This is a genomic window from Solibacillus sp. FSL W7-1436 (assembly GCF_038007305.1).
Lineage (GTDB): Bacteria > Bacillota > Bacilli > Bacillales_A > Planococcaceae > Solibacillus.
The window spans coordinates 492,843-550,513 of sequence record NZ_JBBOWV010000001.1 but is presented as its reverse complement, the minus strand read 5'-3'; the positions used below and the strand labels follow the sequence as shown (position 1 = coordinate 550,513).

Below are 57,671 nucleotides of genomic sequence, written 5' to 3'. Positions count from 1 at the left end.
AACATATAAAGGGATTGCGAAACAGGTGAAGCATTTAAAGGCAAAAAACTTTGCGAAGCCGACTCCATTAGTGAACAAGCTCCAAAAAGAAAATAAAAAAGCGGACATCATTTTTGTGGATGAAGCGCATTTACTACTTACAAAACCCGATACGTATAATAACTTTCACGGCAACAATCACTTGGAAGAGCTGTTAAAGCTGGCAAAAGTCGTCGTCATTATTTACGACCAAAATCAGGTGCTGAAACTGAAGAGTCTGTGGGGTGCGGCAACGCTTGAACAATTAAAGAAGCGAAGCGCGTACACTGAAGAATATCAGTTGACGAACCAGTTCCGGATGCAGGCAAATGATGAGGTCATCAATTGGATCAATGCATTCAAAAACAAGCAGCTGCTGCCGTTGCCCCATGATGAAAACTATGAATTCAAAGTGTTCGATACGATGAAGGAAATGCATGACACAATAAAGATGCGGAACAGTGAATTCGGACTTAGCCGGGTCGTTTCAACATTTGATTATTTGCATAAAAAAGATGGCGGGACGTATTATGTGAACGAATCCAATGGTGAATACAAAATGCCTTGGAATACGACGAGTACGAAATATACGTGGGCGGAAAAGCCGGAAACGGTGCATGAAGCGGGCTCCATCTATACGATTCAAGGGTTTGATTTGAATTACGTCGGCGTTGTGCTCGGACCGTCTGTTCAATATGATGCGGGGCGGGACGAAATTGTCATAGACCCGAGCAAGTATATGGATAAAGGCGCCTATTCAGGCACGGAAGGCATTGCCGATGTGAACGATGCCAAGGAAAAGATTGTGCTGAACTCGATTAATATTTTAATGAAGCGCGGCATTAAAGGGCTCTACATTTACGCTAGTGATGATGCATTACGAAATAAGTTGTTGGCCGGTCAAAATCGGGACAATAGGTAAATCATAGCCAGGTACACATAAGATTCCTCGTGTACCTGGCTTTTTATCGACCTAATCGTGAATAACATTTTTCCCTTCATCACTCAATTTCTTTAAAGACGCCAGCATATGATCGATGACTTCATTGGAATGTCGCTCCCATGAACCTAATTCGGCTACAATCTTCAAAGGAGATTTCGAACGATAAGAGCGTGTTGGGTTTCCAGGGAATCGTTTGTCAGTAACATTCGGGTCATTTTCGAATTCACCTAATGGTTCGACAATGTAAATCCGTTCTTTTGATGATGACTTGGCTAACTCAGCACCCCATTTTGCAGCTTCCAATGTTGCCGTGAAATAAATATAATTCGATTTCTTCTCTTGGTAGTTCGATAAGTATTGAGGTTCTAATAAATCCCCAATTTGCAGTTCTGCTTTCGTACCATGGAAAAAAGGACCTCGGTCTAACACATCCGCTTGATCATTCATAGGACACACCCCTTTTGTTTTGTATATTTCAGTATAGTACGGAAATAGAAAAAGAGTAGTCTAAAAATATTTATTTTGAAATGGTATACTAATAGTAGAGAGATGAACGGCATAAGATTCACGAAAGTTTACATAGGGGAGTGACCGGGATGGAAACCGTATATTTTGCAGGCGGCTGTTTATGGGGAGTACAGGCATTTATCAAAACATTGCCTGGAGTGACATTTACCGAAGCGGGAAGAGCGAACGGAACGACAACCACTTTGGACGGCGACTATGATGGGTATGCCGAGTGTGTCAAAGCCGAATTCGATCCGAATGTTGTATCGATGCAGGAACTGATGGGGTACTTCTTTGAAATTATCGATCCGTACAGCGTGAACAAACAAGGGGAAGATGTCGGCGAGAAATACCGAACAGGTGTGTACAGTGAAAACGAAGCACATTTGAATGAAGCAAAAGCATTCATTACTGCAAGACCGGATGCTGACCGGGTTGTAGTCGAAGTTCTGCCGCTCACAAACTATGTGAAAAGTGCGGAAGAGCACCAGGACCGGTTAACAAGATGTCCGGATGATTACTGCCATATTCCTGAAGCGTTATTAACGAAATATAAATGAAAAATGAACCTTCCAGTCAAGTTTGAGATGGAAGGTTCATTAAAAGAGAGACAAAATCTTCAAGATAAAAGATTTTGTCTCTCTCCATTTTACATGCATTCATCTACATGAATATTAGTATGCAGTCCAACCAGCATCAGCAGCAATGACTTGTCCGTTGATGAAGCTTGAATCATCAGAACCTAGGAATAATGCTAGCTGAGCGATTTCTTCCGGTTGACCAGCACGAGGCATTGTGCCAAGCCCTGTTTGTTGACGTCCTGCACCGAACTCAGAAACACCTGTCATTGATGATTGAATGTTTGTCATTACCCCACCTGGTGCGATACCGTTACAACGGATGCCAGAGTTTGCGTACATGTAACCTGTGTTTTTCGTTAAACCAGCAACTGCGTGTTTCGAAGCAGTATAAGCTGCACCAGCACGAGCACCACGTAAACCGCCTGCTGAGATGTTATTTACGATAACACCGTGACCTTGTTCAAGGAAGAGGTTCGTTGCGATACGCATTGCACGCATTACACCCATTGTATTTACTGAGAAAAGACGGTCCCATTTCTCATCTGTAATTTCACCGACTGGTTCCATGCCGTCCATGATTCCAGCGTTGTTTACTAAAATATCTAATTGACCGTAAGCTGCTTTAGTTTCTTCAAACATGCGCTCGATGTCAGCTAATTCTGCTACGTTTGCCTGGTTTGCAATTGCTTGTCCGCCAGCTGCTACGATTGCATCTGCTACTGTTTTTGCACCTTCACCATTATAATCTGAAACGACAACTTTTGCGCCTTCTTTTGCATAAAGTTCAGCGATTGCTTTCCCCATACCAGAAGCTGCACCAGTTACGATTGCTACTTTACCTTGTAATTTCATTTTAAATCAACCTCCTGAAATATAATTATTATACATCTGTACAATAAAATTATAATACACAAATTAAAGCGTTTTCAATCAGCAAAAAACCTTCATGTTGTACGATATCCAACAGATTTGATAGAATTGTACAGTAAAGGAGGCCATCATGAATAAAAATGATCTTCGTGTTATCAAAACGAAAAAAACAATACATAAAGCATTACTTTTATTATTGAAGGAAAAGTCATTGCCCCAAATTAAAATTACCGAGCTTTGTAAAGAAGCGACGATTAATCGCGGGACGTTTTATTTCCATTATCAAAGTGTTGACGATGTACTTCAGGAATTATTCGAAGAAATTATGCTGGATTTACAAATTTCATATGATGAGCCTTTTAAAGAAGGATTGGAGCTAACTGTCAGCGGAATGAACTTAAATCCGAATTCCGTGAAGATTTTCGACCACGTCAAGAAATACGAGGACTTTTACAAAATTGTATTATCTGAAGATGTATCGATGAAATATTATTACATGCTTTTTGATGAAATTTGCAAGCTGATGGATGAGACCGATTATTTAAAACATGAACATCAGTTAAATAAATATCTGCATGCCTATAATGCAAATGCCATCATCGGATTACTCATTCAATGGTATTTGAACAACTTTGAAGACTCGGTGGATATGATGAACAACCGCCTCGTGGAAATTGTGAAGTTTCGGCAGTCGCTAAAGTGAAAATTTCTAATCGCTAGAAAGTGGAGTAGTGGACTATTTCATTTTCTAGCCTTTTTGCTTTATAGGTGTGCCTAAAATAATTCAATCACATTCTTAACAAGTAAATTATTAATTTAACCATTTTGCGTCATATTTTTACAGAATATTAACAACTTTATGATAATATAAAAGGGAGTTGGTTAGCCTTTGCTGATTGACCATAAATCGAATGTCTAGGAGGAGAAAAATGGTTAAAAATCGAAATGTAACTCTACTGTTTTCTTGGGTACTTATTGTTTTCATTTTAATTCAGCCTCTTCAATCTACTGTCACGAATGCAGCTTCCGGAGACGGATCATCGTCGGCACCTTACTCGGTATCTCAGGCAATCAGCAATCAAAATAACTCCTTAAAAACTGTTCAAGGTTATATCGTAGGACAGCCTACAGCAACAACGACCGTCCTTACTAGCAATTTTCCAAATGACTACGCATTGGCTATAGCGGACAGTGCGAACGAAACGAATACCGCAAACATGATCTATGTACAAATACCAACTTCTTTCCGCTCTTCTTACGGCTTGAAATCCAATCCTTCGTTAATGGGGAAAAGCATTAAAATAACGGGAACATTGTCAGCTTACTTTTCTCATCCTGGATTAAAAAATGGGACTGCATTTACGTTATTAGAAGGAAATCCAACAACTCCTGATCCAACACCGGAACCGAATCCATCAACTGGCGGCTATTATGATGCGGCTATTGGAAAAACGGGTGCCGCTTTAAAAACAGCTCTGCATAATATTATTGATGATCATACAGAAATTTCGTATTCCAATGTATGGACAGCTCTTCGCGAAACAGATGAAGACCCGAACAATTCGAATAACGTCATTCTTCTTTATACAGGCCGTTCTCAAAGTAAAACTACAAACGGCGGGAATGTGAATGACTGGAACCGCGAGCATGTTTGGGCAAAATCCCACGGCGGGTTTGGTACGTCAATGGGTGCAGGAACAGACTTGCATCATTTGCGTCCAACCGATGTGAGCGTCAACGGTACGAGAAGCAACCTTGATTTTGACAACGGCGGGAACGAGCATTCAGAAGCAGCCGGAAACTACTATGACTCGGATTCATGGGAGCCGAGAGACAGTGTAAAAGGCGATGTTGCCCGCATGCTGTTTTATATGGCGGTTCGCTATGAAGGGGACAGCGGGGAAGTGGATTTGGAACTAAATAATAAAGTGAACAATGGCACGGCTCCTTACCACGGGAAACTATCGGTACTGCTTCAATGGCATAAACAAGACCCGGTCGACAATTTCGAACGGAACAGAAATGAAATCATTTATACAGATTACCAGCACAACCGCAATCCATTTATCGATCACCCCGAGTGGGCATCGGCTATTTGGGAATAAAATAACAAAAAATACTCTCCTTTAAGCATATATAAAGTAAAGGGGAGTATTTTTGTGCTTCCTGTAATATAATTTATGGAAGGGAGTGTTATAAATGGGCGAAATAGACATAAGCAAAGAGGCAATCGAAAAGGATTTGGCGTTGATTAAAACGTGTTTAAGACTCATTAATCAAGCGGTGATTTTAAGGGAACGCAGTGGCGAAACCTTTACCCCTTCTGAAAATGAAGAATTACATATATTAATTTCTAAAATTGATAAGGACTTAAATGAACTTAAAGTGAACATAAATTATGATACAAGGTAAAGGGAGAGATTAGGAACGGTTTGAAATCCAGTCTTTTGCCTTAACGATGCCAACCAACTATAATGAAACGATAGATGGTTTTTAAAGGAGATTTTTTAATGAATACACGAATGAATACAAGATATAAAATTACACGTCATGACGAAGAAGGCAATCCAACGCTTAGCCTGCAGGAATGCCAAAACTTCTTTGCGACAAAATCGGATTTCGAATATAGAGATTACTACAGTGTCACACAAGACGGTGTTAATATGAAAATTAACGGCTACTTCTTTATGTGGCATATAGAAGGTCTGGAAATACCGTTCCGTTTTTACGAGAACGAGCTTTATGTTGCGGTATCACACCCTGCTGTAATGGATAAAACGAAGGAAGTAGCGCGCGGCTTGGAAGCGAATTATATTGAAGGATAATTTCTATTCAGACAGTTGGGACCGGGAATCCGGGGCCGACTGTTTATTTTATTTTGGGAAGGTAGGGTTTACAAATGAATTTATTAATTTTAGGCGGAACTGGCCGGGTTGGAAGTCACTTGGTTGAAAATGCACTTCAGGACGACCATCATGTAACGGTTCTTGTTCGTACACCGGAGAAAGTCCAAATCCAGCATAACAATTTAACGGTTGTTCAAGGGGATGTGCTTAGTAAGGAAGATATTGGGCAGGCGATGCATGGTTTGGATGTGGTAATGAGTGCACTGAATACGGATGGGGGAACGACTCTAACTGACAGCATGCCGCTAATTATTGATGCGATGAAAAAGGAAGGCATTAAACGAATCATCACAATCGGTACTGCCGGCATCCTGCAAAGTCGCGTCAGCCCAGAACTGCTGCGCTACCAGTCGAGCGAATCCAAGCGGAAACTAACCCGTGCTGCTGAAGAACACCATAAAGTGTACGAGTTGTTGCTGCAGTCGGGACTTGATTGGACAATTGTCTGCCCTACATATTTGCCTGACGGGGAACGGCTCGGAAACTACCGGGCAGAGCGAGATTTTTTACCGGTAGACGGCAGCCAAATTTCAGTTCCGGATACAGCGGACTTTGCCTATAGCTTATTGGAAAGCAGTGATTTTATAAAAGCGCGCGTAGGGATCGCGTATTAACTTAATTTAGCTGAAATCATTTTGAAAATGCCGATGCCTGTAAGCTTCAATGTCATTTTTTCATTATTTGAAAGGTTCTTCTCAACGTAAACAGACAGGTTATCGATTTTGATTTCATTATAGTTATGCACGTCTTTCGGCTTACCTAAATGAGTCATCAATTCCTGGACGGGCGGGGCGCAGCAAGCGTTCACAGATATAGTTTTTACGGAAACAGGCTTGCCTTTTGACTGCATCCATTTTTTCGTATTTGTATCAAGTTCGATTTGCATGAAGGGTTCCTCGCTTTCGTAGAGAAGTTCTAATATCTCCGCTCAATGTTCTAATAAACTTAAAATAGTTCTAATAAAACGGCGGTTTTCTAATATATATGTACGATCTTCTAATAAGTGTTCCCGATGTTCAAATAAGTACCGCGGAAGTTCTAATAAACAACGGACATGTTCTAATATAACGGAAAATCTTCTAATATCCGTAATGCTTCTACCATATCATAAAACACAAAATTTAAAAGAAACAAAAAAACGAACGATTCGGCTTCTCCGGTAAAGGAGCAATCCCAATCGTTCGTTTTAACGTTTACGAAGATAAAAATAGTTTCTATTAAAATGAGTAAAAATCTAAGAGGTGGGTATTAATGCTGTATAACAAATTTAGAGGAGGGATTCTAAATGAATCATTTGAAAGCGTTGGTTATTAAATTTGTGATGATTGCGGCAGTTTTAGGTATTATTCTTGCAGGGATTTTTGATTTTGCATTTAGTGACACATTAGTAATCAGTTTAGTGTTAACACTTTTAGCTTATGTTGTAGGGGATTTAGGGATTTTCCAAAATGCCGGTGCCCGCGCAGAGCAGGATAAACGGAATATCGTCGCAACATTATCGGATGTTCTTTTAGCAGCAATTGTTATTTACTTTATGGGACAAAGCTATTCTGAAAACAGCGAGAATATTGTAGCAGCTGCCATTGTTTCAGCTGTAGTCATAGGTTTAGGGGAATGGTTCTTCCACAAATATATTGATAGACACGTATTTGACAGAGCCGATGCAACAGATGCTCAAAGAGAATATTAACAGTTTCGTAATGGCGCTTTCCAATTAGGAGAGCGCTATTTTTACATTCAAAAAAGAACACGGAAATTAATCCGTGTTCACTGTAGTTATTTTCGAGTTGTCGTAGTTTCCCACATATCCTTAAGCCAAGCATCAAACTGTGCGCCTTTTTCGCCTTCATATGTGTTGTAAATATCGATACGCATTTTTTCCAATTTCACTTTGAAGTCTTCATACGTGTGGTCCGCAGGCAAGCTCTTCTTAATGCGTTTGAAAATTTTACGCAAGTCTTTGAACAATTCGCCTTTAGGTGCTTCAGACGGTTCAACTTGCTGACCCATTTTCTTTAAATGTTTCGCCGCAGCATCACGAACTTTCGTTACTAAATCGGCTTTCGCAACATATTGCAAAATTTTGATCGATTCATCCGCTTTAATTTTCGCTAATTCCTGTACTGCATCTAAACGTGCTTCCCAGTCTGCTGTACGATTTACGGCCTTCTTTAATTCACTGAAATTTTCAGGTAATTGTGGTGCTGTTTCTTGATTTTGTTGACTCATTATTTTGTCTCCTTTGTCATTGCCTTACTAGCAATGATCCGCTCCATCCATTATAGCATGAAAGCGAGGCAATTACTCGTTCTAGTGGATGCGCGGATACGATTGCAGTAAGGAAGATTTTCTAATAAAACGTTGCATTATTCTAATATCCCGAAAAATGTTCTAATAAAAGTGAGATATTCTAATATAAATCCTATTTTTTCTAATAAGTGCCCCAACTATTCAAATAAAACACGCAAATGTTCTAATATCCCATTCAACTCTTCTAATAAGTACCCGAACTTTTCTAATAAAATCCCGGTCCGCTGCCGCACAATGTGAAAAACAATGCTTTCACCCCAAAAAAAAGCCCGACTAAACGAGATCTTCTAATAAACCCAGCCAATGTTCTAATAACCGACGCAACTCTTCTAATAAGTACCCGAACTTTTCTAATAAAATCCCGCCGCGCTGCCGAACAACGTGAAAAACAATGCTTTCACCCCAAAAAAAAGCCCGACTAAACGAAATCTTCTAATTAACCCCGCCAATATTCTAATATCCGACGCAATTCTTCTAATAAGTACCCGAACTTTTCTAATAAAATCCTACCCCGGCAACCGGCCAACGTGAAGATCAACGCTTGCCCTCAAAAAAGCGCCCGACTAACTTAGATTTTCTAATAAAATCCCGCCCCGCTGCCGCACAGCCTAAAAATCCCGCGCACACACTCTAAAAAAGCACAACCTCAAACACGAAATCTCAACTCATTTCAGTTACACTCTTACTAAGCAATTGACAAAGGAGGAATTCAACTAATGTTCCAAAACAAAACCGTGATCGTAACAGGGGCAGCGCAAGGAATCGGGCGCTCCGTAGCAACTCATTTTGCAAAAGCCGGTGCCAATGTGATCATCGCAGATATCGAACATGACTTAGGTGTCCAGCTGGCAGGCGAACTCCAAAAGGAAGGCTACTCCGCTATTTTTGCAGAGACCGATGTGCGCAGTGAAGAGAGCGTCCGTCAATTGATGGAAATGGCCGCAGCCCGTTTTGGAGAAATTCATATTTTGATCAATAATGCGGGGAAAGGGAAATGGATTTCACCGCTGGAATTATCGCTCGAAGACTGGGATGACATCATCAATACGAATTTGCGCAGTGTCTTTTTATGTTCGCGTGAAGCGGCAAAACGGATGAACAGCGGCGGGGCGATCATCAATCTTGCGTCAACGCGTGCGGTCATGTCCGAACCGAATTCAGAAGGCTATGCCGCATCAAAAGGCGGAATCCTGGCCTTGACTCATGCATTGGCAAGCTCATTCAGTGAGCTGAACATAACAGTAAACAGCATTTCACCGGGATGGATTGAAACAGGGGATTACGATGCCCTAAGACCCTCCGACCACAAACAGCATTTTTCAAACCGTGTCGGCAAACCGGATGATATTGCCCGCGCCTGTCTGTATTTAGCGAACCCGGAAAATGATTTTATTACCGGGACGGATCTGACAATCGATGGCGGAATGACGAAGAAAATGATTTACGAAGAATAGTAGAATGAATGGCGCTTTCCTGCAAGAAGGAACAGCGCCATTTTCCATTATAAATCGCACTTCTCGTTCTATCATCGTAATCTAATAGAGTTCTCAGTATTTTCTAATTTTGGGATGGTACATTTACAATTAATAAATTTTGGAGGGATGCCTAATGAAAATTGTAATTGTACCATCAGGGTTTAAAGAATGTTTGGACGCAGAGGATGTCGCATTAGCAATGGAACGTGGGGTAAGACGATTTGACCCGACCGTTGATTTGGAAGTAATACCAATGATTGATGGCGGGGAAGGGTTTGTGAAGACGATTGTTCGTTTAAAGAATGGAGAAATCGTATATAAAAAAGTAACCGGACCGGTCGGCAAAAAGATTAAAAGCTATTTTGGTATTTACACAGAAAACGGGAAACGGAATGCGGTTATTGAGATGGCGGCGGTGGCCGGTTTGAAGCTTGTTCCGCGTCATCAAAGAAATCCGTTGAAAACGACTACTTATGGTGTAGGGGAATTGATTGTTGCGGCAATTGATATGGGCATTGATAATATTCTGATTGGCTGCGGTGATTCGGGTACGTCGGACGGGGGTGCGGGAATGGCGCAAGCATTGGGCATTCGGTTTTTGGACGAAAACAAGCAGATTGTACATGTGAACGGCGGGGAAGATTTAATGGAAGTAGAATCTATTGATATGCAAAATGCAGATCCAAGGGTAAAGAACGTTTCAATCAATGTGGCATGTAACTGGAACAATATTTTATGCGGCGAAAAAGGGGTGGCGCATATATTTGGACCGCAAAAAGGAGCTACACCAAAACAGGTGGAACAATTAGCATCAGCGCTTGATCATTATGCGGATCTAATTGAACAGGCAACAAAAATGGATGTCCGTTCATTACCGGGCAGCGGGGCATCCGGCGGGTTAGGTGCGGGGCTAATTGCATTTGCGGGTGCCACATTGCATCAACGGTTCAATATCATCATGAAATATATCAATATAGAAGAAAAAATTCTGACGGCGGATATCGTATTAACAGCGGAAGGCAGTCTTGATTTTCAGACACCGAACGGGAAAATTCCTGCTGAAGTGGCACGCATTGCGAAAAAGAATCACATCCCGGTCATCGCGATTACCGGAACAATCGGCAAAGGCGCAAATCTGAACTATCATGCCGGTATTGATGCCTACAGCAGCATCATTCAAAAACCGATATCTTTGGAAAAGGCGATTAAAAAAGCACCGAAATGGATTGAGGAAAGTACGGAATCGGTTTTACGGAAAGTTTCAATTGGCATGGAAATAGCCAATAAAGAGAATAGAAAAGAAAGAGCGATTTAACATGCCTAGCAGAGTAGAAAGAAATAAAAAAAAGCAAAATCGCCTGAAAACAAAGATTCAATCGATGCCGAGAAAGACAGCGATCATTATTTCCATACACATTCTGATTCTGATTACGGTTATTTTCATACAAGATTTGGATTACAGTGCAAAAGTTGCTCTATTTGCATTCTTATGCGCGATGACATTATGGGTGACAACGAAATTTTCAGCAGGCTGGGTGGCGATGGCACTTATTGCATTTATAATTTTAATGAATGCAGCAGAGCCTGATTTATTGTACAGCTCATTATCCGAAAAAGTTGTGTGGCTTATGATTGGCGCGTTTATTATCGGGGAAGCCGTTAAAAAATCCGGGCTGGCCGAGCGACTGACGATGTTCATCTTAAGTAAATCGAATAAAAAAGAGAATGTCGTGCTCGGGCTAAGTTCGGTATTGTTTGCATCGGCCTTCTTCATCCCTTCAACATCGGGACGGGCAGCATTATCAATGCCAATCATTAAACAAATAAGCGAAAAATTCTCTTCCAAAGAACAAAGCGTTTTGGCGATTATCGCACCGGTCATTATTTTAATGAGTACATCGGCGACCTTAATCGGAGCAGGTTCCCATTTAATCGGCGTCGGTTTTCTCGAAAGTATGGCCGGTAAATCGATTTCCTACATCCAGTGGTTAATATGGGGAGTTCCGTTTGCACTTGTTGTAACATTGCTTTCATTAATCGTCATCAAATGGATATTGTGGCCACGGGATGGTGCAGATGAATTGGAAAGTACTGTAACGATACCTTTAACTAAACCTTTTGAAACAGATGAAAAAAAGACAATGATGCTCATATTATTTTTAATCATCGGCTGGATGACAGAAAGCCTTCACGGATTGGATATTGAACTGATTACAGTAATCGGTGCCATTCTTTTCATGATGCCGAACTTCGGAATTATCAGCTGGAAACAGGGAATGAATGCCATTTCGTGGAATCTTGTGATGTTTGTTGCGGCAGCGACGGCGCTCGGCAAAGTATTGGTCGATACAGGGATTGTGGAATGGATAGAAAGCGAAATGATCAGCGTCCTGCATCTGTTTGTCGGTGCACCGGACTGGCTGATTGTGCTAATGATCCTAACGATTACCGTGACAAGTCATCTATATATTACTTCCCATACGACTCGTGCCATTGTCTTCATTCCAGGGTTGATCTTATTCAGTGAATTAATCGGGGTCAACCCGTCAACTGTCGTGTTTTTAAGTTTGATCGGGATGAATTATTGTGTAACGGTGCCAGTCAGCTCAAAAGCACTGCTGCTGTTTTATGAGGAAGGGGATATTTCCTATGATGCGCGGAACCTCGTAAAGCTTAGCGCTATTTTAATGCCCCTATATATATTCATCATCATGTTGTTCTACTTTACTATTTGGCAATGGACAGGCATGCATTTATAAAGTCAGTGTCAATTTCCAATTAAGGAAATTGACAATTTTTTTCTGTATTTAACACGATTCCTAGCAATTATTAACTAATAGTTCTAAATTTAAAAATTGTTCAGAAAATAAAGATTGTTTTTATTATTACCCTGTTATAATATAAAACGTATTAAATAACTAGGGATTAATAGTGGAGGCATTTAGCATGAAAAAATTATTATCAATCGTTACATTATCAGCACTTGTTTTAGCAGCATGTGGTGGCGACAAATCAGAGGAAAACGCAAGCGAAGCAAAAAATAAATTAGAGGAAATCCAGGCAGACGGGAAAATTCAAATCGGTCTTGAAGGAACATTCCCTCCATTCAGCTTCCATGATGAATCAGGAGCGTTAACAGGCTTTGAATATGAAATTGCTGATCAAATCGCAAAAGACCTTGGTGTTGAAGCAGAATATGTTGAAACAAAATGGGATTCTTTAATTGCAGGTTTAGATACAGATAAATACGATTTCGTTATTAACAACGTATCGATTACAGATGAGCGTAAAGAAAAGTACGACTTCTCAACGCCATATATGAAATCAGAAGCGGTAGTTGCAGTCCATACAGATAACACAGAAATTAAAGAGCCGGCTGACATGGACGGCAAAAAATCTTCACAAACAATTACAAGTAACTTTGCCCGCGATGCAGAAGCGCTTGGTGCAGAAGTAGTCGCAACAAATGATTTAATGAGTTCAATCGAGCTTGTTGTACAAGGCCGCGCAGATGGAACAATCCATGACCGTGTAACATTCCTGACATACTTGCAGGAACAGCCGGATACGAAATTGAAAGTGCTTGACGGTGCGATCAATTCAACTGATATCGCATTAATTTTAAATAAAGAAAACGATGAGTTCCGTGAGAAGTTAAATGAAATTATTAAAGAACGTACAGAAGACGGTACATTCGAAGCAATTTCGGAAAAATATTTTGGTGAAAATGTTATTTCAAACAACTAATGGAAAGGTCGTTTCGACGGCCTTTTTTACGTGGATTTAACTATAGAAAGGAGTGTTAGTGGATGAGTAGAGAAATGGATATTTTACTTAACTCAATCTGGCCGATTTTAAAAGCAGGACTTCTTGTTACCATTCCGCTATCGCTCATTGCCTTTGCCATCGCATTAGTTATCGCAGTCGTAACGGCACTGGCGAGAATCTCGAACTACAAAGTATTGCGCTGGATTTTCGGTACGTATGTCTGGGTATTCCGTGGAACACCACTATTGGTGACATTGTTTATCGTATTCTTCGGGCTTCCGAAAGTGGGGATTACCCTTGATGCATGGACAGCGGCGATTATTACATTCTCGCTGAATACGGGTGCCTATGCATCTGAATCGATTCGAGCTTCGATTTTGGCCATTCCAAAAGGACAATGGGAAGCAGCGGAATCTCTCGGTATGACGTATTGGCAAATGATGAGACGAGTGATCGCACCGCAGACTGTCCGAATTTCATTGCCTTCAGTGGCCAATGATTTTATCGATTTGGTAAAAGGAACATCTTTAGTTGCGAGTATCACGCTGGCGGACTTATTCATGGTCGGACAGCAAATTACCGCACGTACATATGAGCCGCTTATGATTTATTCACTTTGTGCGGTCATCTATTTAATTTTCATTAGTATTCTGATGGTCATTCAAAGCCGCCTGGAAAAATACGCATCGAAGTATGTATAAGAGTGGCAAGTGAAGCGCTAGAAGGGAGGGCTTATTATCGTACAATTTCAGCAAATGTCGAAGTTCTTTGGCGAGAACGAGGCATTGAAAAATATCAATTTAACATTCCATGAAGGCGAAACAACGGTTATTTTAGGTCCATCCGGTTCAGGGAAATCAACGCTGTTACGCTGCATCAATTTATTGGAGCGACCTGAAAAAGGAATTTTGACAGTCGGCAACCAGACAGTTGAACTGAACAAGCCGATCTCTCAAAAGAACCTGCTTTCAATTCGCCAAAATACGGCGATGGTATTCCAAAGCTTCAATCTGTTCCCGCATATGAAAGTGCTTGAAAATGTGATGGAAGGACCGGTTACCGTTTTAAGGAAAGATAAAGCGGCTGCAAGACAAAAGGCAAAGCAATTATTGGAGAAGGTTGGCCTGAGTCATAAAACAGACCAGTATCCATCGCAATTATCCGGCGGTCAGCAGCAGCGTGTCGCCATCGCGAGAGCATTGGCAATGGAACCGCAGTTTTTACTGTTCGATGAGCCGACGAGTGCACTGGATCCCGAGCTTGAGGGAGAAGTGTTGAAGGTGCTGAAAGACTTGGCGGAGGAAGGCAAGTCGATGATTATCGTGACGCACAACCTGAATTTTGCGCGCGAAGTGGCAGACCGGATTTTATTTCTGGAAAACGGTGAAATCGGCTATGACGGCGTAACCGAAAACTTCTTTACAGCGAACAACAACGAACGGATTCAACAATTTATAAAATCTATGCAATTTATCTAACTAGGGGGATTCAACATGACAACAGAGAAAACAAATGTAGAGAGCTTTGATTTAGACCATACAAAAGTAGTGGCACCTTATGTACGACTTGCCGGTACAAAAACAGGAGCGAAAGGCGATGTCGTAACAAAATACGATATCCGTTTCAAACAGCCGAACAAAGCACATATGGAAATGCCGTCACTACACTCTTTAGAGCATTTAATGGCAGACCGTATCCGCAACCATAGTGAAGATGTCGTTGATTTATCGCCAATGGGCTGCCAAACAGGCTTCTACTTGGCATTACTGAACTACAATGATTATGACGGCGTATTAACGATTATTGAAAATACACTGCAAGATGTACTGAAGGCAGAGTCTGTTCCAGCATGTAATGAAGTACAATGCGGCTGGGCAGCAAGCCATAGCTTAGAAGGCGCAAAAGCATTAGCTGAAGAATTTTTAGCAGGCCGTGCTGAATGGCATATCGTTTTCGGAGAATAATTGTTGAAGCAAGTCTCCTGTGAGGGTTCTCTCGCAGGAGGCTTTTTTAATGTTCTAATAACAGGTCGAGTTGTTCTAATATATCCGGAAAACTTCTAATAAAAGTGCGATCTTCTAATATAAGTATAAGATGTGCTAATAAGTTCTCCACTTGTTCTAATATCACCCGCAGAAGTTCGAATAACCTTCCCCGAAGTTCTAATATGTGTCCCAACTCTTCTAATAAATTCTCACGTCGTCCCCGAACAATCTGAAAAACAAAACTTCCCCCCTATAAAGCGTCCGCCTATCCACGTTATTCTAATAAACCCCGCCAATGTTCTAATAACCGATGTAACTCTTCTAATATCTAACCCAAATCTTCTAATAAAATTTACACCCCAACCCCGACCCTGAAAGTATGGAGCAAGTAACACCTCAAATGGAAGAAGTATCGGCAACAGCACAACAAGTGTCTGCATCTATTCTCGAAACATCTTCCAGCGTGCAGGAAAAGGCTTCATTTGCTCAAGACAATGCCGCGATTTCTGAAGAAGTTGCCGCCTCTTCGGAACAACAGCTTATCGCGATTGAAGAAATTTCATCATCTGCACAAGCTTTAACGGAACTGGCACAGGAATTGCAGCTCGTTATCGCGAAATTTAAATATTAAACAAAAGGCATCTTCGAGTAAGGAGATGCCTTTTTATAGGTAGAAAAGTTCGCGCAAAAGGCTAAAATAGGCTAAATTGAAGTTGTGTAAATTTGAATTCAGAAGGGGAAGGATACAATGAAAAGCGCAAAACCATTTTTAATGTTTCAAGGCGGTGTTGCTGAAGAAGCAATGAACTTCTACACATCAGTGATCGAGGACGCGGAAATTACGAGCATTGTCCGCTATGGGGCAAATGAAGGCGGAGATGAAGGAAAAGTCATGCAGGCTACTTTTTCGATTAAAGGTCAGGAATTTATGTGCATTGACAGTAATCTGAAACATGAATTTGACTTCACACCATCGTTTTCTATTTTTATTACATGTGATACGGAAAAGGAAATCGATCATCTGTATGAAAAACTGCTTGAAGGCGGACACCCGCTAATGCCAATCGGGGATTACGGTTTCAGTAAGAAGTTCGGCTGGCTAAATGACCGCTACGGCGTGTCATGGCAGATCAATTTAGCATAATAAAATGTGCCGGGTGGCGTGCATTGATACCCGGCGCTTCATTTTCTAATAAAGGGCTGAGTTGTTCTAATATATTTTAAAATCTTCTAATAAAAGTGAGATTTTCTAATATAAGTGTCGGTTGTTCTAATAAGTATGTGGTTTGTTCTAATATCACCCGCAGATCTTCAAATATCCTGCCCGGAACTTCTAATATCTGCTCCAACTCTTCTAATAAAACAGCTAGGCCGGTGGAAAAAATTCTCCCTTAATAAAATGTGCTAATAAAATCCGCAAAAGTTCTAATATCTGTTCGATAAAATAGGTGTGCCACTCTAAAAACACATCCAGCAAAAAAATATTCTAATAAAGTCCGTAAAAGTTCTAATATCCCGCCCGGAAGTTCTAATATCTGCTCCAATTCTTCTAATAAAACCGCTAGGTCAGTGCAAAAACTCCTCCACCAATAAGTTGTTCAAAAAAACTTCGCAGAACTTCTAATATCCCGCCCCAAACTTCTAATAACCACCCGAAACGTTCTAATAAAAACACACCCCAACAAATCAACCCGCATTCTGATAAAGCATCCCGCCAAACGCCCGGTTTCTCACCATCACCTTCAGCAAACCGTAGCCTAAAAGCGCACCCGCAAACGAACTCATCATAAATGCCGGGACAAATCCGAACAGCGCCGCTTCCTGACCTAAAAATAAAACCGCAATCGGATAAGTAGCCATCGCACCAAGCAACCCTGTCCCGATCACTTCACCTGCCGCTGCAAACGCCAGCTTCTTCGTTTTCGCAAACAAAAATGCAGCGAGAAGTGCGCCAATCATACTTCCCGGATAGGCAAAGATACTGCCTGTCCCCATCAAGTTTCTCAACGTCGATGTAAGAAATGCCTGTAACACCGCATACCATGGACCGAGCAGTACCGCCGATACGACATTGGCAAAATGCTGAATCGGAAAAATTTTCGCAAAACCTAATGGGATGTACACCATACTGCTGAGAATCGTCGTAATCGCTGCGATAATCGCGGAGTATGTAAGCTTTCTCGTTTTATTCATTTCTACCATCCTTTACAATAATTTTTGCAACAAAAAAACCACTTTCAATTAAGAAAGTGGTATCGTAGCCTATACAAAAATATAAAATAGGGAATCGACACTACTTTCCTACGCTAGTATTACCTAGATCAGGTGCAAAGGGTACTTCTCAGCCAAACAGGCGCCCCCAGTAGTTTTCATATTCAATTACGAGCAGATTATATTCTGCCAATATTAGGTTAATTTCACAGTTATCATAACACGGCCGTTTCATTATGCAAATGCTTTTTAGAAATTTGATTCCTTTGACCGAGAAAAACTACTGCTCATACCCGCCGCGGTAGTTGCCGGGCTGGACTTGCTGCCATGGGTTTGGTGGACCGATGAAGGTATTCGGGCGTACCGGTGCAACTGCCTGCGTCCATAAATTTTCGTTCATCCCATATGTGTGGGCCATAATATTTGCTGGTGTCAGCTTGAGCAGGTCGGAACCTAAAATGACTTCAGGTGTCGGTGCGTTGAAAATGGCAAGCAGATGCGTGTTGTTTTGCGTGGCGACTTCGTAATGCCACCAACCTTGAGGGACGTTTGCGACCTGGCCGGGGGTAATCGGAAAATGCATCAGCTGTTTCGTAAACGGATTTAAAATCGAAACAATCGCACTTCCCGCAATACAATAAACAAGTTCCGCCGCATTTTGGTGGTAGTGCGGTTCAATGACATTATTGGCGCTCAAATAAATATCAAGCAGCGATATATTATCCAATGTGTTTAACTGGTTGACGCCCATTACATTAATAAAATTTTGCTGGTCTTTTACGAACAACGGGTTTTTATTAAGGTCGAATGTAAACTGGGGCTGCACTGATGTATAATCTTGATTCGGATTCAATAGTTCACCTCTTTTTATTGTAGTTAAAGTATGCAATAATTTACTGGTGTGTGCCTATTGTCGATAGTAGCCATCCATCTAAAAATACACATATAACGCATTGATTAATGTGAAAATCAAAATAAACAGGGTAGCACCACATACAATAATTTCTGCAAAGTGGACGAACATGACTCTTTCATAACTTAACTCGGCTTTACGAAAACTAAAGAAATCCCCATGACTGATAATATAAATAAACGTACTCACGACCATTAAGGAAGACATTAAAAATGAAATTGTTGGCAAAGAAGTAACGTAGCGCGAGTTGCCTCCTGTTTCCATATAGAGCGGAATATCCAATCTCTTACTTAACACAAAACTGCCAATGACCAGGATGTAGATAATAAGCGAAATATTAAACGGGTGTATGCGGTAATCGATCAGATCAAGCATTTTTTTTGTCTTCCCTTTATACTCCCAGTCCTTATTGTCTTCTACTCTGTCACCTTTCAGCATGTAAATAATACCGGCTATTACAAGCCCCGAAAATAAATACCATTCCAGCATCGTAAAAAACAGCGTCCAGCTATAAAACGGTGCGATCACAAGTGGGAGAATAACGAGTCCAAACAACCATTTATTAACTGGCTGATTAGCAATAAGCCATTCGTTTAAAGCATGCCGTTTATCTTTTGTATGTGCTTTTTCCGGTTCCCGGTAACTGAAGATTTGATTCATTACAAAAGTGCATCCTACCAGTACTAACCCGATTCCGAAAGTAAGATAAGAAGCTTTCGGATAAATCACGACCCCATCATAATTAAGGATGATCCAGTTCCCGCATAGGGCAGTGATCAATATCCCGGTAAGCATCATATATGAAGATAAGTTTCTCATCCGTACACCTCCAATTGTTCTATTCTACGTCGATAGGCTGGAAATAGTTTCAAAACGAAACAGGAGGCATGTAAAAGCTTCTAATAACGACCTGCAATGTTCTAATAACCATCCGACATCTTCAAATAAAGCACTCCGATGTTCTAATATCCCGCCGACATTTTCTAATAACCACCCCAACTATTCTAATAAAATCCAAAACAAAAAAGCGATTGCACAAATAGAACCGTCTCCTACTGTGCAGTCGCTTTTTTCATAATAAGCTGCAATATTTCATTCGCACAAATCGCATCGGCATCGGCTGTATGATGCTTTAGTAGCGGGATGTTATATGTCTCGGCAATGACATTTAAATTATTTCTCGGGCTGTCCAAATACTTCCGCGCAAGTAGTACTGTGCAGGCAGCCGGATTTGTTGGGCGAATGCCATTTCGGAAAAACTCTAGCGCAAGAAAGCTATACCAGTCAAACCCGATATGATGACTGACGATCGGCAAATCACCTAAAAAAGCTTTAAATGTATGAATGACAGGGGAAATCGTTTGTTCATGTTTGACGCGTTCATTAGTAATTCCGTGAATATGCGAATTTTTAATTGGTTTTTCCGGATTCACAAACCGGTGAAAGAGGTCCATCGTTTCACCATGGCGTATTTTTAACGCAGCAATTTCTACGATTTTATCACCCCTAGCAGCAGAGCCTCCCGTCGTTTCAATATCGACGACAACATATTCGGGTGCCTGCTCCAGCAGTTCCACCATCTCAGGAACCTTTAAGCGCGGACTGTACGTTGTCATAAATTTTCTCAAATACTGCGCGGCAAGCTTCGTATTGTAATAGTGGCCATAACTTGTCTGTGCAATATAGCCGTGCTGTTCGAGTTCATCAATTGCCTCCATTGGATAGCTAGCGGCCAATGCTTCCCGTTTGGCAAAGCTGACAATCGAGCACGTAATCATGATTCGGATGTGCAGCCGTTCAATGTTCATAAACTTCACCTCTTCTTAATTGGAACGTTTGTTCTATAATTGAACCATATATGAAGTAAATAATAAATAAAAAAGCTGACCACTACCGAAACAATGAGTAATGGTCAGCCAATCAATTATTCAGAAAACGGATTCGGCACTGGTTGCAGACGTTCTTGGACTTTCTTCGCAACGACCGTTTTTCCTTTTGAAGGAACGGTATTTGGTATCGAAGATCTTGCTTCGAGATCTTCCCAGAAATCCGTGTTTTTAATGCCTAACACTAACGGACTGAACGTTAGGTTAAGCCTAATTTTTATCGAAATAAAGGCTTAGGAACGTTTTAGTAGCAGGTTTTTAACGGTATTCCAAATTAACAGAAAATAATTTAATTCGCAGGAAAAATCGAACGAATTTCATAATCTTTTGTACAGTAATTCAATATTCCTATCGCTCTCTTTTCCAAGAATGTATTTCTGGCAAAATATTTACACAATGATATCTTCTCTACTGGTCAGTAATGAATTGATAAGACTACATAATAGAGTAGAGGAAGTTCATATTTATTCCTTTATTTGGATTTTATTACCGCAGTTTTCCTTACAAATTTTTCGAAAATGCCGAATATTACTTCTTTAAATCAGCACTAAACCGAAACTTAGGTCTTTCTATTGGAATGTTTGAATGTCTCTTGACGTTGTAAAATGTTAGGCCTATCATTGCTAATAGAATCAATTGATAATGATTATCATTATTGATTGATAGTTCTAATAAGAAATCAAGCTGTCTTTACATAGCTGTAAACGAGAAAGGAAGTGTTGAAGTGAACTTTCAGGAGTTAAGAGGGAAAGTTGCACTTGTGACAGGTGGAGCCCAAGGAATTGGCGCAAGCCTTGTCAAAAGCTTGGCTACATTAGGAGTAAAAGTAGTTGTAATCGATTATAACGAGGAAAAATTGAGAAACCATGTGAATGGTTTAATAGAGCAGGGCCACGAAGTTTTCGCATTTTCTGCAGATGTCGGAGAAAGTAACGCCATTGATGAGGTTGTCGAGAAAGTGGAAAACGAAATCGGACCAATCGAAATGCTCGTCAATGTAGCAGGCGCATTGGCTACAGGACCGGTCGAATCATGTACTGACCGTGACTGGGCAAGGATCTTTTCAATTAATACGACAGGCGTTTTTTATGTTTCAAGAGCAGTAAGCCGTTATATGATTCAAAGAAAAGCAGGTTCCATTGTAACAGTCGGATCCAATGCCGCAAGTGTACCGAGAATTTCGATGGCGGCCTACGCAGCATCAAAGGCGGCAACGGTCATGTTTACAAAATGTCTCGGTTTAGAGCTGGCAGAGCATAATATACGCTGCAATATCGTTTCACCAGGGTCGACGGATACGGACATGCAACGTTCGATGTGGTCCGATGATCATGGCGCTGAAGTAATGATTAAAGGGATGCCTGAAACGTATAAAGTAGGGATTCCGCTGAAAAAGATTGCACAACCGGACAATATTGTCGACGCTATTCTGTTTTTCCTGTCTAATCACTCAAGCCATATTACGATGAGCAATCTTGTCGTGGATGGCGGCGCGACATTGGGAGCCGGCTAAGTCTGTCTTTTGAATTCAGAATAGTGAAACGAAAAGGAGCGGTAATATGGTAATCAAACAAAAAGCAGTAATCGAACATGAACTTTTAGATGACTATGAAGTTGGTGACTTTTTCATTGAAACACCAAAAAGAACGATTTTAGGCAAAGGTGTGTTCATGCACGTACCAGCGGGTGAACCACATCAAAACCAGATGGAAGGATTATCCGAGAAGGTGGCGGGCGCGCTGAAGAAGGCAAAAGAACAAGGGCATCCACGACCAGTCGTAACGGGCGCAGTGCCATTTGATTACTATAAAAAAGCATGTTTACTTGTTCCGGAATCTATCCAAATCGCGCCATCATTGCAGCAGGAGGAAAGGGAAGTGTCCGGTTCAGTATCTGTTACTGTCAATCGGCTCGTATCCAATCCTTCACCAGAGCACTATAAGCAAGGTGTCATGCAAGGTATTGAAAGAATAAGAAGCGGCGAACTCGACAAAATTGTGCTATCACGTTCACTGGAAGTAAGCCTCAATGAGCCGATCGACCTTCCGCAGCTGTTACGTAATCTTGCGTATCAAAACAAACATGGATATACGTTTGCAGCACCGATTAAACACGGAAATCAAAAGGCTTCGCTCATCGGGGCTAGTCCGGAGCTGCTTGTTTCAAGACAAGGGATGTACGTCATCGCGAATCCATTGGCCGGTTCACGAACTAGAAGTGAAGATCCGATAGAGAACCAAAGACGTGAAGAGGAACTGCTTTCTTCTCCAAAGGATTTACATGAGCATGCGGTCGTAGTGGAAGCAGTCATCAAGGGATTGCGTCCATTACTAAAAACGATCGAAGTTCCGGAAAAACCGTCAGTTGTTTATACGGAAACGATGATGCATCTATCGACAGTCATTAAAGGAGAGCTCCTGAAAGCGGATATCTCATCGCTTGATTTAGCCATTGCCCTTCAGCCTACACCAGCTGTTTGTGGGGCACCAACGGAAAAGGCAAGACAGGCAATCGCGGAAATTGAACCGTTTGACCGCGGCTTCTTTACAGGCACGATCGGTTGGTGTGATGCTGAAGGCGACGGGGAATGGGTTGTGACGATTCGCTGCGCAGAGGCAAATGGCGATTCATTACGATTATTTGCGGGAGCAGGCGTTGTGAGTGAATCGAAGTCTGAAGAAGAATTGGCTGAAACGGGTGCGAAATTCCAGACAATGCTTCGCGCAATGGGCATCAATACAGAACAGCTGAAGGATATTTAAACGAGTAATTACATGAAATACAACAGGGTTCACCAAAAAGGAAAAGGAGTGATTTAGATGGCTATTCCAGCGATCTCATCATATAAAATGCCGAAAGAAAGCTATCTTCCAAAAAACAAAGTAGGGTGGGAAGTCGATCCGAACAAGTCTGTCCTACTCATTCATGATATGCAGCAATACTTTATCGATTATTATGAGAAGGATTCGTCATTAGTTCGTGAATTGATTGCCAACATAAAAGCAATCAGAAAACAATGCGATGAACTTGGCATTCCGGTTGTCTATACGGCGCAATCAGGCAATCAAAACCCAGAGGACCGCGCATTACTGACTGACTTTTGGGGAACGGGACTAAAAGACGACCCGAACGTTACAAAAGTGATCGATGAATTGGCGCCAGGCAAGGCCGATATCGTATTGAAAAAATGGCGCTACAGTGCATTTAAGAAATCAAATTTACTGGAAATGATGAACGAACAAGGCCGAAATCAGTTAATCATTTGTGGGGTTTACGCCCATATCGGTTGCCTCATGACTGCTGGAGAAGCTTTCATGTCGGACATTAAGCCGTTTTTCATTGCCGATGCAGTAGCTGATTTTACACAAGATGAGCATGAAATGGCGATCAACTATGTAGCAGGACGCTGTGGGGCAGTTTATTCTACAGCACAAATTATGGACCAGCTAAAGCGTGAGGCATCTGCAAAAGCAGAGCTCGTATAAGAATTAACAGGTGGTGAAAATTTTCGCCGCCTGTTTTTTGCGTTCAAATGGAAGCAAGTTTTTTTGAAGAATAAACAGGGAATTGGTTACCGACAATGTTTTTAGACAAAAGGAGATGAAGTAGATGACAAATTCAGTGCCAAAGGAAGAAGGAATTGACCACAGCCTGAATCTTCTGAGAGAAGGTTATTTGTATATTTTAAATAGAAGACAAAGCTTTCATTCCGATCTGTTCGAAACACGATTGCTTGGAAAAAAGGCGGTCTGTATGGGCGGAAAGGAAGCGGCCGACCTTTTTTACGACAATAGTAAGTTTAAAAGAGCAGGCGTTGCACCAAACCGTGTTGCCGAAACATTATTCGGCAAAAAGGGTGTACAGACACTGGATGGAGATGCCCATAAGCACCGAAAAGAGATGTTTATGTCCATTATGTCCCCGGTCCGACTTAAAAAACTGAATGAAATTGCCGCGAAGCAGTGGGATACAGCTTTAACTAAATGGCAGCAGATGGATGAAATCGTGCTTTACGAAGAAACGCTGGAAATCATGTGCCGTACTGCCTGCGAGTGGGCCGGCGTGCCTGTTGAAGAAAAGGAAATGAAGAAACTGGCGGACGATTTACGGGCGATGTTCGAGTCAGCAACAGCAATTGGACCAGCTCATTGGGCAGGGAGAAATGCGCGAAATCGCGTGGAGAAGTGGATAAGTGAAATGGTCGGTCTGGTGCGAGAAGGCGAAGTGAACCCAGAAGAAGGTACGGCATTATACACATTTGCATGGCACCGGAATCTGGAAGGAAATCTTCTGGATTCGGAGATTGCTGCGGTGGAAGTAATCAATATATTGAGACCGATTGTAGCGATTGCGGTCTATATTAATTTCTCGGCATTGGCCGTACATCATTATCCTGAAGAGCGGGAGAAACTTAAATCCGGCGATGAAAAGAATGCACTGATGTTTGTACAGGAAGTGCGCCGTTTCTATCCATTCTTCCCGTTTGCCGCAGCAGAAGTGAAAGAGGATTTCACTTGGAAAGACTATACTTTTGAAAAAGGTACTTTAACTTTATTGGATTTATACGGAACGAATCATGACACGAATATTTGGGGGAATCCCGAAGTGTTTCAGCCGAGCCGTTTTGAAAACTGGGATGGAAGTCCGTTCAGCTTTATTCCGCAAGGTGGCGGCGATTACTATTTAGGCCATCGCTGTGCGGGGGAATGGGTGACGATTGAGATGATGAAAGTGAGTCTAGATTTCCTAGTTAACCAAATGACGTACGATGTCCCGGAACAAGATTTAAGCTACAGTAAAGTAAGCATTCCAAGCTTGCCTAAAAGCAAAGTGATTATTAATAATGTTCAGCGAGTATAAGATGAACTGATTAAGCCTGTAACCTTTTATTCGGTTACAGGCGTTTTAAATGCTAACTCGTTATCTCGATACTCTTCGCCCGATGAGCAGCGTTGGTTGTCGTCATCGGCAGTGCATAGATTGCCATTGCCGCGATAAATGCCGGGATGGCAAAGGCAATAAAGCAAATGTACACAGGTGCTGAGCCCGCTAGTAAATATCCGCCTAATGAAGGTCCGATAATGGCACCAACGCGACCTACGCAAAGTGCTGTCCCAAGACCGGTCGAACGCATTGAAGACGGGTAGTAAGAGGAGATGAAAGCATTGTTTAAATTTTGTGCTCCAATCGATGCGGCTCCTGCAAACGCAACGAGCAAATACAAAATCCACACGGTAGGATTGAAAGCAAGCAAGAAGAGGCAAATCCCCCCTAAACTATAAAGGGTTGCCAACACCTTTTTCGAACCGATACGATCGGCGATAAAACCGCCCGTAATTGATCCGATAATGGCGCCAATATTGAGGCTGAGCAAGAATAGCAGGCTGGATGTCAACGCAAAGCCGGAAGCCATCATCATTTGTGGCAGCCATGTGCTGAGACCGTAAACAAGCAGCAGTCCCATAAAGCAAATGACCCAAAAGAGAATGGTTGCTTTTGCACGACCTTCTTTAAAGAGCTTGGCAACCGGCACGTCTTTTGTTTCTTGCTCGATGATCAGCTGATCGCCGTCTTGCGGTACATAGTCTGTGTTCAGGCGGCTTAGCATATGCTGGGCCTTTGAAAGCTGTCCTTTTTTTATATAGTAGTAAATCGATTCAGGCATAGATTTAATAATGATCGGTAAAAGAAGCAGCGGAATCGCCCCGATATAAAACATCCATTGCCAACCTAAATTCGGAATGACCCATATCCCTAAAAGCGCCACACAAATGCCGCCGATGGAGTAACCGCTGAACATAATTCCTACCATTATATTGCGCATCTTTTTAGGCGAGTACTCTGATGTCAGTGTCACAACGAGCGGTGGAATCCCACCAAGCCCGATTCCTGCAAAGAAACGGAAGAAGGCAAAAGCAATAAGAGAATCCGTCAATCCTGTTAAAAGCGTAAACACAGCAAAAACAAGCACACAGGCAATAATGACATTCTTCCGGCCGATTTTGTCGGCCAACATCCCGCAAATAAACGAACCGATCAGACTGCCGATCAATGTCAAGGAGCCGATTGTCCCGAGTACGGAGGTGCTGACACCCCAATCATCTTTCAACGAGGAAATGACCGAGCCAAAGACAACAAGATCATAGCCGTCAAATAAGATGAGGAGAATGCACCATCCTAAAACAGTCGCATGTGTCTTAGTAAATGTACTATTATCGATTACTGATGAAACGTCAATTTTTCGCATATGTCCCAACCTTTTTCATAAAAAATGTTTTAATTTGTGCCCACTGAACGTGCGTCACGGTCTCCAATGAATCCTCCAAACAGACTGCAGCACTGTAACCAGGTGCAAGGAAAAAAGGAATGGTACGGGCTTTTACACGTGAGGCGGGATGATGAATCGTTCCATCTTGCCGAATCGTTGCTTCCATTAAAGAATCGTCCAAACCAAACCCTTTATATTTCCCGTAACTTTCCTTAGCAGTCCAGAGGGCATAGAAAGCTTCCTGTTCAAGAAGCTTATAGAGATGATTCTCCTCTTCGCTCCACAACGCTTGAAAGAGGGAAAAGTCCCTTATTACCTGCTGTTCCACATCAATTCCAACCGGAAACGTACTAATGGCACATGCCACATAACTTCCGGAATGTGAGAGATTGAAGTGAAGGTCTTGTCCTAGTTGGTATTTACCGTTTGAATCTTTGGAAAAGCGAACTTCCGACAATTCCTTATTGTAAGTCGTCACCAACATCATCTTCGTCAGTAAATGAGCACAAACCGTTCGCAACTGATCTTCCGTTTTCCGCATGCGTCCAACCCGCTGCACCACGTCGTTTTCCAAAAAGGGAAGATAACGTTGCCAATCAGTAGGCATCTCGTTGATCTTGCAATAGGCAATGGTTGTCATGCTTTTTCTCCATTTAAAATAGTTTCCTGTTCTTTTGCAAATAAAGAACAGCCGAGTCCTGCCAGAAGCAGAACAACCGTAGCAACGAGGGCGTACTGATAAGAAAGGATCTCTGAAAAGTAGCGACCAGATACGGTTAATGTCGTCGCGACAAGTGCAATTCCTACTGCAGCTCCAACGCGATTAAGCATATTGTATAGCGTTGTCGCCTTGCTCATCTGACTTTTCGCTACATGATGAAAGGCGGAAAGTTGCGAACCGATTACACTATGTCCTAAACAAATTCCAACAGCAAACATCAATCCGCGTAACAGCCAAGGATTTGCTGAAGGACCAAGGATGGCGATACAGCAGAAAATCATTACCGTACCGATCAAACCGAGACGTACTGTATACAGCATGCCGAAACGCTTGGATGTTCGAGGCAGTAATTTGGAAGCGACCATCAGTCCAAGTGCCTCAGTAAACGTAATAAGTGAGCTTTCCAGAGCAGAAGCTAAGTATGCGTACTGATACATGAGCGGGAACAGATACAGCATCCCCATCAAGGCGCCCATGGAACACATCGCGACAAGACTCGATGAAAGGAAAAGCGGTTGTTCATACAGACGCACATCCAGCAGCGGTTCTTTTATTTTTCGTTCATATACATAAAAACGGCTTAATAAAAATACGCCGACAATCGCACAAAAGACGACCGTAATGGAAACACCGTCTGATGCAATAAGGCTCAGTGTGAGCATTAACAGCGGCAACCCGAGTGCAATGAGCATATAGCCTTTCGTATCAAATGGTGCTTTAAAAACTTCAAATTCAGTTAAGGCAAAAAGTCCGATCAGGACGATGATGATACCAAACGGAATATTAATGAAGAATGCCCAGTTCCATGATAAATACTCCGAAAACAGTCCGCCCACTAATGGACCTATCGCCGGTGCAAAGGCGATAGGCAATACTAATGAACGCGACAGATTTTGTCTTTCCGATGGAGAGAATGTCCGAAACAGCAGTGTCATGCTGACGGGTGTAATGATTCCTCCTGCCAGTCCCTGCAGCACGCGCGCTAAAATAAGGGCCTGCAAGCTTCCCGCCAATCCGCAAAGAAGAGAGGCAAGTGTAAATAGACTGACAGAGAGTACATACATTCTTTTTACGCCGAACCGATTGCTTAAATAGCCGGCAGCAGGCAACGCAACCGCGATGCTGACAAGGTAGCCGATATTAATGCCATTCGTTGCCCCCGGCGTTACACCGAATTCAACGGCAATCGTAGGAAGAAGCACATTGACAATCGTTCCGTCGATCGAAACCATGAACATCGCCACTACATAGAGGGCGATGATGACTGCTCGCTGTGCTTTCATCCTAAAACACTACGCAGACTTTTAGGTCTCATATCCAGCCAATTTTCTTCTATATAGAGTTGGCATAATGGTTTTAATGCAGGGCCATATACGACCTCCCATCCGGCAGGGGCAGGGATGACTGCAGGCCATAATGAGTGCTGTTCTTCCGCATTTCGCAAAACATAGTACTCACGATCATCTTGTTCAAAAGGGTTAGACATACATTTTTTTCTCCTTTACTAAGTGCTTGATTAACGTTTGGCCGATTTCATTCAATGGGATGGACTGACACATATCTTTATGGCGACATGCAATATCAATCTGTGTAAGCTCTCCTTTGATATACGGATTCCACGAAGTAACATCAACGTCCGGGATCCAATCTGGCACAAGTGTAGATTTATAAAATAAAGCATCGCCATCATACGTTTCGTGCTGATGATTTTTCAGTAACTGAATCGAGTTTTTATACACTTCTTTTAAGAGCAAAATGGTCGACTCATCTAATGTTGCAATCGCGCTGCCTTCTGCTTTTAGAGCATTCATTACATATTCCTGTGTAACTTCATCTTCTATGTCAGGTTCATAGCCGGCTAGGGCAAGAAGTGCGACAAGTGCCTCCTGTTCTTCCGTCAGCTCCACTGGTGGAGTGAATGTGAACGGGTAGGCATCCATAATGCATAGAAGCGACAGTTCTTCTCCTTGGCGTTCCAGCTGGACAGCCATTTCCTGTACGACATTTCCGCCAAGAGACCATCCGAGTAGACAATAAGGTCCTTTTGGCTGAATTTCCTTGATGGCCTCAATATAGCCGAGCGCCATTTCAGTTAAAGAACGCGGAAGTTCACAGTCTTGCGCAATCCCTTTTGCTTGAATCCCGTATAGGGCAAATTGTGGCGGCAGATTTTTTAGCAGTCCGGCATAGCACCAACTTAACCCCCCTGCAGGATGGACAGCAAAAATCGGTTGCTCCCCGTTGCGTAACGGCAGTACGGTGTTCAATGCTTGCGAATCTTTCCCTTTTTGCAGAATATGTGCGAGACCGGATACAGTAGGTGCTTCAAATAAATGCCCGATTGCCAGCTCTTTACCGAATGCCTCGCGAATGCGTCCAATCAGCTGTACGGCTAATAACGAGTGGCCGCCAAGTTCGAAAAAGCTGTCCTCTGTGCCCACCTGTGGCAGATTCAGTACTTCGCAGAACAGTTCACAAAGCAATGTTTCCTGCGGTGTTTTCGGCAATACAAGTTCCTGCAATGTAATGACAGGTGCAGGGAGCTGCTTCGTATCCAGTTTTCCGTTGGCGGTAAGCGGCATCTGCTCCAGGCAAGTGCAGCTTGAAGGAACCATATAGGCCGGTAGCGAACGGGAAACGAATTCTTTCAACATTTGTTCGGTTACATCCGTGCCTTGCTCCGGAACATAGTAGGCAGCCAAGCGGACATCTTCTTTTCGATCTTCTCTCGCAATGACAGCTGCCTGTGCGATTTGCGGATGTTTCAGAAGGACTTGTTCAATCTCGCCAAGCTCAATGCGGAAACCGCGTATTTTCACTTGGTGGTCAATGCGTCCGATATAGTCCAGTTCGCCGTTTTTCGTCCAGCGAGCCAGATCGCCTGTTCGGTACATCCGGCTTCCCGGAATTCCATAAGGGTTGGCGATAAAACGTTCTGCCGTTAAGGAAGCGCGGTTTAAATAGCCTTGTGCCAAGCCTTCTCCAGAAACATACATTTCGCCGACAACACCGGGAGGAACAGGTTTTAACTGCCCATCAAGGACATAGATGTTTAAATCGGGAATCGCCGTGCCGATCAGACTATTCGCCTGTGACTGGCTCAGTTCTTCATTTAAACTTAAGTAGCTGACATGGACAGTTGTCTCGGTAATGCCGTACATATTCACAAGGGTAGGGGCATCTGCCGGATGTCGGTCATACCATTCCTGTAAACGCGTCAGATTAAGTGCCTCCCCGCCAAACACAATGTAGCGAAGTGCCAGTTGTTCGGACAGTTCGGGATGTTCTTTATCAATGGTCATGAGCTGATAAAAGGCAGATGGTGTCTGGTTCAGCACCGTAATTTTCTTGTCTGCAAGCAATGTCAAAAAGTCGATGGGAGAGCGGCTGACATTGTACGGGATAATTACGAGCTCGCCACCGTATAACAGGGCTCCCCATATTTCCCATACGGAAAAGTCAAAGGCATAGGAATGGAACAGCGACAAGCGATCTTCTTCGTTAAAATGAAACCATTTATCTGTTGCATCAAATAAGCGGATAACGTTTTGGTTGGGAATAACCACACCTTTTGGTCGGCCTGTTGAACCGGAAGTATAGATGACATAAGCCGGATTCATTGGCTGATTGTTATGTTCCGTATTTTCAGCAGGGAATGAAGTAAGCGAAAGCTCCTCCATTACAAGCACTTCCATCGCAGGCGTCGCTTCTGCAGACGGCTTCAAGTCTTCGGAAGTGATTAAACAGCTCGGGTTTGAATCATTCAAAATATAGTCAATACGGTCTTGCGGATAAACCGGATCGATCGGCACATAGGCAGCGCCGGTTTTTAAAACGGCTAAAATACTGACAATCATATCGGTTGAACGCGGCATTAACAGTGCGACAAATGTTTCAGATGTAACGCCTTTTTCCAGTAAAAGATGCGCTAACTGGTTCGCTTTACGGTTCAAATCGGTATAAGTTAGCCCTTCTTTTTCGTCACTTACGGCAATTCGTTCGGGATGCATTTCCACAATCGCTTCGAATTGTTCGGCAATCGTTTTTTGCTTGCTTACATGGCCTTTCGGATTCCAGTTAAGCAGGATTTTTTCTTGTTCCTGTTCCAACAGCACATTCAATTCTGAAATGGCCGGATTATGCAACGCCTGCTGCAGGACGATTACATAGCGTTCCATTAGAGCGGCAACTGTTTTTGCTTCATATAAATCTGTTCGGTATTCCACCTGTACTTCGATTCCATTAGGCTGCTCGGCTAGATATACCTCCCGCACCTCGATATTCAAATCGAATTTCGGCTGCCCAACCGTATGCAGCTGAATGTCGGCATTTTGACCTTCCATTACAAGTGATGGCTGAGGCGTATTCTGTAAGGCAAACATAATCTGGAAAATCGGGTGCTGCGAAGGAACGCGTGTCGGCTTTAATGCTTCGACTATATGGTCAAAAGGAACATATTGGTGCTCCATTGCCTCAATCGATGTTTGTTTTACGCGTTCCAGTAATGCTGTAAAATGAGGATCCCCGGAAGTATCCGTACGCATTGCCACCGTATTGATGAACATCCCGACGTTCGCCAGCAGTTCTTCCTGATCGCGACCCGCAATAGGGCTACCGAGAATCAGATCTTCACCTGCACCGAGCTTTGTCATGAGGGCTAAGAATCCACTTTGTAGCACCATGTAAAGTGTTGCCTGTTCATCTTTGGCAAGCTGCTGCAATTGTCCGTGAAGCGCGGAATCGATTGTAAACGTTAATGTTTCGCTTGTTGGTTTCGACTGCAATTGACGCTTCCCATCGCGGACAAGCTCAATCTCATCCGGGACATGTTTTAGTTTTTCCGTCCAATAAGCGAGGTTGTCATCTGTATAAACACCGTGCGTTTGCTGCCAAACCGCAAAGTCATGGTATTGAATCGTTAACGGCTCAAGCTCATGGCCATCATAGGCAAGCTGCAGATCTTCAGTGAATGTCGCAAGTGACCAGCCATCCGCACTAATATGATGGAATACAACGACCAATGTGTTCGTATTAATGAGCGTTACACGGAAGCCGGGTTCCTGTTTCAAATCAAAAGCATAGCGTGTGCACGCATTGATTTGAGACGGCACTTCTTCTGGGCTCAATTCCTCAATCAGCACTTTCGGTGGATCCTCAATGATCAGCTGATAGGGCACCCCATCCACTGCAGGATATATCGTACGTAAAATAGCATGTTTTTCTGCTACTTTACCAATGGCTTTAATCAGTTTTAATACATCGATCGGCTGTTCAAATGTATAAACAAGCGGAATATTATAAGAAGCGCTTGATTCCTCCAGCTGCTGGATAAACCATAAACTGCGCTGTGCATGCGATAAAGGAATTCTTTCAACATGCTGTCTGTCGATTACAGCGAACGTCTTTTTCTTTGCCTGTTCCACTGCTTGTGCCAGCTCTTTTACAGTAGGCTGATTGAAAATAACAGAGATCGATAAATCGATAGCAAATGTTTTCCGTAATGCCAACAGCAGCTCGGTTGCGAGCAGGGAATGCCCTCCTAGCTGGAAGAAATTTTCATCGATTCCCACTGATGGCAGATTCAAAATATCTTCAAAGAATGCGCAAATCGTTTCTTCAGTACGTGTTGTCGGTTTCGCTTTTTCAATGTTCAAAACATGAGGCTGCGGCAACATCTTTCGGTCAACCTTACCGTTATTCGTTAATGGGAAGGCTTCCATGAAAACAAAATGAGCAGGTATCATATAATCCGGCAAACGTTCTCCTAGCTGCAGTCTGCACTGTTGCTCCGTTTCATTCCCAACAACATAGGCAACGATTTGTTTATGACCCGGCTGATCTTCACGGATCATCACAACGGCTTGTTCAATCGAAGTCATTTCTTCAAGCGCATTTTCGATTTCGCCCAATTCAATGCGAAAACCGCGAATTTTTACTTGATGGTCGGCACGGCTAACATAATGAAGGCTGCCATCCTCCTGCCACACAACTAAATCTCCTGTCCGGTATATGCGTTTCCCTGCAGCAAATGGATGTGCAACAAAACGCTCAGCTGTTAGGGATGGACGATTATGATAACAGCGAGCCAATCCGTCACCAGCAATATACAATTCACCAACGACACCAATCGGAACGGGCTGAAGCATGGCATCGAGCACATAAATGTCTGTCCGGTCGATTGCAGTACCTAATGAAGGGGCATCTTGCGGGCGAATTTCCGTGTAAGTTGACCAGATTGTTGTTTCGGTAGGTCCATACATATTGTGAACGGTTGCACCTGCTTCCAGTAGTGCCTGCGCAAGACTTTTTGAAAGGGCTTCACCACCGACAAGTACAGTAAGTCCGTTCAGCGCATCTTTTGCGTACTGTACAATCATTTGCCAAACAGTCGGTGTAGCCTGCATGATGGAAATGTTTTGCTGCTGAATCAGTGACTGCATCACAACCGGATCTTGTACTTGTTCCTTTGTCGCCAGATGAATGGATGCCCCGTACAGCAGCGGTAAATAAAGCTCCAATGCCGAAATATCGAAAGAAACCGTTGTAATCGCCAGTAAATTATCTTCTTCACATAATGTGAATTGACGCTGCATCGCCTGTAAAAAGTTAACCAAACCTGGCATTTCAACAACGACACCTTTTGGATTTCCGGTAGATCCAGACGTATAAATCATATAAGCTGTTTGTCCGATACAAGAGGCAATCGGTTCGTAAATTTGCTTGGAAGGCTGTAACGGCACAATGGGAGTTCCTTCTTCATTAAAAGAAACTTCACTGTTAACGAGCACAATTTTAGGACGAGCATCCTCGATCATATAAAGCAGTCGTTCTGTCGGATAAGTAGGGTCCATCGGAATATAGGCAGCACCTACCTTGAAGCAGGCGAGCATCGTTGCGACCATTTCAATCGAACGGTCCATGCAAATTCCAACAAAGTCTTCGAGCCCAATGTCATGCACTTTCAGCTGATGCGCAATCCGACCGACAAGCAGATCCAGTTCTGCATAGGAAATCGGTGTATCATTCATCTGAACAGCGGTCGCACCAGGCATATGCTCCATCTGTTTTTTGAATAATTCATACACCGTAGCATTTTTCATCTCACTGGCAGGACCTTGTTTTGCCTCAAATATTGCCGCTTCTTCTTGTAATAGCAATGGCAAGTTGAACAGCGGTGTGTCAGCTTGATCCACCAATAACTCAAGTAATTGGAGGAAACGCGCGGCATGACGTTCCACTTCAGCCTGGTCATAAAGGTCCGAGTTGGCTACAAGATCAAACTGCATACCATGCGGCGTGTTGTAGAAATTGAATGAAATATCTTCTACAGGTCCTGTCACAATTTTTTTGTGCTCCACCTCGACATTCCCTAATAGATAGTTTTCATAAAAAGGCATGAAATTAATTTCCGGACCATACAACTGGTCATCGGTTGTCAGCCGCAAATCACGGCGCAGCTGTTCTTGACGGTACATTTGGTGCTGTTTCAACTCGGTCATGAAGCTTTTCACATTTATGCATAGCTGTTCAAAAGTTTCCACAGATGTAAAAGTCACACGTAAAGGCAAAACATTTACTCGTGTACTTGGTACGGACAGTGATTTATGACCAAAACGGTTCATCATCGGAATGCCGACAATGATATCCTCTGCCTGTGTCATCCGTTTTGTGTAGGCAATAACTGCTGCAGTAACGACTTCCTGTATGTTGACGTGCAGCTGTTTACTGTATGTTTCTAATTTCGCCCATGTAGCGGAAGAAAGGGAAGAGGGGTGCAAAATGACCTGTCCCATTCGACCACTCTTTTTTCTGCTAAGCGAAATGACTTCGGTTCCTTGCATTTTGGATAACCAGTAGGCAGCGTCCGCCGTTGCCTTGTCGGAAGTTTTGTACTGAACTTCCTGCTCCACCATCTGAACATAGTCACCAAACTGCTTTGTAAAGGATTCGTTATGTGTCAATGCCGAATAGCGCTCGGAAATTTGCTGGAACAGTAACCGGAAACTATACGCATCACTGACAAGATGGTGAATTCGCAAATAAAGAAAATGTTCTTCGGCAGATACCGAAAATAAAATGGCGCGTACAAAGTTGTCCTTTGTTAAATCAAGCAATGTTCCGACATCTTCCTGCATATGTTGAAACGCTTCAGCCGTTGAACAACTAATCTGTTGAGAATGAAATTGAACCGAAGAAGGAATCGTCTGGAAAAGTGAGCCTTCTTCCTCCGAACATTGGATATGTAGTCCAACCGCGCTCTCAATTGTGGCATTGACTGCCTGTAACAGCAGTTTGGAATCGATCGGAGCCTGAATATGTAAGTACTCCGCTGTATTGTATAAAGGGCTTTCCGTTAAATGGTGGGCATACCAAATCCCTGCGGCAGCTTCAGTTAAAGGGAAACGTAATTCAGCCATTCGACTCAACCTCCGTAATCTGCCATCGATTGTTTGATCAGACGATGCCACCCGTAGATTGTTGGCTCATCGGCAAGCTGTATGAATGTAAGTGCAAAGCCTTTTTGACGGAGTTCTTCAACGATTGTCATCATCGTGATGGAATCGATTCCGACATCCAGTAAATAATCTTCATCCGAAATCGTATCAATCGGTTCTGTCACATATTGAGCAACAAGTTCGCGTAGCTGTTCTATTGTAAAGTCAGTTTGAGTTGTCATATTATCAACCTTCTTTTCTTAATATTCAGTATTTTAATGTTGCAGTTGCTGTTCAAGTAAATGGCGCAAATCCTTTTTCGAGACTTTGCCAAGGTGTGTCAGCGGAAATTGCTCTACAAATAAGATTTCATCCGGAATTTTATAAGTAGCCAGCCCGCGTTCACGCAAGAATGACTTCAACTGGCGTTTTGTTACATCCGCATTTCTTAGAATAATGAAGGCACAGCTTTTTTCGCCCATATAGTAATCAGGCATCCCGACAATTGCCGCATCATGGATAGCAGGGTGGGCAAGCAGCATATTTTCCACTTCTTCCGCCGCGATTTTTTCCCCGCCGCGGTTAATTTGGTCCTTCGCTCGGCCTTCTACGATTAAATAACCATCTTTCGTGCATCGAACAATATCACCTGTCCGGTAAAAGCCATCTTTTGTGAACGCTTTTTCATTATGTTCAGGCGCTTTATAGTATCCTTGGATTGTATAAGGTCCACGCGTCAACAGATGACCTGTCTCACCAGTAGGCAGTTCCTGATCTTCATCGTCGACAATTTTCACCTCATCATAAGGGGACATCGGGCGACCTTGTGTATGAATGACGATTTCATCAGGATCATCCAATTTTGTGTAATTAACCAAACCTTCCGCCATCCCGAATACTTGCTGCAGCTGACAATCAAATACAGGACGTACCCGTTTCGCCGCTTCAGCACTGAATTTTGAGCCGCCAACAAGCATGACTTTCAAGCTTGATAAATCCTCCGTATGATTCGGCTTTATATCCAGCCAATGCAGCGCAAGGGAAGGAACAAGCGGCACCATTGTCACACGATGCTTTTCAATAAGCGGGAATGCAACATCCGGACTAGGCGAAGAACTTAAAACGATTTTACCGCCAGCATAAAGGACCCCTAATATCCCCGGGGAACTCATCGGATAATTATGAGAAACCGGTAGCACAACCAAAAATACCGTCTCTTCGGTCACCTGGCATTGTTCAACACTCAACTTAATCGTATACATGTATTCATCATGCGTTCTCGGAATCAGCTTTGAAATTCCTGTACTTCCACCAGACAGCTGCAAGAATGCTACTTCGCTCCCTCTAACTTCCGGGAATTCAATAGATTGTGTACTGAATAGTGAATCAAATGATACAAACTCCTGCGCATCGCCAAGAACGATGACATGCTCCAGCGAAGGAACTTCCTGCTGAACTTCTCGCGCAAGACCACGGTAGTCAAAGCCCCCAAAACGATCCATTACGATATAAGCCTTCGCCTCCGCAAAATCGCAAAAATAGCGAATCTCATTGTCACGGTGAGAAGGAAGCGAAAAGACAGGCAATGCACCAATCTTAAACAGGGCAAATACAATTTCCACATAACCCGCCACATTCGGAAGCTGTACAACGACACGATCCTCTTTCTGGATACCAAGCAGCAAAAGTCCTGTTGCCAACTGGTCCACACGTTCATTAAGCTGTGCATAAGTAAGCGACCGTACATCATCAATAACCGCCACATTGTCAGCAAATTGACGGGCTCGATCTTCAAGCATCTGGCCGAAAGTTAAACCTACCCAACAACCAGTCTCCCGATAAAATTCAGCTCGATCAGCAGGCCACGGTGTAAATCCATTCAACATAGGCTGAAACCTCCTTCAATTACTTAACATATAGATTAATGATATTGATAATCATTATCATTGTGTTGTAACGGTTATGCTACGCCTTAAACGATTAATCGTCAACAATTGATGGACAATTTGATTCAATTTGACCAATTACCCTGGTTCTTTCGACTTTTTTTATATTAATAATAATGGCCTTAAAGAGGGTAAAATATAGGAGGGGGAGTTTTCAAAAACTTGGGAAAGTATGTGATAAGCAAACTGAACTGTAACCTTTTTGTAACTCTTTCTACAGGAGTTGGCTTTATAATAAACTTATTCCAATTTGTAGTGTTTTGGAAATGATCAAAGCGAGCATTAGTTAGGGGTGCGTATGCACATGAAAAGAAGCATTGGATGGGCGACGATTTTAATGATTACATTGCTTGCGGGATGCGACCTTGTAAAATCTCCAAATGATTTAATTACTTCACCAGAGCAGCAAGATGGAATGGGAATAAAGGAAGAACAATTACAATTTATTATAAAATCTTTTTATAAAGCCGATGTAAAATCCGTCGATTATTTTAAAGCACGGCGGGACAATTGAAGTGAATAGTGCATATGGAAAAGGTACAGAAGTTTGTATTGAATTGCCCTTAAATAACAGCCTATAACAGAGAGAAGGAAAACAACTTGAAAAAATTAGTAGGAATGTTTACCGTTTGCTTATTGTTAGTTGGCTGCGGTACTGAAAGCGAGGAACAACTAAAAGACAAAGTCATCGTAGCGTTGGAAAATGAAGAATATGATAAAGCGTTAACATTAATAGAGCAAAATTCAGGGGATAGCCAATTCGACGAAGAAACAAAAAATTTACACGCACAGCTTCTTGCATTTAAAGAAGTAGAAGAAGCAAGAAGCCATGCTGATTGGGATGGTGTTTTGGATAAAGCTCATACACTACTGGAAAATCCTAAATTGGAAAACAATTTAAAAACTAATCTGGAAAACATGATTGAAGAAGCCGAACAGGAAATTAATAAAAGCATTAGAGAGAACTTTGAACAAAATTCCGTTAACGGTGACGAAGAAGGCAATCCCCCACCTGGGGAAACTAAGTCATCCGAAGATTCATCTGTCAGCTTGAAGGAAAGATACCTAGCTAAATTAGCAGAGGTTGAAAAAAGTGTAAAAGAGTTGGACAAAATTTTCGATCAAGGGACACAAGCAGAAATAACAGAAGCCCAGGGTGAAGTATATTCACAATGGGATCAGCTATTAAATGAAATCTATGCTGAACTTAAAAACAACCTGCCACCTGATGACATGAGCATATTAAGAGTAGAGCAGCATGACTGGGTAGAATATCGCGATGAAAAGGCAACAGAGGCCGCATTACAATATAAAGGCGGATCGATGGAAACTTTACAGTATGTAAGCACACAAGCCCAGTTAACAAAAGAAAGATGCTATGAATTAATCGATTTGTATATGAAATAGAGAACGAACGAAGAGGAGGCTGTAGGGTTAATCCCTTACAGTCTTTTTTATAGAGGGTGCCAAGCTCCTCCTAGATGTTCTAATAAATTTTAAAATGGTCTAATATAACAAAAATAGTTCTAATAAAAACCGGATGTTCTAATATAATAGCCAAATGTTCGAATAACCCCACCAAATGTGCAAATAAACCACTCCAAACTTCAAATAAGCAGCTGCTATTTTCTAATTTCCGTACTAAATGTTCTAATAAAACTGATCCGCTATCATGAGACATATGTTGGCAAAAAATATATAGTAAAAACAAAAGGGGGAGAAGAGAAATGAGAATTTTTGATGCGCATTTTCATATTATCGATTATCAGTTTCCGATTATCGAAAGTCAGGGATATATGCCGCCAAGCTATGATGCAGCAGCATATAGCGAGGAAACAAAAGATTTAGCGATTAAAGGCGGAGCAATTGTTTCAGGGTCATTTCAAGGATTTGATCAAACGTATTTACTTGATTCGCTAAAGCAGCTGGGCCCGGCATTTTGCGGTGTAACCCAATTGCCGTATACAGTGTCAGACGAAGAAATCGAAGCATTGCATAAAAATGGTGTGAGAGCATTGCGCTTTAATATTAAACGCGGAGGCTCGGAAGATTTATCGAAGCTCGATTATTTTGCACGACGTGTGCATGCATTGGTCGGCTGGCATAGCGAGCTGTATATCGATGCGAAAGAATTGCCTGAAATTGCTGCAACGATTGAGAAATTACCGGCCATTTCGATTGATCATCTAGGGTTATCCGAGGAAGGGCTGCCGCATTTACTGAAGCTGGTCGATAAAGGGGTACGTGTGAAAGCGACCGGTTTCGGGCGTGTCGAGCTGGATGTGAAAAAAGCACTGCGGGAGATTTACCGTATGAACCCGGATGCACTGATGTTTGGTACCGATTTGCCGTCCACCCGGGCAAAAAGGCCGTTTGAAGTTGCCGATATTACACTCATCCAGCAACTTTTTGATGCACAGGCCAGCGAGAAAATTTTATATTCGAACGCAGCCGTCTGGTATTTTAAAAATAATAAAACTTAAGAGCGAATCCTTTAAGAATGGTCAAATAAATTATAGGGAAATAGTAACGTTCCTTTTATTAATGTTTAAAAATAGCATAATATGGGTATTTTCTTTTTAATGTATACAAAGAGGTGAACATATGAAAGGGAAATATTTTTCGAATACTGTATTTACAGTATCAGCAGCATTTATTTTAATTTGTGTTATTTTTGGGAGCGTGGCACCCGATGCCTTCAGTAATATTGCTACATATTTGTTTGGTTTAACAACCGATTATTTTGGATGGTTCTACTTGCTGTCCGTATTTATTATTATTGTCTTTCTTTTAGTATTGGCAATCTCCAAGTTCGGGAAAATCCGTTTAGGTGGTAAAGATGCGCGACCGGAATTCAAGTTCCATACATGGATTGCACTGTTGTTCGCGGCAGGTCTTGGTATCGGATTAGTTTTCTGGGGTGTTGCCGAACCGATGAGTCATTACTTTAAAACACCGTTTAACGATGTTCAGGCGCAAACGACGGATGCAGCACGTCTTGCGATGGGCTATGCTTTTTTCCACTGGGGAATCAGCCAATGGTCAGTGTTTGCAATTATAGGATTAGTTATGGCCTATATGCAGTTCAATAAAAAAAGGGATTTATTAATTTCTACAGCGTTAGAGCCTGTCACAGGAACAAATCGCGGTATTAAAAATACGATTGATATTTTGGCTGTAATCGCTACAGTAATGGGTGTTGCCACATCAATCGGCTTAGGTGTTCTGCAAACGAACGGTGGGTTAAATGCCGTCTTTAATGTACCGATATCCATTTGGGTACAGGTGGGAATTATTGGCATAGTTTTCATTGGATATATGGCATCTTCTATAAGCGGTCTGCAAAAGGGGATTCGTATATTAAGTAATGTAAACATGTACTTAGCCCTGATTTTACTATTATTTGTTTTTGTTACAGGCCCTACAGTGTTCATATTGGAAAGTTTCGTTTTAGCAATCAGTGATTATATTACGAATTTCGTGCAGTACAGCTTACGTTTGCAGCCGTATGCAGGAGGAACGTGGGTAAAGGATTGGACAATTTTCTACTGGGCGTGGGCAATTGCCTGGTCACCTTTCGTCGGGTCTTTCGTAGCGCGCGTATCGAGAGGGCGTACAATTCGTGAATTTATCGTCGGCGTTTTAATCATTCCGCCGGTTATCTCTTGTTTCTGGATTGCGGTATTTGGCGGTTCAGCACTTTACTTTGATTTAAACAAAGGAACATCAATTGCCGAAGCGGTTGATACGGATTTGACTGTTGCCCTATTCCTTATGCTCGAACAGCTTCCGTTAACAACGATCGCCTCGATTCTCGGGATTGTTTTAATCGTAATTTTCCTTATTACATCAGGCGATACAGCGACATTTATTATGGCAAGTATGACGGATAAAGGGACAATGAACCCTCACAATCGATTAAAAGTCATCTGGGGTGTATTAATTGCTGCAATTGCAAGTGTACTGTTGTTTTCAGGTGGACTTGAAGCATTGCAGACGGCTTCCCTCATTTCAGCTCTGCCATTTACCGTCGTCATGCTGTTACTCATTGTCTCCTTCTTTAAGATGATCAGACATGAAGTCATTCCTATTACGAAGCGGGATGTACGTCGCCATAAACGGATTATGGAACAAATCGAAAAAAATGAAAATAAACCTGGAAAATAGATTTTATCCTAAGTAAAGTTGGGCACTGCACACTCAAAGGTGAAGCAGTGCCCATTTTTTATTACGAATGTTATGTAATCCAAAACCTTTATTTAGAAGATTTTTAAAATAAAGTTTAATAACAAATAGGGCGGGTAATTGTTAGGGGAACGCCAAAACACAATCTAGGAGGAATTACAAAATGAGTGAAGTGAATAACATTAACAAGAAACTTGATGAATTATCTCCAGAAAAAAAAGATCAGATTTTAGAAAGCTTTTCAACGTTCAAAAGCTATTTGAATGACCAGCTTGCTAAAGGTGAACGTCTAGGATTGAGCGATGACATGTTGGCAAAGGGTGCCAAGTTTGTAGCGGATCATTTAGCTAAAAACGAAGAACCTCGAAACAGTGAAGAAAAAGTGCTGCAGGAATTATGGAAAGTAGCAGATGAAAGCGAAAAGAAATCATTGGCCAGTGTGCTAGTGAAAATGGTCCAAGCAGATTAATACGTTGGATTAGAGTTTAGTAGAATCCAATCATACAAAGAAACGCAAAAGCTGATTTGCAGCTTTTGCGTTTTTTATGTTTTCTACACTTTAAATAGATTGACTTGTTCTTGAACTCCGACGGCACCTTCACTCAATGATTGGGCGACCTCGTTAATCTCCTGCATTGTAGCAGTTTGTTCTTCAACTGCTGATAGGACAATGCCAATCTCACCGGCAGCGCTGTTAGCTGCATGAGCCATTTCAGCAATAGATGCTGCAACTTCCTCGGTACTTGCGGAAATTTGTTCGGACGATGCAGAAACTTCCTGAATTTGAGCAGTCATCTCTGTGATGGACCCGACAATATGATTAAATGAAACTTGCGCATTTTGTAAGTAGACAACACCTTGATCGACATTTTGAGCTGTTGTATTGACGCTTTCTTCAACTTCTCTCGTATCTTTTTGAATTGTCGATGTGAGGCCGGCAATTTGTGATGCTGAGCTTTTCGATTGCTCTGCCAGTTTGCGCACTTCGTCAGCGACAACGGCAAACCCTTTCCCATGTTCTCCTGCACGGGCCGCTTCAATTGCTGCATTTAGAGCAAGCAGGTTTGTCTGATCTGTAATATCCGTAATCACTTTTGTAATGTTCTCGATTTCGGCAGATTGTCTGCTCAGCTGTTTAATTTTTTCTTTTGTTTCATAAGAAGATTGTTGAATAACCGACATTTGCTGTTCAGCTGTCTGTAATGTATGACCGCCTTCTCCTGCAATTGTCTGCATGTCCATCGCATGAGAGTTCAATACTTGCGCGGCTTCAGCGATTCGGCTTACACCTTGAGCTGTCTCATCCATAGCAACAGCACAATCATTTCCGATTGCTGCCGCATTGCTACCGCCTTCAGCAACAGTTTCCACACGTTTTGCAATATCAGCAGAAGCAGCCGACACTTCATCGGTACTGCTCGCCAGCTGTTCTGAAGCAGCTGTTGTACTTGAAACGTTCAACGATACATTACTGATTAAGCTGGAAAGACTGGCTTTCATTGCATTAAAAGCAGCCGCAAGTTCGCCAATCTCATCTTTTGTTTTCACATGAACATCTTCTTCTCGTAAATCACCGTTCGCAATCACATTTGCCGCATTTGTTAATCTGTGTAAAGGGCGAGTAATGTTGAGTGTAATAAAGATGGCTAAAGCAACTGCAATGAGTGTACCTATCACAGAAATTGTAATAAGCGAAATTTTAATCATATTTGCGCTTTCAGTTGTTTCTTTACTTGTAGTGTTCATCTGTTCCTTTTGGAAATCAACCATACCATTGATTGTTTGCTGAATATTGCGGTTAGCTGGTACAGCGAATTCGAATAACATATTATACGCTCTATCTGTTTCTTCATTATCGACGTACGCAATTACTTCTTCTACATAGCCGTTATATAAAGCTTGTTGTTCTTTTAATATGCTTAATTGTTCCTGCATTTTAGCGGTTCTAAATAATCCTTCGATTTCACCGATTTTTTCTGCAATTGTTTCTCTTTGAGTAGTAAGACTTTCTATATCAGTTGGATCTTGGCGTAAAACATAGGAACGGATATATAGTCCCTGTAATGATGTCGCATTTTGAATTGCCGATAACTCCATCGCATTAAATACGGCCCCATCAATTACATACGAATAATCCTCTTCGATTTCAGTCATTTTAATGACAGAAAAAATTGAAAGAAAAATGAGAATTACAATAACGATACCAAAACTACCGAACAGTTTCTTTCCAATATTCATATTTATTTTCCTCCGAATGTCATACTTAAAATATATCTATAACTTCGGTTTAAATTTAAAGTACTTAAGACTTACTTTTAAAAAGAGAGAATACTTATTTAGTCTTGAATTAAAGTTTTGGGATTAAGTAATATTTCTATTGTTTTAAGTACGATATTTCGTCATATTCCAGTTTTATGTATGGAATTAAGTTTCTGGGGTGCATTTTCTAATAAATTGCTGGGTTGTTCTAATATAGCGAAAAATGTTCTAATAAAAGTTGGATTTTCTAATATAAGTGCCAGTTTTTCTAATAAGTATCCGAGATGTTCAAATAAAGTCAGTGAATGTTCTAATATCACAGTGCAATCTTCTAATATCGGATGTAACTCTTCTAATAAAACACCAAACCGTAAACCACACACCGCAAAACAAGGAAAACTACCTCCACCAATAGCCCATTTATTGAAAACTTCTAATAAACTTTGTCAATGTTCTAATAACCCACCGCCATCTTCTAAAATCATGCGCAACTCTTCTAATAAAACACCAAACCATATCCCGTAAACCGCTACATAAGCAAACATCTCGCACCAGAAGCCCATTATAAGAAAACTTCTAATAAACTTAACCAGAATCCCTATAATAAAACCATCCCAAACCCCATAAAAAAACCGAAACCCTATAAAAGGATTTCGGCATACAATTAAGTTCTAAACTTCGCCACAATACCTTGCAACTCTTCAGCAAGATGGGCAAGGGAACCTGCTGCGGTATTTACTTCTGACATCGAGGCAAGCTGCTCTTCTGAAGCGGATGCGACCGACACGGCATTATCGGCCATAGTTTCGGAGACTGCCGCCATTTGCAGTGATTGCTCTGATACAGATGCCATTTTCGAATGAATACTATCAGACACAGCTGTAATCTCGGTTACCTGGTTTTGTACTTGACCGATAATAGCCAGAATTTCGTCAAACGTTGCCTTCGTATCATACGAAATTGTGATCCCCGCATTGACGCGATCCTTCACTTGCTGAATAGATGCAACGGTTGTCGTCGTATCGTTTTCAATCTCAACGGCAATTCGCGAAATATCGGATACCGACTGCTTCGTCTGCTCGGACAATTTTTTCACTTCATCCGCGACAACGGCAAAGCCTTTACCAGCTTCACCCGCACGCGCTGCTTCGATTGCAGCATTCAAGGCAAGCAGGTTCGTCTGATCGGAAATATCCTGTACAAGCTTTAGTATATTGACGATCTCAGTCGTACGGCTAGCAAGGAGTGTTAAAGAATCAGCTGTTTCATCGACTGTTGATTGAATGAGATTCATTTGAGATACAGTGTTTTCAACATATACCGAACCTTTTTCAATTTTTTCATTTGTTGAATTAGACAAGGTTGTTGCCTGATTCGCCTGATTCGCAATTTCCTCAGCCTCTTCTAATACTTTTTGTGCAAAGGAGGCAGAGGCGTTCGACATTTCTTTTTGCTTGTCCGCTGCATCCGATACATTTTGAATGGAAGTGGAAATCAGTTCTGTGCCAAGCATTGTTTCATCGGCACTGGCCATCAATTCTTCGGCAGATGCTGCAACCTGATCTGAACTGTCCGATACATGTGTAATGATTTCCTTTAAATTGCCGGTCATTTGGCGGAATGAAACCTGCAGTTCGCCAACTTCATCGTCAGCCTCTTTATCTTCAAACTGCACATTTAAATTCCCTGCAGCAATTTCTTTTGCACCTGCAGTTAATCGACTGATGCGGCCAACAATTCTGTTTGTAAAATACAGAGCCGATACAACACTTACGATAATAAGTGCGATCGCTGAAATAATGGAAATCCATGTAATGGCATTAATTTTATTGCCAAGCTCTTGCTGCATTGCGGTATAGTTTGCGCTGACATCACGTTTCAACTCGATTACATCATTGACAATTCCTCGTGTACGCTGGGATTGGCGCTTAATTTCCGCCACATTTGTTTCCTGTAGGGAAGCTGTAGTCGCTTCAGCAATTTTAGTGAATTTTTCTTCAAAATGTGCACTAATCTGACGTTGGCGATCTGTTGAAAAACTGCTTTGCAGACTATTGTAAATTTCTTCTGTTCGCGCTAAATCTGTTTCAATATTATACTTGTTGTTTTCAGACACATTGATCGAATAGACGCTCAATGATTTCTGCAGGCTTTGTACCGAGCTGTTTAACTCCTCAAAAGCAACCAAGGAATCCACCACTTCTTCCGTTGATGCATTCAGGCTCATAAGCTGACTAATATTATAAGCGATAATACAGACAGCTAATATTAGCGGTAACAATGCCAATATTAATATTTTTTGTTTTAATTTCACTGTTGTACGATCCTTTCTTCTACTTAATCGTCAGTTGCCCGTCCGCAAGCTCCTGCTGTAGGTTTTCAATTTGCTTTTGTTCCTGTGCAGTTAAATTCACAACACGGATTGGTGCTAGACTTACACCATTTTCTTTAATGCCAAGCACTTTATCTTTTTCCGAAAGGGTCCCCGTTTCCGAAACTTCTTTAATTGCCTGATAAACAGCTGTATCTACCCGTTTCAGCATGGAAGAAACAATCGTATCTTCAGCAAGGAAAAACTGATCGCTGTCCACGCCGAATGCATATACACCGGCTTCCTGTGCCGCTAAAATGGAGCCAACACCTGTAAAGCCTGCAGCGGGATAAATAAAGTCCGCGCCTTGTTCAATCATATCCTGTGCAATGGAAGCACCAAGCTGATCATCACCGAAATTCCCCGCATAAACGGATAGCACTTCTGTATCGGGATTTACTTGTTTGGCACCTGATTTAAATCCGGTTTCAAAACGTTCGATTACCTCATTTTCAATACCACCGATAAATCCGATTGTATTGCTGTCTGATTTCATCGCAGCGAGTGCCCCGAGTAAGTAGGAACCTTCATCTTCTTTAAATGTTATGTTATGAACATTCGGCAAGTCCGACACAGCATCGATCAGTAAAAACTGCTCGTCCGGATTGGCAGCGGCAACGGCCTCCATATCCTCCTGGACCGTAAACCCGATTCCAATGATCAGATCCTGTCCTTCCTCAACGAGCTCTTCCAGCCCTTGCTTATATGTACCGGTAAATTCAAGTTCACGGTAATCAAATGTTATATTTAATTCATCGCGTGCTTTTTCGAGACCTTCAAAAGCAATATCTGAAAACGACTGATCACCAAGTCCTGCATCTGACAGCATGACCCCAATTTTCACCCGTTCCTTTTTCTCTTCCTCTGACTTCTGTGAGCAGGCAGAGAGCACGACTACAACGAGAAGACTCATCAAAAACAACCATCCTCTTTTCATTTCATCAGTCCTTTACTTTAAATACATTCTGTAGAGGTTCGACCTCCAACATTTTCAATTTTAACGTATACTTGTCATTTAATAAATGAAATAAAAAAAATTATGCAGAAAATTAACAATTGTTGGGAGATTAAGGGTGATCGAAATTTTATTAGAAGATAACTTGGGGATATTAGAAAAGGTTCAAGCGTTATTAGAGTATCGGAAAGTCATATTAGAACATCTCAAATTAAATGAGAACTTCTTCAACTATAAAAAGAAAATTCTGAAACTTAAGTTGACACAATCTGGAAGAATGCAGTATAGTGTAGTAATTAAAAAGGGGGAAACTTGATGAAAGGGTTCATTTATACTCGACAGCAGTTTGCACAATTACATCTTCATACTAAGTAGTCTTGCTATCTTTATTAAATTTTTAATAATGAATAGGAAGACTTTTTCGCATTGAATCGTATAATAAAGCCGTTTTGGAGCTTTATCATTATACGATTTTTTTATTTCTCAAAAACAGGAGGATTCGTATGAAAAAAATTGACTATCAAAATGTAAAAGGAACACAGGACTACTTGCCGGCTCAGGAAGTTGTAAGACGCAACATTCGGCGCACTTTAGAAGATACGTTTATGTTGTACGGATGTAAGCCACTGGAGACGCCGATATTAAACTATACAGAGTTAATGGCTTCCAAATATGCAGGCGGGGCTGAAATATTAAAGGAAATGTACACATTAACAGATCGAGGAGAACGCGATTTAGCGCTTCGTTATGATTTGACGATACCTTTTGCGAAAGTAATTGCGATGAATCCACAGCTTTCAATGCCATTTAAGCGCTATGAAATCGGAAAAGTATTTCGGGATGGACCGATTAAAGCAGGGAGATTTAGAGAATTTACTCAATGCGATGTGGATGTAGTCGGTATAGAATCACAGTCGGCAGAAGCTGAACTGATGGTGATGACAATCGATGCTTTTAACAAGCTAAATATTGAAATGGTGATTCAATTCAATAATCGCAAGCTATTGGCAGGATTATTGCAATACTTTAAAGTCCCTCAACAAAAAATAAATAGCGTCATTCTCATACTGGATAAAATGGAGAAAATCGACCAAGTCACTTTACTGAAAGAACTGGAGGAACAGAACCTTTTACCTTCAACGATTGAGTTAATTAAGCAATTTTTAAATGCGAATCCGACAATTGCCTATTTTGAGAAGTACCGAGAGGAAAATGAATTAATTAAACAAGGCTATGAAGAATTAATCGAGCTGCAGGATTATTTACAAGTTTTAAATGTTGGTGAAAGTTGTGTGTTTAATCCATTTCTAGCTCGAGGTCTGGAAATATACACAGGTACCATTTATGAGCTATTTCTAAAAGATGGTGTAATTAAATCAAGTATTGGAGGCGGTGGTCGTTACGATAATGCAATTGGAGGATTAATCGGTTCAGAGGAAAAGTTTTCGACTGTAGGCATCTCATTTGGTTTGGATGTTATTTATACAGCGATGGAGCAAAGAGAAAATAGTGCAGATCAGGCGTTGGTGGATATTTTTATTATTCCATTAAATACGGAAAAGGAAGCACTGCGTTTAGCATGGCAATTACGTCAGCAGGGAAATCGTGTAGAAGTTGAACTGAGTGGTAAGAAATTGCGGAAAGCAATGGAAAAGGCAAACCGTGAAAATATCCGGAAAGTAATCATTTTAGGAGAAAATGAAATTCACACAAAACGATATGAGATGAAAGATATGCAAACAGGCAAAGTGGCGCAATTCGAAATACTATAATTTAGAAGGGAAGAGATGGGATGAATTTTCGAGAAGCAAATATAGGCGATGCACCGGGGATTGCAAAAGTGCATGTTGATAGTTGGAGAAGTACATATAAAGGCATTATCCCCCAAAGCTTTTTAGATGGATTAAGCTATGAACAACGTACAAAACTGTGGGAAAAAAATATTTCAGATCAAACGAATACGATTTATGTAGCAGAAAATGAAAATAAAATTATAGGTTTTGTCACAGGGGGTACACGTAGTACAAATAAAGAGGTTGGAGCAAGTGACTTAACTTCGATTTATTTACTTGAAGAATGGCAGGGCCAAAGCGTTGGGAAAAAGCTATTAAATCAAATCATGACTTCCTTTTTAGAACAAGGCTACCAAAAAATATATGTGGATGTATTAGCAGACAATAAAACAAAACAGTTTTACCAATATTATGGGGCTGAGTATATCAAAACGGTTCAATTAAGTATTGGAGGTAAGACATTAGATGAAGAGATTTATGTATGGAACAGTGTAGAAAAAGTAATCCAACAATCAAAATAAATAATTTACATTTATTGACTAAATTCAAATAATTTTATTGAATAATCGTAATATTATGTTATTATTTTACAGTATGCTATAGCTAAAAACCTAACAATTCTCTAAATATTAGGATAATAGAAATAAAAAATTAGGAAGTAAAACATGCTACATTCCTTAATAGACATGATATAATTAGCGTTGTCAGACATTTCAGTTAAAGGTGAGGGGGGGCCAGTATGGAATTTAATCAAAGAACGAAAAAGAACGTATTATTGCTTTGGTTAGCTACTGGGCTACCCCTCATGTACGGCCTATATTTTCTGTTTCCAAATCAGCCGATCGACTGGGAAATTTTTGTTTATTTATCGATATTCGCGCTCATCACAACAGCCATTCCATTCCAAATTGGAAACACGACGATTATTCTTTCACAATGGGTCACATTGGCAGCCTTTTTGCTGTATGGCGTCGGGGCGGAAATGCTGATTGTCCAATTAAGTATTTTACCGATTATTTACCAGATGAGAAACCATAAAGATGCGTTTTACCGAATCATCTTTACTTCTTGGATGTTTGCCTATACTTCTTTTTTCGCTGCAGGCATTGTTCATTTAGCGGGGTTTGAAGTAGGGAATTCGAATTTAACGCATTTACTGCTTTACGGAACGGTATTTGTCGGGTTCCATTTGTTTATCAACCATACGATTTTATATGTACGCGATCGCTTTACAGGTGAAAACGAAAAGTTTTTCAGTGAACATATATTATGGGATTACGGCAGCGCAACCATTACGATCCCGTTTGCCATTACATTAGTCATCCTGATTAATGATATAGGTGCACCAGCAATTTTCCTGCTCGGTATTCCTTTTTTTGCGATAACATTTGTTGCAAAAATGTACAATATTTCGGAACGGGTCAACTATTCACTCAGTAAAGCAAGCGAGTTTGGTCATGAGTTGGCAGACAGATTAAGCGCCCAGCAAATTATTGAACTGTTTATGCACCGGGTGAGTCAGCTCTTTGCACATGATGCGATGTATCTTGTCGATAATATTCAAGGGAAATATGTGATTTTGCGTGCAAGAGTAGATGGAAAAGATATCGAAATTCAGGCTGATTCAGATTCAATCCGCGATTCATTTATTCATATTTGCTTCCAAACAGAAGACAAAAAGGTATTCTCTAGTGCAAAAGAGTGGGAAGAAGGTGCGCCGGATTTCCTCCCACTTGATATGAATAGTGTCATGATTGTTCCAATACACCGTAACCAAAAAACGGAAGGAACATTAATTTTAACGGCACGCAAAAAGAATGCATTTGAAAAGTATCAGATGGATATCGTTCACTTACTGTCGACGTATTTTGCCGTGTCTCTGGAAAAAGCGAAATACTTAAGCGCGGCAGTTGAGAAAAGTGAGACATGTGCATTGACAGGTCTATATAATTATCATTATTTAGATAAAATGCTAGTGGTAGAGCAAGAGCGGATTAAGGCGAATCCTCATCTTCAGTTTTCATTATTAATGATGGATATTGATTATTTTAAACGGATTAATGATACGTATGGCCATCATGCGGGAAATATCATCCTTCAAAATTTTGCTAAGCTATTAGAAAACTTTGTTCCGGAAGAAGCGGTTTTAGCTAGGTATGGTGGAGAGGAATTTGTCATGCTTTTACCGCATAGGACGAAGGAAGAGGCAGTCCAATTAGGTGAAGAAATTCGTCAATGTGTAGAAGTAACACCATTTTTAATTGAATCCGATTTAGCCGAAGCTGGTCAGAAAGAGCTGGTGTTTATTACAGTGAGTATCGGTGTTTCAAATGTCCCGGATGACACGGATGAAACGAAAGGGCTTTTACGCAATGCCGACCGTGCACTGTATATCGGAGCAAAACAGGCAGGGCGCAATAAAGTAGCAGAGTATTCACGTTAAGAGAACTCCTTAGTTAACGCTATGGAGTTCTTTTATTATTTTCAGCCTAAAATTTATAAATTACACGATAATAAATCTTACTAATTTCGTATGAATTAATGTATGATGAAAGTATAATTTTTAAAGTTGAAAAATTCTGTGTAAGAGCATAAGCACGAATATTGGAGGAATGGCAGATGGCAAAAATCTATGTAATCCATGAAAATGATGATTGGACGCGTCACTTAGTAAATCGTTTAGAAGAATTAAACTTACCATATGAATCATGGCATTTGGACGAGGGGATTGTTAACTTAACAGAGGCCCCTCCAGAAGGTGTATTTTATAATCGAATGAGTGCCTCTTCACATACCCGTGATCACCGTTACGCACCTGAACTGACAGGTGCAGTGCTGGACTGGCTGGAATTCCACGGAAGAAAAGTGTTGAATGGCAGTAATGCATTGCGTTTAGAGTTAAGTAAAGTGAAGCAGTATACTGCACTGGAAAAGCACGGAATCAAGACACCGAAAACAATTGCTGCCGTTGGGAAACAGCAAGTTGTTGAAGCTGCAAAAGCATTGAATATCGTACCGTTTATTACGAAGCATAATCGTGCAGGCAAAGGATTAGGTGTTCAGCTATTTTATTCAATCGCTGCATTGGAAGAGCATTTAGCGAAGCCGGATTATGAAGAGCCTGTAGATGGCATTGTGCTGATTCAGGAATACATCGAGTCGCCTGAATCTTATATTACACGTGTTGAATTTATTGGCGGCGAGTATTTCTACTCTGTACAAGTGGACACATCCGAAGGGTTCGAGCTTTGTCCAGCAGATGTATGCCAAATTGGCGATCTATTCTGTCCGGTAGGGGAAGAGCCGAAAGAGCAGCGTGCAAAATTCGAAATTGTCGAAAACAACGAATCAAAGCTGCTTGAAAACTATGCGAATTTCCTGAAAGACAGCGGAATTGATGTAGCAGGCATTGAATTCATCCGCAATGCAAAAGGTGAAGTATTTACGTATGATGTCAATACAAATACGAACTATAATTCGGATGCAGAGGCAAAAGAAGAAAAGTACGCAATGCTGCAGCTTGCTAAGTTTTTAGGGCAGGAACTGGAAAAAGTAACAGCTCAAAAAGTGAAGTAAAATGAAAAATCCAATGAAGGGGGAGCGCTACACTGCACTTTCTTCATTGGACTTTTTTATTTATGCTTCTTATGCTGCTTCATTCGTTTGACTAAGAAACCACCTTTAAACGACTTCGGTTCATAAGAAATTATAAAGGCTGACGGCTCATGATGCTGAACAAGCATAAATAGTTCCTTTTCACGATTCCGTTTCGTTAAAATTTCGTATTTGTATCGTTGACTATCCCGGCCTTCACCCACGTATGTCGTTACCGCAAACCCTTCATTTCGCATAACTTGGATCAGCTCTTCGTTGCGGATTTGTGTATTGATCGTTACATAAATATAGCCAATCGCTAGCTTTTGCTCGATGCGCGTCCCGATAATGATCCCTAGACCAAACCCGACTGCATACACGACCATTGCAAGAAAACCTTGATCGCCGCTGAAAACAAGAGACAGACCAAACACATAGATGAGCATTTCAACAATTCCGATCAGTGATGCGAGCGTTGTAATATTTTTAACTAAAAAAATTGTTCGCAGAGTAAATAAAGGAACATAGAGCAATTGTAATAATAGAATAAGCAAAATTTCTTTCATCAAATCGAATCCTTTTCTTTAAATTATGCTCATCATAATATGGGTACTCTTGTAAATGCAATAGATAAGATTATATGGAGAGGCATGAACCAAAATATTATTCATCCTATCCTTTTCCTATGTTCCCTTTAAAGAATACTTTATGCAATATTTCTCAAAAAAAACATAACTTATATGTTTACCCATCTCTCTTTTGTGGGAAACATATATGAGGATAATTATAAATTATTCGGTATAAAGTACTGCTCGTTCATGCAGAAAAAGAGACAGGTAGAAGCTTTCAGAACAAGCCTATCGTTTACTTAATATTATACATAGTACAAAGTTAATGAGACTTATAGACTGAAATAGCGACAAAAAAGCCTCTTCATTTCATTTACCTGTCGTTTTCTGTATAATTAAGTGTAACGGGCAATGAATTATGCTTTATCTAAAAAAGTAGAGAGAAGTTGATGTAATGACCATTCTTGTTGTAGACGATAACCAAGTTAACCTCTTCGTTATTGAAAAAATATTGAAAAGTGATGGTTATGAGAAGTTTGTTTCCGTACAATCTGCAAAAGAAATGTTTGACTACCTAGATCCATCCAATGCCCCTAAGTGCTATGACGTTAATGTTATTTTATTGGATGTTATGATGCCGGAGATGGATGGAATTGAAGCTTGTCGTATATTAAAACAAAATCCACAATGGAAAGATATCCAGGTGATTTTCGTGACCGCTCTTGAAGATAAGTCGAAGCTGTCGGAAGCTTTGGACGTTGGCGGCATTGATTACATAACGAAACCTATTAATCGAATAGAATTATTAGCCCGTATACGTGTAGGGAAGCGATTGAAATCAGAACTGGACTGGCATACAAATCAGGAAAAGATTATCCAAAGAGAGTTGGATCTGGCAGCCCGTGTCCAACAAAGTCTTTTAAGCCCACCTGTTCATGAACCGAATATTTCGATTACCGCTTCTTATTTACCATCATCGAATCTGGCAGGAGATTTATATTATTGGGACAAGCTTGATGAAGATCGCTATGCTGTCATGTTATTGGATATGATGGGGCATGGGGTGTCCGCATCGCTTGTTTGTATGTATATTTCATCTGTTTTGCGTGAGGCAATTAAAAAGCTGACAGACCCTGAGCTTGTTATTGCAGAGTTGAATCGGTATATGAATTTACTGCAAAATGAAAAAGAAAATATATTGTATTATTTCACCGGCGTGTATTTTATTATCGATACAAAGAAAAAAACAGTGGAATACGTCAATGCAGGCCATCCAAAAGGCTATGCTTTAGTTGATGGCGAAAAGACTGTGCCCATTACGCATACGAGTTATGCAGTAGGATTTGTTGAGGATATTAAAATTGAGAAGACGATTATTCCATATAATTCGTCCATCCAAATTGTCCTGTTTACGGACGGTGTTCTGGAAGCGATGGGTCCTTGTGAAATAGAATCTGATAAAGAATTGTGTGAAATTGCTAGTAACCACTGGTCGACGGACATTTCACCGATCGACTATTTAGTGAAGGGCGAACAGCAGCATAATCAGCCGGATGATATGTGTGTTCTATTATTGCGTGCCAATAGTTAATAAGTTGAATTTAAATAGAAAACCCAATTTTTCGTATGTAGAAAAATTGGGTTTTTGCTGTTTAATCCAAAATAAAAATGGCACATCCGTAATAGATGTGCCTTTTTTTCAATTCTTGCATATTCGAATACAGTTACTAAAATCTCTTTTGATAGATGCGCTCTGTTGCGTTAACGGTGCGGTATTTGGATACGAGCGGAGTAAACTGCAACGTTTCCTTATCACCCAACCCCAGATATCCGTTTCTTGCTAAGCTATCGTAAAAGAGATGATGCACTTCATGCTGCAGCTCAGGTGTAAAATAAATGAGCACATTGCGGCAAATGATCACATCAAATTCCTGAAACGATTTATCCGTTGCCAGATTATGCTGGGCAAACATGATATTTTCGCTTAAGTAAGGTTGAAACGTGGCGAAGCTGTCATCCGTTTTATAGTATTGGGAAAAGCTTTCTGTTCCGCCGGCTAAAATATAATTTTTCGTATAGGCTTGCATTTTATGGAGAGGGAAGGCACCCTGTTCCGCTTTTTTCAGCGCATTTTCATTCATATCTGTCGCATACATTATCGTACGATTCAGCAAGCCTTCTTCCTGCAGCAGGATGGCCATTGAATAAACCTCTTCGCCAGTTGCACAGCCTGCATGCCATATCCGTATTTTATCAAGCTCTTTCAGCTGCGGTATGATCTCTTCGCGGAACGCCCTGAAGAAAGAGGGGTCCCGGAACATTTCCGTTACATTAATCGAAAAATCGTTCAGCAGCACTTTCAATAACTCTTTATCGTAAATAATCGATTCGGTTAATTGAGAGATCGATGAAAAATTGTTGATCCGCATGCGATGCTCAATGCGACGTAAAATTGATTGTTGATTATACTTTCGGAAGTCAAACCCTGATAATGTGTAAATCGCTTCTAATAGTAAGCGTATTTCTAACTTTTTTCTATACATTTCGTATACGTTCCCCACTTGTGAGCCATACCGTTAGTACGGAGAATAGTTGTTCCAAGTTTAAAGGCTTACTTATATAATCGGAAGCCCCTGCTTCAAAAGCACGATCTTGGTCTTGCTTCATCGCTTTTGCTGTTAATGCAATAATCGGCAGCTCATATAATTGTAAATCTTTGCGGATACGCTCCATTGTTTCATATCCGTCCATTTCAGGCATCATAATATCCATCAGAACAGCATCTACGCGTGTCGCCGTCTGTAAAATATTGAGACATTCCACACCGTTGGACGCTTCAATAATGTGAACACCTTTATGTTCCAATGCCTGACGAAGCGCATAAATATTACGGTAATCATCATCAACTATCAAAATATGCTTTTCATCAAATATCGATTTAGGTACACCCATCGGAACCGCCGGAGCGACTTCTGTATAAACGGCTTCCTGTTCAGCAATGTTCGATTGTACAGCGTTTCCTTCAGGTAAGCTTGGCAAGTACACTGTAAATGTGCTGCCTTCACCTTCCGTACTTGATAACGTAATCCAGCCACCAAGAAGTTTTGTAACTTCACGGCAAATGGATAAACCTAATCCTGTTCCGCCATATTTGCGAACAGTAGCACCGTCCGCTTGCTGGAACGATTCGAATACGATGTTTTGTTTATTTTTCGGAATACCGATACCGGTATCTGTCACACTAACCGTAATCCATGTGTCGCTAAGCTGTCTCATAGCAGGTGTTATGCGTGCTTTGTCAACCTTCACTGTTACCGAACCTTTCTCAGTAAATTTCAGTGCGTTGGAAAGCAGATTATTTAAAACTTGATGGAATCGTTTTACATCGGTATGGAATACTTCAGCAAGATTTTCTGCCACATTCACCGATAATTCCAGGCCTTTTTGATTCGCTACCGGCTGGAATAAATTTTGAATATGCTGTGGCATTTCATAAATGTCCATCTCTCTGAACCATAAATCCATTTTCCCTGCTTCAACTTTCGATAAATCGAGTATGTCATTGATCAGGTTCAGTAAATCTTCACCCGAATCATGGATAACTTTTGCATATTCCAGTTCGTCTTCAGATAAATGTTGTTCATGGTTTTCCGCAAGCATTTCAGACAAGATTAAAATACTGTTAAGCGGTGTACGCAATTCATGGGACATATTCGCAAGGAACTCGGATTTGTAATTTGAGCTTTGGCGCAGCTGTTCTGCACTCTGCTTCAGCTCTACCTGCACTTTTTCCAGTTCATGCGTTTTCTGTTCCGCATCACGTGTACGTTCTTCTAAACGTTCATTAATAGTTGTCAGTTCTTCTGTTTGCATTTTCAGCTCTTCGGATTGCGTTTGAAGCTCTTCTGACTGAACTTGCAATTCTTCGGTCATAGCCTGCGATTCATTTAATAGACGAACAACTTCCATACGTCCAATAATACTGTTGATTGTTACACCTAGATGTACAACCACTTCTTTAATTAAATCACGTTGCTGTTGGCTATAGGGCTTAAGTGACGCCAGTTCAAAAACAGCCACGACTTCTTTTCCGAAAAGTACAGGAACGATAATACCGTTCGAAATCGGAATATTTCCAAGTGATGTTTCCAAGTAATGGAAGCTGTTATCTTTGTTGTCATAGCCTAAAATCCGTTTTTCTT

General features: G+C 41.3%; 51 protein-coding genes, 1 pseudogene and 1 riboswitch (2 of these 53 cut by a window edge). Of the genes and pseudogenes, 31 read left to right on the top strand and 21 right to left on the bottom strand.

The window, feature by feature from the left end:
* Positions 1-940 carry the 3' portion of a DUF2075 domain-containing protein gene (locus tag MKX73_RS02760; protein ID WP_340716190.1) on the top strand. 701 nt of this gene lie to the left of the window's left edge, so 940 of the gene's 1,641 nt are visible here — the last part of the coding sequence; its start codon lies off the left edge, out of view; it ends in the stop codon at positions 938-940.
* Positions 941-991: 51 nt separating this feature from the next.
* Here MKX73_RS02760 and arr read toward each other — a convergent pair whose 3' ends face one another.
* Entirely contained in the window at positions 992-1,408 is a 417-nt protein-coding gene (gene arr / locus MKX73_RS02755) for an NAD(+)--rifampin ADP-ribosyltransferase (RefSeq protein ID WP_340716189.1), read from the bottom strand.
* 149 nt (positions 1,409-1,557) lie between these two features.
* On the opposite strand from arr, the gene MKX73_RS02750 reads away from it, so the two are divergent.
* Entirely contained in the window at positions 1,558-2,028 is a 471-nt protein-coding gene (locus MKX73_RS02750) for a peptide-methionine (S)-S-oxide reductase (RefSeq protein ID WP_340716188.1), read from the top strand.
* A 114-nt stretch (positions 2,029-2,142) separates the two neighbouring features.
* Here the strand turns inward: MKX73_RS02750 and MKX73_RS02745 are convergent, their stop codons facing one another.
* Positions 2,143-2,901, bottom strand: coding sequence for an SDR family oxidoreductase (locus MKX73_RS02745; protein WP_340716187.1), 759 nt, complete (start codon positions 2,899-2,901; stop codon positions 2,143-2,145).
* A 148-nt stretch (positions 2,902-3,049) separates the two neighbouring features.
* Between MKX73_RS02745 and MKX73_RS02740 the strand changes: the two genes are divergently transcribed.
* The 5 genes from MKX73_RS02740 to MKX73_RS02720 all read left to right on the top strand — a co-directional run bounded on the left by MKX73_RS02740 (position 3,050) and on the right by MKX73_RS02720 (position 6,439).
* Positions 3,050-3,622 (top strand): TetR/AcrR family transcriptional regulator, encoded by a 573-nt coding sequence (locus MKX73_RS02740; protein ID WP_340716186.1) that lies wholly within the window; start codon positions 3,050-3,052, stop codon positions 3,620-3,622.
* A 226-nt stretch (positions 3,623-3,848) separates the two neighbouring features.
* Positions 3,849-5,024: an endonuclease gene (locus tag MKX73_RS02735; RefSeq protein WP_340716185.1), complete on the top strand. Its 1,176-nt coding sequence runs from the start codon at positions 3,849-3,851 to the stop codon at positions 5,022-5,024.
* Positions 5,025-5,118: 94 nt separating this feature from the next.
* Positions 5,119-5,331 carry a phosphoglycerate mutase gene (locus MKX73_RS02730; protein WP_339195772.1) on the top strand — a complete coding sequence of 71 codons (213 nt, stop codon included), beginning with the start codon at positions 5,119-5,121 and terminating at the stop codon, positions 5,329-5,331.
* Between the two features lie 98 nt (positions 5,332-5,429).
* Positions 5,430-5,744 carry an excinuclease gene (locus MKX73_RS02725; RefSeq protein ID WP_340716184.1) on the top strand — a complete coding sequence of 105 codons (315 nt, stop codon included), beginning with the start codon at positions 5,430-5,432 and terminating at the stop codon, positions 5,742-5,744.
* Between the two features lie 74 nt (positions 5,745-5,818).
* Positions 5,819-6,439, top strand: coding sequence for an NAD(P)-dependent oxidoreductase (locus MKX73_RS02720; RefSeq protein WP_340716183.1), 621 nt, complete (start codon positions 5,819-5,821; stop codon positions 6,437-6,439).
* Here MKX73_RS02720 and MKX73_RS02715 read toward each other — a convergent pair.
* Entirely contained in the window at positions 6,436-6,711 is a 276-nt protein-coding gene (locus MKX73_RS02715; protein WP_340716182.1) for a CC/Se motif family (seleno)protein, read from the bottom strand. The two genes, MKX73_RS02720 and MKX73_RS02715, sit on opposite strands and share 4 nt — an antisense overlap.
* Before the next feature lie 399 nt (positions 6,712-7,110).
* On the opposite strand from MKX73_RS02715, the gene MKX73_RS02710 reads away from it, so the two are divergent.
* Positions 7,111-7,515: a DUF2512 family protein gene (locus tag MKX73_RS02710; protein WP_340716181.1), complete on the top strand. Its 405-nt coding sequence runs from the start codon at positions 7,111-7,113 to the stop codon at positions 7,513-7,515.
* 86 nt (positions 7,516-7,601) lie between these two features.
* On the opposite strand, the gene MKX73_RS02705 is transcribed toward MKX73_RS02710, so the two are convergent.
* Complete coding sequence (locus MKX73_RS02705; protein WP_340716180.1) at positions 7,602-8,054, bottom strand: HEAT repeat domain-containing protein; 453 nt, start codon at positions 8,052-8,054, stop codon at positions 7,602-7,604.
* A 797-nt stretch (positions 8,055-8,851) separates the two neighbouring features.
* On the opposite strand from MKX73_RS02705, the gene MKX73_RS02700 reads away from it, so the two are divergent.
* The 9 genes from MKX73_RS02700 (at position 8,852) to MKX73_RS02660 (ending at position 16,507) form a co-directional block, all read left to right on the top strand.
* Positions 8,852-9,589, top strand: a complete 738-nt coding sequence (locus tag MKX73_RS02700; protein ID WP_340716179.1) for an SDR family NAD(P)-dependent oxidoreductase — start codon at positions 8,852-8,854, stop codon at positions 9,587-9,589.
* Positions 9,590-9,743: 154 nt separating this feature from the next.
* On the top strand, positions 9,744-10,925 hold the full coding sequence (locus tag MKX73_RS02695; RefSeq protein ID WP_340716178.1) for a glycerate kinase family protein: 1,182 nt from the start codon (positions 9,744-9,746) through the stop codon (positions 10,923-10,925).
* Position 10,926: 1 nt separating this feature from the next.
* Positions 10,927-12,369, top strand: a complete 1,443-nt coding sequence (locus MKX73_RS02690) for an SLC13 family permease (RefSeq protein ID WP_340716177.1) — start codon at positions 10,927-10,929, stop codon at positions 12,367-12,369.
* A gap of 187 nt (positions 12,370-12,556) precedes the next feature.
* Positions 12,557-13,357 (top strand): transporter substrate-binding domain-containing protein, encoded by an 801-nt coding sequence (locus MKX73_RS02685; protein WP_079524307.1) that lies wholly within the window; start codon positions 12,557-12,559, stop codon positions 13,355-13,357.
* A 62-nt stretch (positions 13,358-13,419) separates the two neighbouring features.
* A complete protein-coding gene (locus MKX73_RS02680; protein ID WP_339173084.1) occupies positions 13,420-14,079 on the top strand; it encodes an amino acid ABC transporter permease in 660 nt (219 codons plus the stop codon).
* A gap of 36 nt (positions 14,080-14,115) precedes the next feature.
* Positions 14,116-14,856, top strand: a complete 741-nt coding sequence (locus MKX73_RS02675; RefSeq protein ID WP_445783321.1) for an amino acid ABC transporter ATP-binding protein — start codon at positions 14,116-14,118, stop codon at positions 14,854-14,856.
* A gap of 15 nt (positions 14,857-14,871) precedes the next feature.
* Positions 14,872-15,342 (top strand): S-ribosylhomocysteine lyase, encoded by a 471-nt coding sequence (locus MKX73_RS02670; RefSeq protein ID WP_079524304.1) that lies wholly within the window; start codon positions 14,872-14,874, stop codon positions 15,340-15,342.
* Between the two features lie 421 nt (positions 15,343-15,763).
* Positions 15,764-15,994 (top strand): hypothetical protein, encoded by a 231-nt coding sequence (locus MKX73_RS02665; RefSeq protein ID WP_340716175.1) that lies wholly within the window; start codon positions 15,764-15,766, stop codon positions 15,992-15,994.
* A gap of 117 nt (positions 15,995-16,111) precedes the next feature.
* Entirely contained in the window at positions 16,112-16,507 is a 396-nt protein-coding gene (locus tag MKX73_RS02660) for a VOC family protein (RefSeq protein WP_340716174.1), read from the top strand.
* Between the two features lie 542 nt (positions 16,508-17,049).
* Here the strand turns inward: MKX73_RS02660 and thiW are convergent.
* From thiW to MKX73_RS02640, 4 genes are all read right to left on the bottom strand, one after another.
* Positions 17,050-17,556 carry an energy coupling factor transporter S component ThiW gene (gene thiW / locus MKX73_RS02655; protein ID WP_340716173.1) on the bottom strand — a complete coding sequence of 169 codons (507 nt, stop codon included), beginning with the start codon at positions 17,554-17,556 and terminating at the stop codon, positions 17,050-17,052.
* An 88-nt stretch (positions 17,557-17,644) separates the two neighbouring features.
* Positions 17,645-17,734: riboswitch (TPP riboswitch) on the bottom strand.
* A gap of 120 nt (positions 17,735-17,854) precedes the next feature.
* Complete coding sequence (locus MKX73_RS02650) at positions 17,855-18,427, bottom strand: cupin domain-containing protein (protein ID WP_340716172.1); 573 nt, start codon at positions 18,425-18,427, stop codon at positions 17,855-17,857.
* Between the two features lie 78 nt (positions 18,428-18,505).
* Positions 18,506-19,306: a nucleotidyltransferase gene (locus MKX73_RS02645; RefSeq protein WP_340716171.1), complete on the bottom strand. Its 801-nt coding sequence runs from the start codon at positions 19,304-19,306 to the stop codon at positions 18,506-18,508.
* 233 nt (positions 19,307-19,539) lie between these two features.
* Positions 19,540-20,295 carry a 3'-5' exonuclease gene (locus tag MKX73_RS02640; RefSeq protein WP_340716170.1) on the bottom strand — a complete coding sequence of 252 codons (756 nt, stop codon included), beginning with the start codon at positions 20,293-20,295 and terminating at the stop codon, positions 19,540-19,542.
* Between the two features lie 802 nt (positions 20,296-21,097).
* On the opposite strand from MKX73_RS02640, the gene MKX73_RS02635 reads away from it, so the two are divergent.
* The 4 genes and pseudogenes from MKX73_RS02635 (at position 21,098) to MKX73_RS02620 (ending at position 25,233) form a co-directional block, all read left to right on the top strand.
* Positions 21,098-21,886, top strand: coding sequence for a 2,3-dihydro-2,3-dihydroxybenzoate dehydrogenase (locus MKX73_RS02635; protein WP_340716169.1), 789 nt, complete (start codon positions 21,098-21,100; stop codon positions 21,884-21,886).
* A 46-nt stretch (positions 21,887-21,932) separates the two neighbouring features.
* Positions 21,933-23,135: an isochorismate synthase DhbC gene (dhbC, locus tag MKX73_RS02630; protein WP_340716168.1), complete on the top strand. Its 1,203-nt coding sequence runs from the start codon at positions 21,933-21,935 to the stop codon at positions 23,133-23,135.
* Between the two features lie 57 nt (positions 23,136-23,192).
* Positions 23,193-23,825: pseudogene (locus tag MKX73_RS02625) on the top strand (isochorismatase family protein); the annotation flags it as partial.
* Between the two features lie 157 nt (positions 23,826-23,982).
* On the top strand, positions 23,983-25,233 hold the full coding sequence (locus MKX73_RS02620; protein WP_340716167.1) for a cytochrome P450: 1,251 nt from the start codon (positions 23,983-23,985) through the stop codon (positions 25,231-25,233).
* Positions 25,234-25,285: 52 nt separating this feature from the next.
* Here MKX73_RS02620 and MKX73_RS02615 read toward each other — a convergent pair whose 3' ends face one another.
* The 7 genes from MKX73_RS02615 to MKX73_RS02585 are packed head-to-tail and all read right to left on the bottom strand — an operon-like array spanning position 25,286 to position 37,683.
* Positions 25,286-26,620 carry an MFS transporter gene (locus MKX73_RS02615; RefSeq protein WP_340716166.1) on the bottom strand — a complete coding sequence of 445 codons (1,335 nt, stop codon included), beginning with the start codon at positions 26,618-26,620 and terminating at the stop codon, positions 25,286-25,288.
* Positions 26,607-27,248, bottom strand: a complete 642-nt coding sequence (locus MKX73_RS02610) for a 4'-phosphopantetheinyl transferase family protein (RefSeq protein WP_445783320.1) — start codon at positions 27,246-27,248, stop codon at positions 26,607-26,609. The genes MKX73_RS02615 and MKX73_RS02610 overlap by 14 nt, the downstream gene beginning before the upstream one ends.
* A 29-nt stretch (positions 27,249-27,277) precedes the next feature.
* A complete protein-coding gene (locus tag MKX73_RS02605) occupies positions 27,278-28,645 on the bottom strand; it encodes a DHA2 family efflux MFS transporter permease subunit (RefSeq protein WP_340716164.1) in 1,368 nt (455 codons plus the stop codon).
* Positions 28,642-28,848, bottom strand: coding sequence for an MbtH family protein (locus MKX73_RS02600; RefSeq protein ID WP_340716163.1), 207 nt, complete (start codon positions 28,846-28,848; stop codon positions 28,642-28,644). The genes MKX73_RS02605 and MKX73_RS02600 overlap by 4 nt, the downstream gene beginning before the upstream one ends.
* Positions 28,841-35,779 carry an amino acid adenylation domain-containing protein gene (locus tag MKX73_RS02595; RefSeq protein ID WP_340716162.1) on the bottom strand — a complete coding sequence of 2,313 codons (6,939 nt, stop codon included), beginning with the start codon at positions 35,777-35,779 and terminating at the stop codon, positions 28,841-28,843. The genes MKX73_RS02600 and MKX73_RS02595 overlap by 8 nt, the downstream gene beginning before the upstream one ends.
* Positions 35,780-35,784: 5 nt before the next feature.
* Positions 35,785-36,039 (bottom strand): phosphopantetheine-binding protein, encoded by a 255-nt coding sequence (locus MKX73_RS02590; RefSeq protein WP_340716161.1) that lies wholly within the window; start codon positions 36,037-36,039, stop codon positions 35,785-35,787.
* 33 nt (positions 36,040-36,072) lie between these two features.
* Positions 36,073-37,683: a (2,3-dihydroxybenzoyl)adenylate synthase gene (locus tag MKX73_RS02585; protein WP_340716160.1), complete on the bottom strand. Its 1,611-nt coding sequence runs from the start codon at positions 37,681-37,683 to the stop codon at positions 36,073-36,075.
* A 364-nt stretch (positions 37,684-38,047) separates the two neighbouring features.
* Here MKX73_RS02585 and MKX73_RS02580 point away from each other — a divergent pair, with 364 nt between their 5' ends.
* The 5 genes from MKX73_RS02580 to MKX73_RS02560 all read left to right on the top strand — a co-directional run bounded on the left by MKX73_RS02580 (position 38,048) and on the right by MKX73_RS02560 (position 42,397).
* The gene (locus tag MKX73_RS02580) at positions 38,048-38,257 is read left to right on the top strand and encodes a hypothetical protein (RefSeq protein WP_340716159.1); all 210 of its coding nucleotides are present in this window, start codon (positions 38,048-38,050) and stop codon (positions 38,255-38,257) included.
* An 86-nt stretch (positions 38,258-38,343) separates the two neighbouring features.
* Positions 38,344-39,150 (top strand): lysozyme inhibitor LprI family protein, encoded by an 807-nt coding sequence (locus tag MKX73_RS02575; RefSeq protein WP_340716158.1) that lies wholly within the window; start codon positions 38,344-38,346, stop codon positions 39,148-39,150.
* A gap of 320 nt (positions 39,151-39,470) precedes the next feature.
* Entirely contained in the window at positions 39,471-40,226 is a 756-nt protein-coding gene (locus tag MKX73_RS02570) for an amidohydrolase family protein (RefSeq protein ID WP_340716157.1), read from the top strand.
* A gap of 121 nt (positions 40,227-40,347) precedes the next feature.
* The gene (locus MKX73_RS02565) at positions 40,348-41,910 is read left to right on the top strand and encodes a BCCT family transporter (RefSeq protein ID WP_340716156.1); all 1,563 of its coding nucleotides are present in this window, start codon (positions 40,348-40,350) and stop codon (positions 41,908-41,910) included.
* Positions 41,911-42,091: 181 nt separating this feature from the next.
* Entirely contained in the window at positions 42,092-42,397 is a 306-nt protein-coding gene (locus tag MKX73_RS02560; RefSeq protein WP_340716155.1) for a DUF3243 domain-containing protein, read from the top strand.
* A gap of 83 nt (positions 42,398-42,480) precedes the next feature.
* Here the strand turns inward: MKX73_RS02560 and MKX73_RS02555 are convergent, their stop codons facing one another.
* The 3 genes from MKX73_RS02555 to MKX73_RS02545 form a co-directional block, all read right to left on the bottom strand.
* A complete protein-coding gene (locus tag MKX73_RS02555; RefSeq protein ID WP_340716154.1) occupies positions 42,481-44,166 on the bottom strand; it encodes a methyl-accepting chemotaxis protein in 1,686 nt (561 codons plus the stop codon).
* A 685-nt stretch (positions 44,167-44,851) separates the two neighbouring features.
* Positions 44,852-46,501 (bottom strand): methyl-accepting chemotaxis protein, encoded by a 1,650-nt coding sequence (locus MKX73_RS02550; protein WP_340716153.1) that lies wholly within the window; start codon positions 46,499-46,501, stop codon positions 44,852-44,854.
* A 19-nt stretch (positions 46,502-46,520) separates the two neighbouring features.
* Entirely contained in the window at positions 46,521-47,495 is a 975-nt protein-coding gene (locus MKX73_RS02545) for a BMP family lipoprotein (RefSeq protein ID WP_340716152.1), read from the bottom strand.
* A 521-nt stretch (positions 47,496-48,016) separates the two neighbouring features.
* Between MKX73_RS02545 and MKX73_RS02540 the strand changes: the two genes are divergently transcribed.
* The 4 genes from MKX73_RS02540 to MKX73_RS02525 all read left to right on the top strand — a co-directional run bounded on the left by MKX73_RS02540 (position 48,017) and on the right by MKX73_RS02525 (position 52,882).
* On the top strand, positions 48,017-49,285 hold the full coding sequence (locus tag MKX73_RS02540) for a histidine--tRNA ligase (protein ID WP_340716151.1): 1,269 nt from the start codon (positions 48,017-48,019) through the stop codon (positions 49,283-49,285).
* Between the two features lie 20 nt (positions 49,286-49,305).
* Positions 49,306-49,827, top strand: coding sequence for a GNAT family N-acetyltransferase (locus tag MKX73_RS02535; RefSeq protein ID WP_340716150.1), 522 nt, complete (start codon positions 49,306-49,308; stop codon positions 49,825-49,827).
* A gap of 218 nt (positions 49,828-50,045) precedes the next feature.
* Positions 50,046-51,749 carry a sensor domain-containing diguanylate cyclase gene (locus MKX73_RS02530; protein WP_340716149.1) on the top strand — a complete coding sequence of 568 codons (1,704 nt, stop codon included), beginning with the start codon at positions 50,046-50,048 and terminating at the stop codon, positions 51,747-51,749.
* 176 nt (positions 51,750-51,925) lie between these two features.
* On the top strand, positions 51,926-52,882 hold the full coding sequence (locus MKX73_RS02525; RefSeq protein WP_340716148.1) for an ATP-grasp domain-containing protein: 957 nt from the start codon (positions 51,926-51,928) through the stop codon (positions 52,880-52,882).
* Between the two features lie 56 nt (positions 52,883-52,938).
* Here MKX73_RS02525 and MKX73_RS02520 read toward each other — a convergent pair whose 3' ends face one another.
* Positions 52,939-53,466, bottom strand: a complete 528-nt coding sequence (locus MKX73_RS02520) for a DUF2179 domain-containing protein (protein ID WP_008406062.1) — start codon at positions 53,464-53,466, stop codon at positions 52,939-52,941.
* A 457-nt stretch (positions 53,467-53,923) separates the two neighbouring features.
* Between MKX73_RS02520 and MKX73_RS02515 the strand changes: the two genes are divergently transcribed.
* On the top strand, positions 53,924-55,060 hold the full coding sequence (locus MKX73_RS02515; protein WP_340716147.1) for a fused response regulator/phosphatase: 1,137 nt from the start codon (positions 53,924-53,926) through the stop codon (positions 55,058-55,060).
* Positions 55,061-55,196: 136 nt separating this feature from the next.
* Here the strand turns inward: MKX73_RS02515 and MKX73_RS02510 are convergent, their stop codons facing one another.
* Both MKX73_RS02510 and MKX73_RS02505 read right to left on the bottom strand, forming a co-directional pair.
* On the bottom strand, positions 55,197-56,012 hold the full coding sequence (locus MKX73_RS02510; RefSeq protein WP_340716146.1) for a CheR family methyltransferase: 816 nt from the start codon (positions 56,010-56,012) through the stop codon (positions 55,197-55,199).
* Positions 56,005-57,671, bottom strand: the 3' portion of a protein-coding gene (locus tag MKX73_RS02505) for an ATP-binding protein (RefSeq protein ID WP_340716145.1). 1,039 nt of this gene lie beyond the right edge of the window; 1,667 of the gene's 2,706 nt are visible here — the last part of the coding sequence; its start codon lies beyond the right edge, outside the window — the gene reads right to left on this strand; it ends in the stop codon at positions 56,005-56,007. Before MKX73_RS02505 ends, MKX73_RS02510 begins: the two co-directional genes overlap by 8 nt.

What these genes read in the sequence shown, in the direction of transcription:
- arr (WP_340716189.1), bottom strand. Translation starts at nt 1,408, where the DNA reads ATGAATGATCAAGCGGATGTGTTAGACCGAGGTCCTTTTTTCCATGGT.
- MKX73_RS02750 (WP_340716188.1), top strand. Translation starts at nt 1,558, where the DNA reads ATGGAAACCGTATATTTTGCAGGCGGCTGTTTATGGGGAGTACAGGCA.
- MKX73_RS02745 (WP_340716187.1), bottom strand. Translation starts at nt 2,901, where the DNA reads ATGAAATTACAAGGTAAAGTAGCAATCGTAACTGGTGCAGCTTCTGGT.
- MKX73_RS02740 (WP_340716186.1), top strand. Translation starts at nt 3,050, where the DNA reads ATGAATAAAAATGATCTTCGTGTTATCAAAACGAAAAAAACAATACAT.
- MKX73_RS02735 (WP_340716185.1), top strand. Translation starts at nt 3,849, where the DNA reads ATGGTTAAAAATCGAAATGTAACTCTACTGTTTTCTTGGGTACTTATT.
- MKX73_RS02730 (WP_339195772.1), top strand. Translation starts at nt 5,119, where the DNA reads ATGGGCGAAATAGACATAAGCAAAGAGGCAATCGAAAAGGATTTGGCG.
- MKX73_RS02725 (WP_340716184.1), top strand. Translation starts at nt 5,430, where the DNA reads ATGAATACACGAATGAATACAAGATATAAAATTACACGTCATGACGAA.
- MKX73_RS02720 (WP_340716183.1), top strand. Translation starts at nt 5,819, where the DNA reads ATGAATTTATTAATTTTAGGCGGAACTGGCCGGGTTGGAAGTCACTTG.
- MKX73_RS02715 (WP_340716182.1), bottom strand. Translation starts at nt 6,711, where the DNA reads ATGCAAATCGAACTTGATACAAATACGAAAAAATGGATGCAGTCAAAA.
- MKX73_RS02710 (WP_340716181.1), top strand. Translation starts at nt 7,111, where the DNA reads ATGAATCATTTGAAAGCGTTGGTTATTAAATTTGTGATGATTGCGGCA.
- MKX73_RS02705 (WP_340716180.1), bottom strand. Translation starts at nt 8,054, where the DNA reads ATGAGTCAACAAAATCAAGAAACAGCACCACAATTACCTGAAAATTTC.
- MKX73_RS02700 (WP_340716179.1), top strand. Translation starts at nt 8,852, where the DNA reads ATGTTCCAAAACAAAACCGTGATCGTAACAGGGGCAGCGCAAGGAATC.
- MKX73_RS02695 (WP_340716178.1), top strand. Translation starts at nt 9,744, where the DNA reads ATGAAAATTGTAATTGTACCATCAGGGTTTAAAGAATGTTTGGACGCA.
- MKX73_RS02690 (WP_340716177.1), top strand. Translation starts at nt 10,927, where the DNA reads ATGCCTAGCAGAGTAGAAAGAAATAAAAAAAAGCAAAATCGCCTGAAA.
- MKX73_RS02685 (WP_079524307.1), top strand. Translation starts at nt 12,557, where the DNA reads ATGAAAAAATTATTATCAATCGTTACATTATCAGCACTTGTTTTAGCA.
- MKX73_RS02680 (WP_339173084.1), top strand. Translation starts at nt 13,420, where the DNA reads ATGAGTAGAGAAATGGATATTTTACTTAACTCAATCTGGCCGATTTTA.
- MKX73_RS02670 (WP_079524304.1), top strand. Translation starts at nt 14,872, where the DNA reads ATGACAACAGAGAAAACAAATGTAGAGAGCTTTGATTTAGACCATACA.
- MKX73_RS02665 (WP_340716175.1), top strand. Translation starts at nt 15,764, where the DNA reads ATGGAAGAAGTATCGGCAACAGCACAACAAGTGTCTGCATCTATTCTC.
- MKX73_RS02660 (WP_340716174.1), top strand. Translation starts at nt 16,112, where the DNA reads ATGAAAAGCGCAAAACCATTTTTAATGTTTCAAGGCGGTGTTGCTGAA.
- thiW (WP_340716173.1), bottom strand. Translation starts at nt 17,556, where the DNA reads ATGAATAAAACGAGAAAGCTTACATACTCCGCGATTATCGCAGCGATT.
- MKX73_RS02645 (WP_340716171.1), bottom strand. Translation starts at nt 19,306, where the DNA reads ATGAGAAACTTATCTTCATATATGATGCTTACCGGGATATTGATCACT.
- MKX73_RS02640 (WP_340716170.1), bottom strand. Translation starts at nt 20,295, where the DNA reads ATGAACATTGAACGGCTGCACATCCGAATCATGATTACGTGCTCGATT.
- dhbC (WP_340716168.1), top strand. Translation starts at nt 21,933, where the DNA reads ATGGTAATCAAACAAAAAGCAGTAATCGAACATGAACTTTTAGATGAC.
- MKX73_RS02620 (WP_340716167.1), top strand. Translation starts at nt 23,983, where the DNA reads ATGACAAATTCAGTGCCAAAGGAAGAAGGAATTGACCACAGCCTGAAT.
- MKX73_RS02615 (WP_340716166.1), bottom strand. Translation starts at nt 26,620, where the DNA reads ATGCGAAAAATTGACGTTTCATCAGTAATCGATAATAGTACATTTACT.
- MKX73_RS02610 (WP_445783320.1), bottom strand. Translation starts at nt 27,248, where the DNA reads ATGCCTACTGATTGGCAACGTTATCTTCCCTTTTTGGAAAACGACGTG.
- MKX73_RS02605 (WP_340716164.1), bottom strand. Translation starts at nt 28,645, where the DNA reads ATGAAAGCACAGCGAGCAGTCATCATCGCCCTCTATGTAGTGGCGATG.
- MKX73_RS02600 (WP_340716163.1), bottom strand. Translation starts at nt 28,848, where the DNA reads ATGTCTAACCCTTTTGAACAAGATGATCGTGAGTACTATGTTTTGCGA.
- MKX73_RS02595 (WP_340716162.1), bottom strand. Translation starts at nt 35,779, where the DNA reads ATGGCTGAATTACGTTTCCCTTTAACTGAAGCTGCCGCAGGGATTTGG.
- MKX73_RS02590 (WP_340716161.1), bottom strand. Translation starts at nt 36,039, where the DNA reads ATGACAACTCAAACTGACTTTACAATAGAACAGCTACGCGAACTTGTT.
- MKX73_RS02585 (WP_340716160.1), bottom strand. Translation starts at nt 37,683, where the DNA reads ATGTTGAATGGATTTACACCGTGGCCTGCTGATCGAGCTGAATTTTAT.
- MKX73_RS02580 (WP_340716159.1), top strand. Translation starts at nt 38,048, where the DNA reads ATGAAAAGAAGCATTGGATGGGCGACGATTTTAATGATTACATTGCTT.
- MKX73_RS02570 (WP_340716157.1), top strand. Translation starts at nt 39,471, where the DNA reads ATGAGAATTTTTGATGCGCATTTTCATATTATCGATTATCAGTTTCCG.
- MKX73_RS02565 (WP_340716156.1), top strand. Translation starts at nt 40,348, where the DNA reads ATGAAAGGGAAATATTTTTCGAATACTGTATTTACAGTATCAGCAGCA.
- MKX73_RS02560 (WP_340716155.1), top strand. Translation starts at nt 42,092, where the DNA reads ATGAGTGAAGTGAATAACATTAACAAGAAACTTGATGAATTATCTCCA.
- MKX73_RS02555 (WP_340716154.1), bottom strand. Translation starts at nt 44,166, where the DNA reads ATGAATATTGGAAAGAAACTGTTCGGTAGTTTTGGTATCGTTATTGTA.
- MKX73_RS02545 (WP_340716152.1), bottom strand. Translation starts at nt 47,495, where the DNA reads ATGAAAAGAGGATGGTTGTTTTTGATGAGTCTTCTCGTTGTAGTCGTG.
- MKX73_RS02540 (WP_340716151.1), top strand. Translation starts at nt 48,017, where the DNA reads ATGAAAAAAATTGACTATCAAAATGTAAAAGGAACACAGGACTACTTG.
- MKX73_RS02535 (WP_340716150.1), top strand. Translation starts at nt 49,306, where the DNA reads ATGAATTTTCGAGAAGCAAATATAGGCGATGCACCGGGGATTGCAAAA.
- MKX73_RS02530 (WP_340716149.1), top strand. Translation starts at nt 50,046, where the DNA reads ATGGAATTTAATCAAAGAACGAAAAAGAACGTATTATTGCTTTGGTTA.
- MKX73_RS02525 (WP_340716148.1), top strand. Translation starts at nt 51,926, where the DNA reads ATGGCAAAAATCTATGTAATCCATGAAAATGATGATTGGACGCGTCAC.
- MKX73_RS02520 (WP_008406062.1), bottom strand. Translation starts at nt 53,466, where the DNA reads ATGAAAGAAATTTTGCTTATTCTATTATTACAATTGCTCTATGTTCCT.
- MKX73_RS02515 (WP_340716147.1), top strand. Translation starts at nt 53,924, where the DNA reads ATGACCATTCTTGTTGTAGACGATAACCAAGTTAACCTCTTCGTTATT.
- MKX73_RS02510 (WP_340716146.1), bottom strand. Translation starts at nt 56,012, where the DNA reads ATGTATAGAAAAAAGTTAGAAATACGCTTACTATTAGAAGCGATTTAC.